The organism is Parasphingopyxis sp. CP4 (genome assembly GCF_013378055.1).
Classification (GTDB): domain Bacteria; phylum Pseudomonadota; class Alphaproteobacteria; order Sphingomonadales; family Sphingomonadaceae; genus Parasphingopyxis.
This window is the reverse complement of the sequence record NZ_CP051130.1, coordinates 793760-850561: the sequence shown is the minus strand read 5'-3', so window position 1 is coordinate 850561 and position 56802 is coordinate 793760. Positions and strand designations below refer to the sequence as shown.

The window sequence follows — 56802 nt, the reverse complement described above, 5'->3', positions numbered from 1 at the left end:
CTGATCAATCAAACCCGTCAGATTGCCATAGGCTTCGGTTCGCTCTTTTTCGACCTTGCCGACCTGTTCTTCATAGGCCTTCAACCGCTCGCCAACCGGGCTGAGCAGCTGTTTGAGCCGTTCTTCGCTTTTCTCGCCCGCCTGGTTGAAGCGCGCATCGGCGCGTTCGAGAAACTGCTTCTGCGCATCGCCGAGCATCTTCGCGCCGACTTCGCTGAATTGCGCAGTCAGTGCATCCTTGGCTTCCCGCAGCTCGGTCAGCCGTACTTCAAAAGCCCGATCGCGCTCGTCAGCCGATGCCTTGAGCCCCGCAAGCTCCTGCAGCGCGGCGTCGCGTTCCTCGCGAACACCATCCAGTGTTGTGCGCAGGTCGGATGTGGTGCGCTCGCCGTCTTCGCGGAGGCGTGCATTTTCGTCTCGAAGGGGCGCATTTGAGCGATTACTCGCGAGCCAGCCCAATATCGCGCCCGCTATCAGCGCGATAATCACACCAACAATGACAATGATCGGGTCCATGGCCGCCTACTCAAAAAGAACGAATGGTGAACCTAGACTCTGTTGCGACTCCGCACAAGCGAGCTTCGCACACCCCTGTTATGCCGCCTGGGCCCGCCGCGCTTTTTCTAGCTTTTTGAGCACCATATTGCGCTTCATGCGCGAGAGATGATCGATGAACACAATGCCTTCGAGATGGTCCATCTCATGCTGGAGGCAGGTCGCGAGCAGGCCTTCGAGGCGTTCCTCGTGCTGCTCGCCATTTTCATCGAGCCAGCGAGCGGTCACACTGTCCGGTCGGTCAATTTCGGCGAATTGATCGGGAATGGAGAGGCAACCCTCTTCATAGGTCCGTAACTCTTCAGACGGATCGACCAGTTCGGGATTGATGAAGACACGCGGATCGCGAACGGGTTCGCCCTCCTCATCCTCTTCTTCCTGCAGGTCGATCACGAGAATGCGCTTGGGCACACCAACCTGGATCGCCGCCAGACCGATACCCGGAGCATCATACATCGTCTCAAACATGTCCGCGATCAGCGCACGTGTCTCATCCGTCACCTCTTCGACAGGCGTGGAAACAGTTTTCAACCGGGGATCCGGAACTTCAACGATCGGTAAAATGGCCATGGGCTCTAGGTAGGAATTGGCACGAATCAGGTCAAGCGATGGGGCTACGTGCGCGCAACGCCTGGGCCAATGTGCCATCGTCGAGATAATCGAGCTCGCCGCCGACCGGCAGGCCATGGGCGAGCTGGGTGATGCGCACTGGATGCGATTCGAGGCGCTCGGCCAGGTAATGCGCGGTTGTCTGGCCTTCGAGGGTCGCGTTCATTGCCAGCACAACCTCGTCAATCTCTCCACTTGATACGCGGGCAATCAGCGTGTCGATATGCAGGTCTTCCGGACGAACACCGTCCAGCGCCGAAAGCCGCCCGCCAAGGACGTGGAACCGCCCTGGGAATAACCGAGAGCGATCCAGCGCCCAGAGATCGGAGACTTCTTCGACGACACAGAGCGATCGCGCATCGCGTTTTGTATCCGTGCAGATACCGCAGGGGTCGCTCGTATCGACATTGCCGCAGATGCTGCAGGTCGCAAGTTTCGCTTCCACCGTCTCCAATGCGCGCAGCAATGGCGTGAGCGATGCTTCTCGCTTTTTGAGGAGATGCAGCACGGCCCGGCGGGCAGAACGCGGCCCCAAACCCGGTAATCGGGCGAGTGCATTGGTCAGTTGGTCAATCTCTGCAGAGGCCATGGAAACAAGTTAGGGGGTTGCGCTCCCCTTTGCCAAGCGGTTGAAGCAAGGACATGCGGATCATTTTCATGGGAACGCCCGATTTCGCGGTGCCGGCGCTGCGCGCTCTTGTCGATGCAGGGCATGATATTGTTGCAGTTTACAGCCAACCGCCACGCCCTGCGGGCCGCGGAAAAAAACTGCGTCCTTCTGCGGTCCATAAGGCAGCGGAAGAACTCGGGATTGAGGTACGGACCCCGGCAAGCCTGAAATCGGACGAAGAAAAAGCAGCCTTTGCTGCGCTTGAGGCCGATGTGGCTGTGGTGGCGGCCTATGGATTGATCCTGAATCAGGCGATTCTCGACGCGCCGAAGCGTGGTTGCCTCAACATCCATGCCTCGCTCCTTCCCCGCTGGCGCGGCGCGGCCCCGGTGCAGCGCGCGATATTGGCGGGCGATCCGGCGACCGGCATCACCATCATGCAGATGGAGCGCGGTCTCGATACCGGCCCGATGCTGACGCTTGCTGCCACGCTCTCCGAGGGAAAAACTGCTGGTGCACTGACGGACGAATTGGCGGATATGGGGGCGTCGCTGATTTGCGATACGCTGGATGCGCTCGATACGCTTGTCCCGAATATTCAGGACGATACCGACGCCACCTATGCCGACAAGATCACCAAAGCAGAGGCGCGCATCGATTTCTCCCAAACGGCGGAAGAGGTCGAACGGGCGATCCGTGCCTTTAACCCAATGCCGGGCGCATTTTTCGAATTTGACGGCGAGCGATTCAAAATCCTTGCTGCCGATTTTGTCGAGGCGAGCGGCGAACCAGGGAGCGTTGTCGACGACACGCTGACAATTGCGTGCGGCGAGGATGCTATCCGACCGACTCTGGTACAGCGGGCCGGGAAAGCGGCGATGGATACCGCCGATTTGTTACGTGGCTTCTCCATCCCGGTCGGTACGCGGCTCTGATGACCCGATTCCGGCTCACCATCGAGTTTGATGGCCAATCTTATATGGGCTGGCAGCGGCAACCGCATGGCCCGAGCGTTCAACAAGCGATCGAAGATGCCTGTGCAGCGATTACCGGTGAGGAGGCGTTGGTCTATGGCGCAGGCCGCACGGACTCCGGCGTACATGCTCTCGCGATGAGCGCGCATGTCGATATTAAACGCGAGATCACCGCCTTTCGCCTCGGTGAGGCACTCAATGCAAAGCTGCGCGGCGAAGCGATCGCTATCCTGGATTGCGAGGCGGTCGACGATGATTGGCATGCGCGGTTTGGCTGTACAGGCCGCCACTATCTGTATCGGATCGTCAATCGCCGTGCGCCGCTGGCGCTGGATGATGGCCGAGCCTGGCGCATTCCACAGCCATTGAATGAGGAAATGATGCAAGCCGCCGCGCAGCTTCTCGTCGGCAAACATGATTTCACGACATTCCGTTCAGCGCATTGCCAGGCGGAAAGCCCGGTGAAGACGCTTTCGGCGCTGGATGTGGAGCGCATTGGGGATCGTTTGGAGGTGACTGCTTCGGCCCGCTCCTTCCTCCATCACCAGGTACGCTCGATGGTCGGCTGTTTGGCCCTGGTCGGAATTGGGCGTTGGTCGGTTGGCGATCTGAAAGATGCGCTCGAAGCGACCGATCGCAATCGGCTTGGTCTGAACGCCCCGCCGGACGGGCTATACTTCGTATGCGCGGATTATCCCGAGGGCTGACCAAGGCCAAATACGCGGCGCAATGAGCGATCGAGCATAAGCAGCTGCCAGATCAGCCGACCATGTTCCTTGCGTCCGCTCTGATGCTCTTCAACCACCTGTTTGATCACCGGCCGGTTGAACCATTCTGTTTCTGCCAGCGCGGTGCTGCTGACGAGCCCAGTCGCCTCGCTGGCGAGCGCTCCGCGGAACCAGGCACTGATGGGCGTGACAAAGCCCATTTTTCGGCGGAACAGGATGTCCTCTGGCAAATAGCGTCGCATGGCCTGTTTCATCAGCCATTTGCCCGTGCCTCCCCTCACCCGCTGTTTCACCGGGAGTGTGGCCGCGAACTCGACAAGGCGATGATCGAGCAACGGCTCGCGCGCTTCCAGGCTGACGGCCATGCTCGTCCGGTCGACCTTGGTCAGGATATCACCGGGAAGCCATATTTTGAGATCGGCATATTGCGCGGCGGCCAGCCCATCTGCAGCCGGCGCATTTTCCATCGTCCGCACATAGCGATCTTCGGCCCGATGACCCTGAAGTGCAGTTTGCATGGTTTCGCTGTAGAGCGCGGCGCGTGTTGCTTGAGCCGTGACGCCGACCGATTGGGCATAGGCTTCGCCGCCGGATAGTCCGAGGCCCTGCAACGTCGATTTCGCGCGCAGGAATTGCGGCGCCCAATCAAGCTTGGGATAGATCGCGCCGAGACCGCCAAAGATCGGCTTACGCAAGGCACCCGGCAGAAAACGCCGCGCGCGTTCTTCGCCCGCGTGAAAGACATGGCGGCGATAGCCGGCGAATATCTCATCCGCGCCATCGCCTGACAGCGATACCGTCACCTTTTCCCGGGCCAGTTCGCACACCCGATAGGTCGGCAAGGCGCTGGCATCCGCAAAGGGTTCGTCAAAGGCTTCGACCAGCGTGTCGATCAACGGGAAGTCGTCGGCGGCCACGATCCTTTTGCGGTGATTGGTCGCAAAGCGCTCCGCGATCATATCGGCATATTCGGTTTCGTCATGATCGGCCTGGTCGAAACCGATCGAACAGGTTTCGACGGCACCACGACTTGCTTCGGCCATTAATGCCACGACGGCTGAACTGTCGACACCGCCGGAGAGGAAGGCACCGAGCGGAACATCAGATACGAGGCGACTGCGGACGGCTTCCGTCATATGGGCCGTCAGCTCTTCCTCCGCCGCCTGCTGTTTTCTGCGTTTCGGGGAGAATTCCACGTCCCAATATTGTTGCGGTTGCGGCAATGGCATGCCGCGTTGGAGCAGCAGGAAATGGCCGGCCGGCAGTTTTTGCACGCCCGCCACAAAACAGGCATCATCAGGCACATAGCCAAAGGCAAGATAATCCTCGATCGCCTGCTCGCTGGGCCGACGGCGCAGCAATGGATGGGCCAGCAGGCCTTTAAGCTCCGATGCAAAGATCAGGCTGCCGTCCGATACTTCCGCATAATAGAGCGGTTTGACGCCTAATCGATCGCGGCCAAGGAACAGGGTCTGCGCATCCGCATCGAACAGTGCGAAGGTGAACATCCCGTGGAAATGTTCGATGCAATTCGGTCCCCATTGCCGCCATCCATGGAGGATCGCTTCGGTATCGCTATTCGTCTGGAAAACATGGCCATGGGATTCGAGTTCGCGGCGCAAGTCTTGAAAATTGTAGATTTCGCCGTTGAAAATCGTCACCAGCTTGCCGTCTGGCGTTGCCATGGGCTGATCGCCGCCTTCCAGATCGATCACCGACAGACGCCGATGGCCAAGGCCCACGCCCTGCGCGGTCCAAACGCCCGAACCGTCCGGCCCGCGATGCGCGAGCACATCCGTCATCGCGCGGACGCGGTCAGGATCGACAGGCTTTGCCGTTTCGAGATGAAATATACCGGTAAGGCCGCACATAAGCGGTTCAGTCGGCCAAGCCGATCACGCGGTCAACCAGGTGATCCACGCCTCCGCTATCCGCGACAAATGCCTCGACAGCGGCGCGAGCGTCATTGTCTTCTGAAGAAATGACTATGCCCTGAGCGCTCCGGTCGGTCCCAAACAGGCGCGCGCGCAAAGTTGCGAGTTTTGCATCGACACTGTTTCCTGTGAGCGCACCGCCAACCATCACATATTGGAAAACCTCACGCGACACGGGTCCAGGTGCCATGATCCGGTATGCTGTGCCGCCTTCCGGAGCCTGACTGTCTTCGACCCAGGACCATTCGGTTTCCAGCGGCATTCCCCCCTGGCCAATACCAACCGGTTCAAAGCCTTCCCGGGGATCGGCATAGTAAGCGATGGCCAGATCAACAATTTGCCCCTGCGCGTTGCGATATCGTCCCGCAACTATCCGGTCGGCTCCAACATAGGTTGCCTGCCATTCGCGACGCATGGGAGCGGTATCGATGGACCAGCCATTTACCGTAGGGAGCGCAAATTGCTCCGGCATGGCGGTTTGTGCTGGCGATGCCATGGACAGCCAAAGCACCGGTGCGGCGGCAACCGCAATAATCCCGATCGCGAATGCCGAACGGCGCGTGGGGCTATCAGCGCTATAGGCCCGTGCGGTCTGCAGGTCGGCGGGGTCAAAAGCTGGATCATCAATCTCGCGATCGAAGAATTTCCACGCCATTGCAAATATCATGGCGATGACAATGGCGAAGAAGAACCAGCCATAGACGATATGATCGAAGCTTTCGGCAAACTCGATTCCCGTTGCATCAGCAATATAGATTGTGCCGAACGCGCGAATGCCGTTCGCAATGATCGGCACGACAAAGCATATGGCCATGAACAGGCTCCGCCGTATCCAGCTCTTGAAGCAGAGATTTGCCGCAAGCGCACCCAGCGCCAGCATCGCGATCAGGAATTTCACGCCGGAACAGGCCTCGGCGACTTCAAAAAAGCCGGACGGGGTAGTGATGAACACGCCTTCCATATGCGCTGGCAACCCGAACAAACCTAACAAAGCCATGCACAAATCTGCCGTGACCATCTGGAGAGCCGGAATGAACTCCTCTCCAAATGGTACAAGGAACAGCGCATAACCGAGTGGAAACAGGATACCGCGCGTGACGGTGATCCCGAGGATAGTCACCACGCTGCCCTGCATCATGACAATGATGCCGAGATGGCGGGCTAGCGTTACGCCGGCAGCTTCGCCAACAAACCAACTCGCCGCGCCCAGGCCCACTGGAACAAGCCCCCAAAGCGATGCCTGCGGCGTCAATTGCGCCAGCTCGGTCCGCCGGTTCCAGATCAGCCAACCGATAATCGGTACGATCAAGAGACAATGGTTGAAGGTCGGGCTGTTTACCCAGACAGTCGCCATGCTGAGAACGTCGCTTCGGAACAAGACCAGTAACGCAAATAATGCGGCGCCGAGCAGGATTAAACTGATCCGCCATTGGGCAGACCATGTCGTATCGCCGGGCCGTTCAAGAGCGCTCGATGCTGTCATACAGAAACCGTTTCCGCGGTCCTGGGTTCGTCTTTGGCAGCATCCCGTCCGATGAGACCGGCAAGCGGTGCAAGCGTTCGATCCCAGCGATAGCGTTCCAGCATGCGATTTCTTGCCGCGCGTCCCATGGCATCTGCATCAGAGACATTGTTGAGGACTTGCACCACCAGTTCCGCCTCTTGCGCAGGAGTATCGGCGACCAGCAGATCGCGCTGCGGGACCGCGTCAATCCCCTCAAAGGCAAGGCGTGAGGCGACCACAGGCCGCGCCATCGCCATCGCTTCCAGCACCTTGTTCTGAATACCTCTGGCTATGCGAAGCGGCGCAACTACTACGTCTGCTGCGGCCACCCAGCTACGGATTTCATCGACGGCGCCGGTGACCGTCACGCCTTCAAAGCGATCCAGCGCCTCAACTTCGGGGGCCGGATTGCGGCCAACAATGGCGAATTGCACATGCGGATGATGTGCGTGAATTGTCGGCATTACCTCAGTGGCAAAACTAACCACTGCATCGATGTTCGGACGATAATCCATCTGGCCTGTGAAGATCACAAGCGGTCCGATAGCCGTGCTCAGTTTTGGAAAATCTGCGACTGGATCGAAAAAGTCGCAGTCGATTCCATTTTCAAGCGATTGGACCTTGTGGTCATCAAGCAGGGTTGCGGATCGAAAAAGGCGAGCCTCCGCGTCCGTCACGAAAAGGCTATGGTCGGCGCGTTTTGCCGTTGCCTCCTCAAATGCTGCCAATCGGCGTGCTTCGCGCGCATGCACGTAGCGCATCACTGGATTGCCGCTTTTGGCATAAGAGGCGAATTTCGCAGAATCGACGTCACCAAAATCCATGATGAAACGCGTTTCAGGCCCGAGGTCAGGAACGAACTGCGCCATCTGACCCGAAAACACGAACACCGTGTCGATGGATTTCGATTGGATCGCCTGGTCAACAAAGGACCGGATGCCCTGGCTATCAAACAGCGTCAGAGAGATTGGCTTGCCTGTTAGCAGCGCACGAGCTGCCCCCACCGGCTTTGACACGCTGCGTTTTTCGATGTGCAAGGAGCCAACCATCCCTCGCAACGCCTCGGCATGGGCAAGGTCCTCATCATCATCGGCAAAGGTCGCGACATGCACCGTCCCAAGCACACACAGCCGTTTCAGGATGTTGAACGAACGGATCTTGTCTCCACGGTTGGGCGGATACGGAATGCGATGCGCAAGAAAGAGGATATCACCCATTATCCGAGGCCTTTGGCGATCCAGGGACCGACCCTGTTAGCGATCGGCAAGGGTAGTTTCTTCCAAAGCGCCACCTGCAGCCGATATTTCGGGCTGTTCGGATTCATTTCCCGTGGTGCCATGCCATCGACTAGTCGACTGGCATAGACCATCGGCTCTGGTTCAAAGCCCCAATTCTTCTTCCATTTGTAGGGCCCCGTATTCCTCTTGGAACGACCGAAATCAAAGACTGTGCAACCTCGCTCTCGCGCATGGTTCATCATAGTGATGTACAGGAAATCATTAGCTCTGAGAGCTCTCGCCTGCATCGTGCCGCCACCCCAATAGACCATGGCGCGCCCTTCGAAATAGAGCGTCAGAACCGCACTGATGGGTTGGCCATCGTGATGGACGACCATGATATCGGCATCATCACCGAAATTGTCGAGTACGGCGTCAAACATGGATCGCGGGAATACCGGTGTACCCAGGTTTCGGACGCTGGTTGCGTAGATCGCGTAATGCTGGTCGCGCTCGGCACGTCCATTGCCTACCGAATAGCTGAGATCATTTTTGAAGCTTTTTCGGATTTCAGCACGGTGTTTGCGATTCACCGAGAGAAGATCGGCTTCCGCATCTTCGGCAAGTTCGCGAGAGAAATTGGCATAAAGGCCTGATCGCGCGTCCCAGCCTTCGGGCACCGGCCCACCGCGAAGTTCAACTTCTGGGCAGCTCAATCGTTCCGCTAATGCCCAGCTGTTGTTCGCCAGATCAGAGATCACCGCCGGATCATCTGCCAGGATTCCACCCCCGACTGCAAATCCGCTCGAGACCAACGCGCGACCCACAAGCGGAGAATGCACCACATTCGCTGGGAGAACTCCAACGATCGCATTGCCGCGTTCCGCGACCAGCATGTGCGCGGTTTGGCCACATCCAGTTTCCATGGCCGTGATCCATTGCGGAAGATGAAACGGGGTTGCGCCGTCGGTGGCCCGAACAAATGACACAATCCGCGCGCATTCGCCCGGATCACTCAGGTCCGCCAGTCGCACACGCGCGCTTAACTGTGACGCAGGCGCATTCATTGGCTCAGCTCCCGCTGCATCTCGACGACCCTGTCGACCCGGCCCCATTGAAAGTCGCCCAGCAGGCGCTCGAGTTTGCCTTCCATCGCCGACAATCGGCTGTAGTGACGAACCTTTGACCGCAGGGGAGCATTCTCAACTCGTGGCTGTTCCGGGTCGATCTCCCACGGGTGGAAATAGAAGATTGCCGGACGTTGGTTTTCACCGTTCACTTGGCCGATAGCCCAGCGAGAAAATCGATAGGGAAGCAGGCGAAAAAACCCACCTCCGCCAGCGGCAATTGTACGACCTCCAAGGCGCGCCGTGGTTACCGGCACTTCAAGAAAATCATCATCTTTGAGCGGATTGAAGGCGAATCGCGGTGCCTCGGGCCAGCCATAATGATCATGGATGACTGGCGCTACGCTCGAAGAATAGTGATAGCCCTCATCGGCAAGAATTTGATGTGCCCAAGGGGTGCGTGCATCGATCGAGAAACTCGGCGCGCGATAGCCGCTCAGTTTTTGGCCTGACGCGTCTTCGAGCACTTTTTGCGCTTTACGGAGATCCGCGCGAAATTCCTCGGGTTGCAGGGTGAATACGCGTTGATGATCCCAACCATGGCTTGCAATCTCATGACCAGCATCAGCAATGCGGCGGATTAAACTGGGGTAGCGCTTTGCGACCCAGCCCAGTGTGAAGAACGTACCTTTGACCCCTGCCCGCTCAAAAAGATCGAGTACCGCAATGCTGTTATCTTCTACGCGATGGGCAAGATCGTCCCAATCATCGCGCGCGATGACGGATTCAAACGCGCCGACCTGGAACCAGTCTTCGATATCGACCGAAAGCGCATTCAGCATGGTCGGGCATTTCCTCCTCGCCTCGTATTAGGCGGCGTCGCCGCGCACGACATCAAAATTCGGCTGCGGCGTATCTTCCTCGACCCATTGGACGAGCAAGTTCAATACACGGCGCAATGCCGCATCCTGTTCATCAATCCGTGCCTCCAGGGCTGCAATACGCTGGTCATGAGCTGGTTCTGGATCTGAAACGATGACGGGCTCGAACGCTGGCTCGTCGGTTGCTTCTGACTCTTCCCATGCATCGGCATGGTTGATTTCACCAGTTTCCTCGACCGCGACCAGATCATCACTTGCTGGATCAGCGACAAGAGGTTCAGGCAGATCGAAAGCGACATCTTCATCATCGTCCAAGCGATCGTCCGCATCGGCATTTTCTAGCGGTGGCAGATCACCCTGTTCGTCGCTGGTGTGACCAGTGTCGATGCTAGCGAGCGACGCAAAGACATCATCATGCTGCTCAACCGGATCTAAATCTGGCGCTGCGACCGGCACCGCCTCAATCGACTCCAGCTCTTCGGACACATCGACTTCAGCGTGCTCCGTCACTGTTTCGAGTGCAGCATCATCGACCATTGGCTTGGCTCGACCCGGCTCTTCTTCGGCAAGATCTGCGAGAACCGCATTTACGGCATCGCCAGTGATCATATCGAGATCTTCGACAGCACCGAACAGGAGTACCCGCGCCATGAGCGTATTCAGTCGACGAGGCACGCCATCAGTAGCAGCATAGAGTGCGTTATAGGCGTCTGCACCAAAATGCGGACGACCATCCCAACCGGCGACCGTTAGGCGATGCGTGATATAGGGCTCGATTTCATTGGCCTGCATCGGATCAAGATGATGGGTGGCAATGACGCGCTGGCGCAGCTGTTCGAGATTGGGTGCCGTGCGCACGCGATCGCGAAACTCAGGCTGGCCGAGCAGGAATATCTGCAGCAATGCGCGGCCTGCAGCCTGGAAATTTGACAGCATGCGCAATTCTTCGAGCGCCGATACCGGCAGATTTTGCGCTTCATCAACGACCAGCAAGGTGCGTTTGCCTTCGCGGGCCTGGCCATGAAGGAAACGCTCAATGCGATCGAGCAGTTCTGCCTTCGCCAAACCATGCGATTCCATGCCCAGTTGTTGGGCGACAAGGCGCAGCATGTCTTCGCCTTCGACCTGGGTTGAGACGATCTGTACCGCTGTCAGGCGTGACGTATCGATTGTCGCCATCAGATGGCCGACCAGCGTCGTCTTGCCAGCGCCGATATCGCCAGTGATGACGATAAAGCCCTCACCCTGGGCAAGCCCGTAACCGAGATAGGCCATGGCTTTCTTGTGGGTCTCACTCTCGAACCAGAAACGCGGATCCGGAGTCAATTGGAACGGATTTCCGGTCAGGCCATAATGTTCACTGTACATAATTTTTCCCCAAAACGCGTTTCCGCGCCCCACTAAAATCCATATCTGAGGCCGAGCAGCATCGATGCCAGCCAATCCGTTTCTTCACCCTCGACATCATTTGCAAAGATGCCGGCAGATGCCTGTGCGCTGAGACCGCGATAGAGGCCGACGCTATAGGTCGCTGAACCGCCCGTGCTGAATACGTCGGATTCGCCCGGAATTCCGGTTTCGAACCAGGTCGCATACAGGTTACCGCTGAGCTGCGAATTGGGCGAAAGTGTGTATCCAAGATTGGCCTGGAGCGCGTATGCCTCGTCCGTGACGCGATCAAGCGAGAATGTCGCATTGTTCGTCGGCGCAAAATAGCGGCGGTTCTGATAGCCGGCACCAACGCCATAGCTCCACGGTCCGCGCCCGCCCGACCAGACAAGACTGCCGCCGCGGCTGCGGAAGTTGGAAGCGTTAAGCGACTGGAAGTTGTTGTCGAAACACCCACCAGCGTCGCCTTCATCGCCGAATGCACAGCCATTGAACTGGCTAAAGCCATTCACGCCGAGCGTGAAATTGGTCGGCAAGCCAGCGAGGGTGTTGGTCGTTCCCCGGCCAAAGCTGCTGATATTGTTGTAAACCGACGCCGTCAGCGCGCTTGATGTGCTCGTTTGATAGGTCAGATAGCCATTGTAGATGGTCGTGTCGTAGCGATGACCAACCCGCGCCGAGAGTTCGAGGCGGCGACTGGGACGCCAAAGGATACCGGCATCGTAGATCACCTCATCCACATCATAGGCGAGGAGCCGTGGCGCGTTCAGATCGCTCTGGAACCGGCCGTTATTGTCGAGAATTGGCTGGCCGTTCGCGTCGACCAAAACGTCGCGCTGGCTGATCTCGATACTTTCGTAACCAACGCCGGCCAGGAGCGCGAGCGTGGGCGTGACCGGAACCGTGATGTCTAACCGGCCATAATAGGCTTCATATTGCTGATCGAGCTGGCTTGCATCTTCCCGTTCCCAACCGCCGGATACGACCCAGCCAAAGGGCAGCATGGCGCCCGGAGCGCTGCCAACGTTCGCATAGGCCTGATGATAGGTGCTGTGGTCGACATAATCGACGGCCGGCTGCGTTGGATCGGTATTCGCAGCGAAATTGTCTTCGACATGGTTATAGGCGATGCGATAACCGGCTGCGATATCCAATGGTCCAGTTCGCGTGCTGTAACTCGGTCCAGCATAAAGCGAGTAAACTTGGGTGCTGTTGTCATTGTCGCCGGTAAGTGACGTCAATGAGTCACCACCAATTTCCGTGCGTGCCCGGGCAGCCAATGCACCGGCTTCCAAGCTCAGTCCGCGCGTAATCGTTGCAGCTGCGCGAACGACACCACTGTGAATGTCATCATCGGCAATATTGTCATCCCAGGAGATGCGGCGCTCGTAACGATAGCTTGCGCCCAAAGCGATCCGATTGGTGACGATCGATGCGTCTACGCCTGCCGCAACGCTGGTATAGGTAACGACATCGTCGCCAAATGCATCATTATCGCTCAAATCAAAGTCGAGCACCTGTTGGACTTCAATATAGGGCGAAATTTCGGTTCGCGCTTCAGCGACACCCGGCACGGCAAGCGCAATGCCGGCGGCAACCGCCGCTAGGCTTGCGAACTGAGCCTTATGAGACAGGAAAGTCATGTCTATTCCCCATATCCGTAGTAATTGCTGAAACGCTTGCCGTTAGGGGTGTAGGTGGCTCCGTTCAGGAGCAGCTGAATATGCTCGCATCCATCGAGCAGACCGAGCGCTTCACGCAGTTCGGCTTCGCTGGTGGCATCAGCTTTGACGACCATCACGGTCTGACCGGCATGCATTGCCAGGACAGATGCCGGTGACGCCGACAGGGCCGGCGGTGAATCGAATACTGCAATCCGGGCGGGGTGCTGCGCCAGCAGCGCCTGCACGACATTGCGGGTTTGCTGCGATGCCAGCAACTCCGTTGCGTCGTCGGTACGGCGGCCGGAACGCAAGATCGACAGATTTGGAATGTCGGTGCGCACAAGGCAGGATTCGATGGATATGGTGGGGTCCGCGATCGCATCGATAAAACCCGGACCATCTTCGAGACCCATGAGTGATGCGATCTCTGGATTGTTCAGGTCCGTATCCGCGAGGACGATATCGAGATCACGTTCACGGGCCATGGAGAGGGCTAGGTTTATCGAACAAAAGGTTTTCCCCTCGTCCGGTTTTGCCGAGCAGACCAGTATCATACGTCCATTATCAATGTGCGGACCGCCTTCCCCTGCGGCGCGCAAAAGGAGCTGGCGCTTAACGATCCGAAACTCTTCGGCAAGCGGGCCCGGACGTTGATCTGGTAAAATAAAGCCAGATTCCGCCAATGCGACACGATCAACCTGAAAGGCCTTGCCATTGTTTTGCGGCGGCGCGGTTCGTGCAATTGGTTCCTGAGCAGTTGTTTGACGCTCTTTGTCAATCACAGGAAATTCGTCTGCTGCACCACGCAATGCGGCGGCAAAGTCGAACTTCTCAGAAGCGCGTTCCAGCAATGAGCCGGAAGAGTGGAAGGAGCTATGCTTGTTCATCGTCTCAATCCCCTCAGACCGTCATGCCGCGTTGAATGAACTCGGCGACCATCAAGATCCCGCACACACCGAAAAGCGCGCCGAATGCTGCGGCAAAGCGCATCAAATTCTGGCGACGAACTTCGGTTTCTGTCGGGTTGAGCACTTCGCTGATCACGCCCAGTACCGGCAGCCCGGTTTCGTTGCCGAGCCGACGCGCCGTCGAATAGGTATTGGTCAGCTGTCCTTTGGCAAATGCAGCACCCAGGCCAACCGCAATTGCGGCGATCAGCACAAAAATGAGAAGCAAAGGCCGGTTAGGAGCTGCCGGTGCCGATGACAGACTTGGCGGATCGACCACACGGAAGGTGTTGCTGTCAGTCTCGGTAACAACGTCACCGCGCAGGCGAACGCTTTCCCGGTCGGCAACCAGTTGGTTATATTGCGTCTGAAGCGCCAGATAGTCGCGATCCAGCTGCTGCTGTTCTGCCAAAGCGCCCGGATTTGTTGTGCGCTGCATTTCAATTTGTTCGAGGCCAGCACGGAGCTGATCTCGCCGCGCCGTCAAAGCGGCCACTTGGGCCTGGCGATCAGCCAACATCGAGCGAAGCGAGGTATAGAGCGGATTGGCGGCCGTACCACCAAAACTGCCACCGCGTTCACCGCGTGCCTGCGCGCGAGCACGGGCGATCTGTCCCTGCATCGCGATCACGTCTGGATGCTGATCCGTCCACCCGCGACCACGGGCATCCGCCAATTGCGCTTGAAGTGCGTTGAGGCGCGCCGTAGCCGGTCCAGCACCGCCGCCACCACCTGCAACGCTCGTGGTAGGAGAAGTGGCACCGAGCTGCGCCTGAACCGTGTTGAGCGAGCTTTGTGCTGCAGCAAGGTCGCCCTCGATACTCCGGATTTCGCCGCGGGCTTGGTTCATACGCGCTGTCAGCGTGCCGGTGCCCGGCAGCATTCCGCTAAACTGGGTTTCGAAGTTTGCGCGCCGTTCTTCCATTTCCTGGAGCACACGCTCACGTTCGGCGATCTGACGATCGAGAAATTCAACGGATTGCGTTGCTTCAGCCCGGGTTCCAGCAAGGTTTTCCTCGATGAAGACATCGATCAACTTCTGGTTGATCTGCTGGGCAAGCGCCGGACTGTCCCAGCTTGCAGATATCTCGAACATATTGCCCGGCTGTCCGAAACTATTGGGATCCTGCTGCGCAGCAACAGTGACATTCTCACGGAGGCGGTTGGCCAGGGCCCGGACCTCGGCATCAGAACTCGTCTGCTGCACGAGATCGGTCTGGCGGACAACAAGCTCGAAATTACCAGTGGACGCCAATGTCTGGCGAATGCGCTCGATATTGGCGCGCTGCTCTCGGTCGGTAACACCCACCTGGTTGGACAGGACGGTTTCCTGATGAACATAGATGCGCGCAGATGATGTATAGCTGTTCGGAATCATTGCGATCACGAGCCAACCGAGCACGGCCACGCCCCAGGCTACCGCCAAGGCTAGCCAGCGCTGTTTCCAGATCGCGTGGAGTGCGATCCTGACTTCTTCGTAGATCTCGTTCATGTGGTGCTCGTCGCCTTTCGCGATGGTGTGGCCGGGGCGCGTTCGATCAAAACATGCTTTCAGGGATAATGATCACATCGCCGGGGCGCAGATCGACATTGGCGCTCGTGTCGCCGCGACGCAGAAGACTGGAAATACGCAGGGCATATTCCTCTTGCTGCCCGCTGACCGGATCATGGCGCACAAGGCGCGCACGGTTGCCGGAAGCAAATTCCGAAAGCCCGCCAACAGCGATCATGGCGTCAAGTAAGGTCATATTGGCGCGATACGGGATCGAGGCAGGCTCTTCGGTGGCACCGATGACCCGAATCCGCTGGGCGTATGTTCCCGAGAATTCGTTGACGATCACCGAAACTCTCGGCTCGGTGATGTACTCGGCAAGCATGACCGAAATATCGTCAGCGAGCATCGCCGGCGTTTTTCCGACAGCGACCATGTCCTGGATCAGTGGCGTGGTGATGCGGCCATCAGGACGCACCTGCACTTCGGCGCCGAGTTCAGGGTTGCGCCAAACGAAGATTGTCAGGGAATCAAGCGGCCCGATAATATATTGTTCGCCAGGTCCTTGTGTCGAACTGACAAATGAAGCGGGCGGCAACTGCTGCCCGGAACCGCCAGCACAACCGCTAAGTGCAACTGCCGAAACACCCAGCCAGAAAGCCATTTTCGAGGAATTGATACGCATCGCTTCGCCCTTTTAGTTCTGGGCCGATGACGTCATTCGCTGCAAACGCACAGGAATTCCGGCCCTTTCTACGATGCGTCATGCACCGGAAAGGGTTAAAATCCTGTTGAGCTAAATGGTTACTTTTCCGCCCTTAACCACTATCTCGGCGGCGTGCGGATGGCTGAGGAAGTTAATGGGGCTTGCGCTTAAACCATAAGCGCCGGATGCAAAGACCGCGACATAGTCACCGATCTCGGCCTGCGGAACGCCAATATCCGCGGCTAAACGGTCTAGTGGTGTGCATAATGGCCCCACAATTGTTGCAGATTCCGTGTGCTCAGCGCCCATTTGTGAGGCAATAGCGACCGGATAATTCCGTTTCATCACCATTCCGAAATTGCCGGATGCGGCCAAGTGATGGTGCATTCCACCGTCTGTAACGAGAAAAAGCTCGTCCTTGCTCAGTTTGCGATCGAGAATTTGTGCAACATAGACTCCTGCTTCACCCACCAGCCAGCGACCAAGTTCAATCATAAACTGGGTATCGGCCAAAATTGGCTTGCGGCCGCTCAGCGCTGTTTCAAGGCGTTTTCCGAGTGATTCGACATCGAGGGGCGTGTCATTGGCGGTGTAAGGAATTCCAAAGCCACCTCCCAAATTCACGGTTTTGGGTGGCTCTCCAATCGCTTGGGCAAGTTCAGCTGCCAGAGCGATACTGGCTTCTTGGCTATTTGCAATCGCATCGACATCCAGAGATTGTGAACCGGAATAGATGTGAAACCCTCGCCAATCTGCGCCTTGAGAGATGATATCTTTCACCAACGCTGGAACCCGATCCTGATCCACACCAAAGGGTTTCGCGCCGCCCCCCATGCTCATCCCAGAGCCTTTTAGCTCAAAATCCGGATTCACCCGCACGGCAAGGCGCGGCGTGATGCCAAGGCGTTGGCCGGCCGCAAGCGCCCGCTTGGCCTCGTTTTCGGACTCCAGATTGAGCGTTGCACCCAGCGAAATGGCCAGTTCCAGCTCCGGATCGCGTTTACCAGGCCCAGCAAAGCTGACATGCGCCATATCAGCACCACAGTCTCTCACCCGCTCAAGTTCGCCGCCCGACGCCATGTCCAACCCGTCAGTGAGCTCCATTAGATGTTGGATTACAGCGGGATGCGGGTTAGCCTTTACCGCATAATGAAGATGAACTTCGCCCGGTATCGCCTTTCGGAAACGTTCAACCTGCGCACTGATGAGATCGAGATCATAGGCATAATAGGGTGTTTGCCCCGCGCTGGACGCCAGCTCTGATACGGATAGCCCGCCGATCGTCAGCTCCCCGTGCTGGTCCGCAAAGGCCATAGGTATCGGTCCAATCGGTTTCATTCGCCCCATTTCCGTTCTATTTCAGTACGATCTAGTTTACCGTTAGGATTACGTGGTAACTTTGATTGCCAGATTATTTCTCTTGGTTGCATGAAATTTGGCAGTTCCGCCTTGAGAAATCGTTTCAAGGCGGCGTCGGCATCGCCGCCCTCCCCCCGCACAACCAGAATTATGGCCTGTCCGAGACGCTCGTCAGCTACGCCAAAGGCGCAAGCTTCTGCCGTTTCTCCGCTTTCGATCGCCGCGTCCTCTAATTCGCTCGGCGATATCCGGTTGCCTGCGCTTTTAATCATCGCATCGTCCCGGCCGACAAATTTGAGATACCCTTCGGCATCCCGGGTAACAGAATCGCCCGACCAGACGGCCATTCCGCCATATTCGGAATATTCTGGTGCTGGCTTGAACCGTAGAGCCGTCCGCTCCGGATCCTGCCAATATCCCAGAGCAACTAGTGGACCAGCATGGACCAATTCCCCAGCCTCACCTGGCGCCGCTTCGTTGCCATCGGTGCCCACAACCATGATTTCGGCAAATGGGATGGCTTTGCCAATGCTTTCCGGCATGCTGTCGATAAGCGCTGGATCCAATGTCGTCGAACGAAATGCTTCGGTTAGGCCGTACATGGAATGAACGGCAGCACCCGTAAATGTCCTGCGCATTGCCTCCACAAGCGGTACCGGCATCTTGCCGCCGCTATTGGTCAATATTCTCAGTTTTTCAGCGGTTTCCGGCGACCACTCGATCTCGGTTAGCTGCACCCATAGTGGCGGAACTCCGGCCAATATTGTGACGTTATGACGTCCAACCGCCTTTGCGACGTCACGGGGCATGAGATAATCGAAGGGTATCACTGATGCGCCGGCATGCCAGCTAGAGAATAGCTGATTTTGGCCATAGTCAAAGCTCAATGGCAGCACGCACAGGTTCCGATCGCTTCGCGTGACGCCCAGATAATGGGCGACACTCACCGCTCCCAGCCACATATTGGCATGGCTCAGCATCACGCCTTTCGGGCGACCAGTCGAACCAGATGTGTAGAGAATGGCGGCAAGACTGTCGGGATCGGCGCTTGATGGTGCCATTGCCCCACCAGACATGCTCACCTCATCCTCCTCGATCGCGACGCATTTTTCCGCCAGATCCCCTTTTTCCAGCGATTTCAGACGTGCTTTGCCCGCAATCAGCAGCTTAGCGCCGCTGTCAGCCAAGATATGCGCCACCTGCGCACGCTTAAGCAGTGGATTGACCGGTACGTGGACAAGACCGGCTCGCGCTGTTGCAAGTGGCATCAGACAGGCCAGGCGGGTTTTGTTGAGCCAAGACGCCACGCGGTCACCGCTTTCAAGGCCCTGTGACGCCAACCAGCTGGCAACGGCCCCTATGGCGCGTTCCAAGCCCGCAAAATCGAGCTCGCCATGCTTGTCGACAAGCGCCAGATCATTCATTTCGCCACATAATGGCAGATGATCGATTGGCCTTGGGTCGGGATTTAAGGCTTTCGTCATGGCTTCCGATTACATGATGGCGTCACGGGCCGCATCGCGGCTGCCACCGGGATAGCGTCATGACCGTTAACGTAAAGCTATTCGATAGCCTGGCCGATGTAGCGGCCGATGCCGGTGATGCGCTCGACCGGGCCAATCAGCCATGTCTATTCCAACGATTTGAATGGTTTGCCGCGACCGCCGAACATTGTTCGGAAGGACACACACCGATCATTGCCCGGGCCCGTGATGGCGATGCGGCTGCATGGCTGTTTCTCTTCAAGACGGGTCGGCGTCACGCCGAAGCCCTGACCAGCTGGTACAGCCTCGCATATGACATCGTCCGTCATGGTGAAAATGACGCTTTGACAGCGGAGTTAGCAGCTTCGCTTGCCGACATGGCGTCATTATCCCTTGGCCCGATTGCAGACCCCGAACGCATTGAGCGGGCCTTTCGGTCAAATGGCTGGAAAGTCTATCGATCAATCGCAACCCAGAAATGGGAGTTGGCCACGCCGCCAAGCTTTGACGACTATTGGGCCGCCCGCCCCGGTAAGTTGCGAAGCACCGTGAAACGCAAAGGCAAGAAGGCCAATCTCGATATCAAGATCCATCGGTCCTTTGATGACCAGGCCTGGCAGGATTATCGCGAGATCTACGCCCATAGCTGGAAGCCGGAAGAAGGCAGCTGGGATTTCATGAAAGCCTTTGCTGAACGCGAGGGCAATGCAGGAACGCTGCGCCTTGGCGTTGCCTATCAGGATGGGCAAGCGGTTGCTGCTCAGCTTTGGACCGTCGAGAATGGCCGGGCGACCATCCACAAGCTGGCCTATCGCGAAGATGCAAAGTCTTTTTCACCCGGCTCGATCCTTGGCGCGGCGATGTTCCGCGAGATAATTGAGCAGGATCACCCCAAAATCATCGACTATGGAACCGGGGATCAACCCTATAAGGCCGATTGGATGGATGGCCGGCAGCCGCTCTACACACTCACATTATACAATCCGCGCCGGCCGGAGGCTTGGTTGCCATTAGCAAAGCAATGGATTTCGGGACTTGTCCGCCGCGCGCCAAGCGATTAGGCGGGCGCATCCGGGTTTGCAGGGGAATTTTCATGGCATCTGATGCTGCCGAGAAAGTTGAAGAAACGGTTCGTGCCGTGCTGGTCGATATATTGGCTCTCGACGAAGCCGATGTTGCCGAATTTAACGGTGAAACCGAGCTGTTTGGCGCGATACCCGAGCTCGACTCGATGGCCGTCGCCGGCTTGCTGACCGAGATCGAAGATCGCCTTGGCATCTGGATCGAAGATGACGAATTCGAAGCAGAGATGCTCGAAACCTTTGGCAACTTGCTGCGCTTTACCCAGGAAAAGGCCCTGCAGTGAGCGCCGCTGCCCCGCGATTTTGGCGCTATGAATCGCGCGGTACATCCCATCCCATAATGAGCTTTGGGGATTCGAGCAGCACGCAATTGCTGATCGTTCCGCCGCTGCTCGAAGAACTGAACCGCACCCGCAAACTGATTTCGGATACGATGCGCGCCCTGGCCGCGGTCGGCATTACAACGCATCTACCAGATCTTCCGGCAACGGGTGAAAGCGAAGTAGAACTCACTAACATTGCGTGGGATGACTGGCGACAGGCTGTGGCGGACGCGGCTGCTGTCACCACTGCCACGACTGTATTGGCAATCCGGGGTGGATGCCTGATTGATGATGGCATTGAAGGCGCATCTCATATGCGCTTTTCGCCGGTGGACGGAAAACGGCTTGTTCGAGATCTCATCCGATCTCGCAGCCTTACTGATGCTGCATTCGATAGCGCCGCACAGGCGGCGGTTTTCACGGACGGCCCGACAATCATCGGCGGATATCCTGTCTCGGCCGATCTGGCCTGTGCGATTCGTGATGCAGAGCCACAGCCGATCGAGCGTGTGAGTACCATTCGCCTCGAGAAGGAACATGGTGATAGCGATGCGGTGATTGTCGGCCCGCCACTCTGGCGTAGGGCGGAGCCGACCGGGTCACCAGAGCTCACCGACACGCTGGTCGCGCACATAGTGGAGTGGCTCGGATGACCCGCTCTCAATTCGCCTTTGAATGCGCCGATGACATATTGGCCGGATCGCTGGATCAGGCGGATTCATCGCTTGGCGTGGTGATTGTCACCGGTGGCGGTCAAACCCGTTTCGGTGCGCATCGCGGATTTGCGCAACTTGCAAGCGGCCTAGCAGCGGCCGGATATCCCGTAATGCGCTACGATCGCCGTGGCGTTGGCGACAGTTCAGGCGAAGATCCAGGTTTCGAAGAGAGTGCGCCCGACCTTGCCGCCGCGATTTCGGCATTTCGCGAGCATGCGCCATCAGTGCAGACAATCGTCGGTTTCGGATTGTGCGATGGCGCCACGACATTGTGCCTTCATCACGAACAATGCGGCGTAGACGCCATGATCTTCGCGAACCCATGGGTTGTCGAAGCTGCAGCCAACGAGCCACCGCCGGCTGCGATCAAGAGCCATTATCGCGATCAATTGCTGAGCCTTGATGGGTGGAAGCGTTTGCTGACCGGCGGCGTAAACTATCGCAAGGCGCTCTCCGGCCTGCTCAAGATCAGCAAGCCGCGTGAGAGCACTGGCAGTCTCGCCGAGCGCGTCGCGCAGGCAATGGCAGCATCGGATGCACCTGCGCATATCGTTCTCGCAAAGGATGACGCGACTGCGATCGGTTTTGCCGATGAATGGCGCAACGGTGCGCTGGCTGAACAGGCCAAGCAATCCCGCTTCTCAAGCGAAACGATTGATACGGACGCCCATAGCTTTGCCTGGGACGGTGATTTCGATCAGTTGCTGCAAAGCTGCTTAACAGCACTGCACGGGTTTGAGGCGCAGGCCTAGGCCGTTTCCAGTTCCGACTCGAATTCCGTCTCAGCCAGGAACTTCTCGGCATCGAGCGCGGCCATGCAGCCGGTGCCAGCAGCCGTGACCGCCTGACGATAAATCTTGTCCATCACATCGCCGCACGCGAATACTCCCGGCACGCTGGTTCGCGTGCTGCCAGGCTCAACCTTGATATAGTTATCCTCATCCAGCTCGAGATGGCCCTTAAACAGAGCCGTCGCCGGATCATGGCCGATGGCAATAAAGCCGCCTTCTGCTGGAATCTGAGTGATTTCGTCGGTCTTGGTGTCCTTGAGGTCAATGGCGACCAGCCCTTCCGGATCGCCGCCACCCACAAATTTATCCACAGTCTTATCCCAAAGCACGGTGATGTTGGGATGCGCAAATAACCGATCTTGCAGGACTTTTTCGGCGCGCAATTCGTCACGACGGTGGATCAGGGTCACATCATCGCTGTGATTGGTGAGATATAGCGCTTCCTCGACGGCCGTGTTGCCACCGCCGACTACGGCAATCTTCTTGCCGCGGAAAAAGAAGCCATCGCATGTCGCGCAGGCCGAAAGGCCCTTGCCGCGTAACAGAGTTTCGCTTTCCAGGCCCAACCACCGGGCCTGAGCACCAGTCGCTATGACCAGCACATCACCGAGATATTCATCCCCGCCATCGCCAGTCATACGGAACGGGCGCTTGGTGAGGTCGACATCGACAATGCTGTCCCAAACCATCTTCGCGCCGCAGTTTTCTGCCTGTTTCTGCATCTGTTCCATGAGCCAAGGGCCCTGGATCACATCGGCAAAGCCGGGATAATTCTCAACTTCCGTCGTCGTCGTCAGCTGTCCGCCAGGCTCGATGCCCTGGACAACAATCGGGTCCATGCCAGCGCGTGCGGCATAGATGGCGGCGGACAAGCCCGCAGGCCCGGATCCGAGGATAAGCATTTTCGTGCGATGGGTTTCGGCCATGTCTTTTCCAATTCTATTTGCAAGCACGAGATAGGTGCCCTGCCTTCCTCTGCGCAAGCGCGCAATATGAAGGCATTGCTTGGCCGGGGAAAAGAGAAATTTGGTAGCGGAGGAGGGATTTGAACCCCCGACACATGGATTATGATTCCACTGCTCTAACCAACTGAGCTACTCCGCCCTGATGCACTAAGGCGAGCGCCACAAACGGGCGTTGGGGGCCTATAGGCAGCGGGCCTTTTCCGGTCAACCGATTTGGCGTCGCGCGGGAAGCGCGATACAGTTTCTCTGTTGGTACAGCGAAGCCGCTGAATAGTGGAGGTCGATAATGGAACTCGAAACCCCGATCGATATGATCTGTCGGATTATCGTGCGCGCCCGGGAATGGGACGCGCAGGTGCCTTCAAACGAGCCTGATGAGGTCGATGAAGATGGGCCCGTTTCTACCGATGACGAATATGACGTGATGATCGACGAGAAGAACGACTCGGTTGAAGCGGAAATCGAGGCGGCGCTCGATGATCTGGCCGAGGACCAACGCGCGGAGATCCTGGCGCTCGCCTGGATCGGCAATGGCACATTCGACATCAGTGACTGGGACGAGGCGATGTCCGAGGCAGCGGATCCCGATAGCGATCCAATCCTGGAGCAGTTGATGGATATGCCGATGCTCGCCGCATATCTGGACGCTGGCCTCGAAGCCTTTGATCTCAGTTGCGATGGAATCGGCCAGATCGATTGAGAGCGGCCTAGCGCGCAAATTTGTGCGTCGAGAGCTTTTCCCATGGGCCGCCACGATAGTACCAGCTGGCGAGCCCTGTGATCTCTAGCGGACGTGGTTGAAAGCCTTCTGACAGCGTCTTGAGCAACGCCTTGGCCTCTAAAGGCTCAACCTTGTTCTGGATCGTGACATGCGGGCGCCAGCCTTGCTGATCTTGAGGGGTAAGGAGCCCGCCAAATGCATCGGCCAATCGCTCGCGGATATCCTCGAGCTCGGGGCAATCGACCCGAAAGGCGACGCCACGGCCAAGCGACATCAACCCACTCAGTTTCGCCTTCGGTTGAGGAATTCCGCGCGTTTCCTCTGCGAGCCGATGCTTGAGCTCTCCCGCAATACTGGGCGGAAGATGATGAAAAAGGGTGAGATGTGCATCAATGATGTTGCGCTCCGGCGGGAAGTGCATTCGCCGCAAGCCGTTGAGATATCCAAAATCGTCGGACCCAAAAAGCGCCGACACAATGATGGGTGCACCGCCTTCGCTCATGACCTACCGTGTTCGGCGAAGCGGTGGCGATCAATTGGACGATCGACGTCCGCTATGGCCAATCGACCAACTTGGACACGGCCGGTTGTTGCCGGGTCCAATGGTGCTTTCCCCTCTTCGATCCTCCGAATGACGGCCGGGATATCGCGAATGAGTACCGGGTGCCCGGGGATATGCTGTTGTACCGCCCGAGCGGCGACTTTTCCTCTTGCTGCGCGGGACAGCGGCCCGGCGACCGATCGTCTCACACCTGGCGCATCTGCTAGAAAAACCAGAACTTCGTTTTCGTGTCGGGACAGGGACTTTAAGCCCGCCAGCAATGTGTACTGATGTCCAAGCGCATGATCAGCGGCTTGCACAGGAAAGACCCGTCCCTGCCCTTGGCTATGCACCACTCCCGCTATTCGCTGCCGGTCATGTCCGATCATCACGAGCACGCGGCCCACAGGCTCGCGCAATGCTGCTTTAATGGTCCGCGCTAGAAGCGCCTTTCCCGCGATCGGGGTGAGTAATTTGTTGGCGGTACCGAACCTGCGGGACCGCCCTGCGGCCAATATGATCGCCGCACGCACCCTGGCTGGCCTATATCTCGACCTGGCTGCCGAGCTCGATGACCCGGTTTGGCGGCAGGCTGAAGAATTGCATCGCCGTTTCCGCATTGCGCAACATCCAGGCGAACAGTTTTTCCCGCCACGGCGCCATTTGCGGGTTTTCCGAGCTCAGCAGCGTCTGCCGCGCCAGGAAGAAGCTTGTTTCGATCATCCGGAAGGCTGAACCACAGGTCGTGACCTTTTCGAGCGCCTTGGGCACGTGCGTGTCTTGCATAAAGCCATAGCGCAAGATGATGCGGTAGAAGCCCTGGCCAAGGTCTTCGGATTTCACCCGCTCGCTCTCGGCTACATAGGGTCGATCGAGAATTGACACGGTGAGCAAAACGATCCGCTCATGGAGGACTTTGTTGTGCTTCAGATTGTGGAGCAGCGCGTGGGGGACACCTTCGGGTGACGTCGTCATGAATACGGCTGTACCCGGTACTCGGGTTGCTTCGCCAGCAGCGGATTTTACGAAAACCTGAACGGGCATAGCGGTTTCGCGCATCTGGGCGATGATCAGCGAACGGCCTCGCGACCAGCTTGTCAAAAGCAGCAGCGCAACACCGCTAATCGCGAGCGGCACCCAACCGCCTTCTGGAATCTTGGTGAGATTGGCTGCGAAGAACATGCCATCGACGATGAAGAACAAGCCCACGAGCAATCCGGCCCAAATCTTGTTCCACTTCCAGAAGCTGAACAACAATACGCTGAGCAGGCATGTATCGAGCAGCATCGCTCCGGTTACCGAGACGCCATAAGCGGCGGTCAGATTGGTCACGCTGCCAAAGGTCAGCACGAGCAGGATCACCATGATCATCAGTGCCCAGTTTACGATCGGGATGTAGATCTGTCCCATCGTCGAGGCATTGGTATGTTTGATCCGAAGACGCGGCATGAAGCCGAGCTGGATTGCCTGTTGGGTTACCGAGAAGGCCCCCGAAATCACCGCCTGGCACGCAATGATCGCGGCGAATGTCGCGATGACGAGCAACGGTATCTGGAACCAGGCGGGCGCGAGCATGAAGAAGGGATTGTTCATGATCGCTTCGCCTTCGCGTAGCGCCAGGGCTCCCTGTCCCATATAGTTGAGGATCAATGCCGGCAGCACGAACGCGAGCCAGGAAACGCCGATCGGCTTGCGCCCGAAATGACCCATATCCGCGTAGAGCGCTTCGGCACCAGTAACCGCGAGCACCACAGCGCCCAGCGCCAAAAAGGCCTTGAGCGGCTCCATCATGAAGAATTGGGCGGCGTAATGCGGGCTGAACGCCCAAAGGATTTCCGGGTTCTGACTGATGCTGATGATGCCCAATACGGAGATCGTCAGAAAGTAGATCATCATGATGGGGCCGAAAAACGCACCCACCTTTGCGGTGCCCGACCTTTGGATCAGGAAGAGCAGGACCAGGATGAAGACCGCAATTGGTATGATCCATCCCGAAAGGCTGGGGCTGACCACGGCAAGCCCCTCGACTGCGCCCAATACGGACACAGCCGGCGTAATCATCGCATCGCCGTAGAAAAGTGCAGTTGCCATGACACCGAGCATCACAATGCCCGCGCTCCATTTCTTGCCGGAGTTGCGACCACCCATCAGCGCCAGCAGAGCGAGGCTACCACCCTCACCCCTATTGTCCGCCCGCATGATGATCGTGACATATTTGATCGTCACGACCAGCATCATCGCCCAGAAGATCAGGCTGAGCACCCCATAGAGATGCAACTGATCCAGCGCGAGCGGATGGTGGCCGGTAAACGCCTCGCGAAAGGCATAAAGCGGGCTGGTGCCTATGTCCCCGAAAACAATACCGATCGCGCCTGCCGCAAGCTTGACGACAGCCTGATCGCGCGACGGCGAACCGGGAACAGGGTGAGCAGTTTTAATTTCGCTCATTATGGTTGGACGCGGCCCCTTGTGAATGCCGGAAATCCGCCATGGATGGGCTTTTTCTCCCCCCGGCGGCAAAGCGCGCGGGTTATCACGGTAATTCCCTCGCCGCAATGGGAGGACAAGCTTAACGCAGATCGCTATAGGCCTGCCATTAGCAATCTCAGGAGGCGTCAATGCGCGTCGGAATCCCCAAGGAAATCAAGAATCACGAATATCGTGTTGGACTCACACCGGATTCGGTCTTTGACGTCGTCAAAGCCGGACATGATGTTGTCGTCGAAACAAAAGCCGGCTGCGGCATTGATTTTGACGATGATGATTATCGGGCTGTTGGAGCGTCTATTGTCGATACGGCGGCAGAGGTATTCGCTGCATCGGACATGATCGTGAAGGTCAAAGAACCACAGTCCCAGGAAGTCGCGATGCTGGAATCGCGGCATATTCTGTTCACTTATCTGCACCTCGCAGCAGACAAACCGCAAACCGAGGGCCTGATGAAATCGGGCGCGACTTGCATAGCCTATGAAACTGTTACCTCACCGAACCGGTCCCTCCCCTTGCTCAAACCGATGAGCGAAGTGGCCGGGCGCATGTCGGTTCAGGCCGGCGCTCATTATCTGGAGAAGGAACAGGGCGGCCGCGGAATATTGCTGGGCGGCGTCCCGGGCGTTGCTCCCGCGAAGGTGATCATCCTTGGCGGTGGTGTCGCAGGCCTCAATGCAGCGCAGATGGCCGTCGGCTTGCGGGCTGACGTCACGATATATGACATCAGCAATGATCGCTTGGCCGAACTGGACACCCATTTCGGCAATACGATCAAGACTGCCTATGCGTCCAAGGCGGCTATCGAAGCGGCAGTTAAGTCAGCCCATCTGGTTGTCGGTGCGGTTCTGGTTCCGGGTGGTGCTGCACCAAAACTGATCACGCGCGACATGCTGAAAACCATGAAACGCGGCTCGGTAATTGTCGACATTGCGATCGACCAGGGCGGGTGTTTCGAGACGTCACGGCCGACTACCCACGAAGATCCTGTCTACACCGAAGAAGGCGTGATCCATTATTGCGTTGCCAATATGCCGGGCGCTGTCGCGCGCACCTCAACCTTTGCGCTCAACAATGCGACGCTGCCCTATGTCATTCAGCTGGCGAACAAAGGCCCGGATCAGGCTATGGCGGACAATGTGCATCTCGCCGCGGGCCTCAACGTGTCGGATGGCAAAATTCGCTACGAAGCGGTGGCCGAAGCACTCGACCTGCCGTTTAACTAGGAATCGGTGTCAGCGGGATCAGCAGGCGCAGTCGGTAACTCAACCGGCCGCCCCTGCGCTCGCGCCACGCTCGCCAAACGGCTTTCGAGATCCGCACGATAGGGCGCATTTTCGGGCGTTCTCTCGAGCAAAGCCAGCCACGTAGCCTCGGCATCGTCAAGGCGACCCGCCTGAGCCAATGCCAAACCGAGAAAGAATGGCGGCCCGGGATGATCGGGCGCCAGTTGCGCGGCTCGTTCAAAGGCAAGCTGGGCAGCCGGATTCATCTGGCCATCTCCGTGGAGCAACAGCGCATTGCCCAGCGCCACCCAGAGATCCGCATTGTCGGGATCACTGTCGATGCCATTTTGGATCGCGTGTGCGGCGTTCATATGGTCACCGCGCCGGTTCGCAGCCTCGGCAAACATGATCCAGCGTTCGGACGTCGAATTACGATTGTTGAGAAAGTCCTCATTGATCTCGGTACTGCCTTCGGGCGGACGTTCGTGGCGCGGCTCGGTGGGTCGTCCTTCAAGAACAGGGCTGCCCTGCCAGGCATATCCAGCCAAACCGAGCAACAGTGCGGCTCCAAGCCATTCAAGCTGCCGGCCACGAAACTCGGCAAGCCGCCAAAGCCAGAAAATGACCAGCGCAATCAAGCCAATAGCTGCAAACCAGCCCATTAACTGCCCCTCTTGGAGCTGCGGAAACGCCCGCGTGCCAGCCAGATCCCGCCGCCCAGCAACAAAATCGGCAGCAGCCAGAGCGGCCAGGTTACGCCATCAATTGGCGGATCATAGGTAATCCAGCGGCCATAACGCTCAACCAGCCAATTACGGATTTCCTCAGGCTCCTCTCCTTCGGCAATCCGTCGACGGACCAACGCCCGCATATCCTGCGCCATTTCAGCGTCGCTATCGGCGATCGATTGACCCTGACAGACGAGGCAGCGCAACGACTCCATCAAATCTTTCGCTTCCGCCTCCTGAGCGGGATCAGGCAGTTGCTCATTGGCCCATTGAGCAGGCGGCATGCGGGATTGGGCATCCGCCGGCCCGTGCAGTGAAACGGCTAATAATATGGCAATTATCCACCGCGTCATTGGGCATCTTCCAGGGCAGCCAGGATCTGGGGCACATTCTCGGGCCGGATGTCGCCAATATGTTGGCTGACAATCACGCCATTACTGTCGATGATGAAGGTTTCGGGGACGCCAGACGAGCCCAGCGCCAATTGGGCCTGACTTTCGGTATCCGCGCCGATCCGTTGATACGGATCTCCATAGCGCTGCAAGAAGGCGAACACGTCCTCTGGGCGATCCCGGACCGCGATGGCATCAATCTGCACACCGGCATTGCGCAGCTGCATCAATTGCGGTGCTTCGGCAATGCATGGAACACACCAGCTGGCGAACACATTCAACAGGCGCGGTTCACCGGTCGCCAGATCGGCGCTGCTGATACCCGCTCGACCCGGCAATGAAGGCTCCAGCGCAAATTCGGGCACAGGTTCGCCGACCAGTCTCGATTCAATCGTTGTGTCAGGCGGAGTGAACAGGCCAGATGCTGCAATCCCAAGAAAGGCCAGAAACACGCCGAGCGGCACCCAGAGAATGAAACGGTTCATGCCCAGGCCTCACGTTCCATGGCGCGTCGCTCTCTCCGGACACGGCCAATCAGCGACAACAAGCCGCCCAATGCGATCAGTATCGCGCCAAACCAGATCCACGTCACAAATGGCTTCCACCAGAGACGCAACTGCCATCGGCCGGTGCCGTCGCCGGTGCCCAGCACCGTGTATAGCTGCCCATTCCAAGATGTTTGGATGGCCGCCTCGCTCGTTTCGGTCACGGGCGAAGAAAACATGCGTGATTGGGGGTTGAGCGTAAATGGTTCGCCATCACCACGCTGCACCGTCAAACCGCCTTCCACTGCCGTCCAGTTCGGCCCGGCAACGGGCACCGTACCGTCAAATGTAACGGAATATGGACCAACTTGATGCGTTTCACCGGGGCGTGAGGCAACCAGTACTTCTTCGGTAAAGGCGCTTTCAAAGGCCATACCGGCCATGCTGACGGCGATCCCAAGATGGGCGAGGACCATGCCGTAGGTGAATAATGGGGTGCGTCGCAGATTGCGTTTCCACAGCGGCGCTACGCTGGCTGCTGCCACTCCGGCAGCGAGGATTAATCCCAGCATCGGCAATATCCCGATGGGCGACGCCGCCAGCACCAGCGCCATCAGCGCTAGCGATGCCAAGAGCACGGGAATAGAAATGCGGCTCATTACATTGCGCCACCTATCGCGGCGCCAGCGCAAAAGCGGTCCAACTGCCATGGCGACGACGAGGATGAGCGCAAGCGGGCCAGCAGTCGAATTGAAATAGGGAGGACCGACCGACAATTGTTCGCCGGTGACAGCTTCGACGCCCAGTGGATAGAGCGTGCCAACCAGTACGATTCCCAGAACTGCGGACAGGAGCAGATTGTTCGCTACCAGAGCACCTTCTCTGCTCATGAATTCGAATTGTGCGCCTTCACGCACCGTACTCACCCGCATCGCATATAATGCCAGCGCTCCGCCGATATAAATGACGAGCAAGGCGAGGATGAACGAACCGCGTTGAGGATCTACGGCAAAGGCGTGCACGCTGGTCAAGACACCGGAGCGTACCAGGAATGTCCCGATCATCGACATGGAGAAGGCCACTACAGCCAACATGATCGTCCAGGCCCGCAATGCGTCGCGGGTCGCAAGAACGGTGACAGAGTGCAGCAAAGCAGTTGCCGCGAGCCAGGGCATGAGCGATGCGTTTTCGACTGGATCCCAGAACCACCAACCACCCCAGCCCAGTTCGTAATAAGCCCAATAACTTCCGGCTGCGATACCGAGCGTGAGAAAGATCCAGGAGGCCAGCACCCATGGCCGCATAGCCCGGGCAAAGGTGGGGCCAACATCGCGAGTCAGGAGCGCGCCGACCGCAAAGGAGAAGGCAATCGATATGCCGACATATCCAACGTACAAGGTCGGCGGATGGAAGGCCAAACCGGGATCCTGAAGCAGTGGGTTCAGCCCCCTACCCTCAACCGGTGCGGGATCAAGTCGCGCAAAGGGATTCGAGGCAAATAAGAGAAAGGCGTAAAAGCCGATGCCAATTGCGGCTTGTGCCGCGAGCGTCGCCATTAAGGTCTTTTCGCGCAGCCTTTTCTCGAATGCGGCCACCAAGGCTCCCGATACCGCAAGGATCGCTACCCATAGGAGCATCGAGCCTTCATGGTTTCCCCATGTTCCGGAGAATTTATAAAGCGCCGGCTTATCCGAATGGCTATTGGCCGCCACGAGCTCAACGGAGAGATCGGTGACCATGAAGAGCCAGACCAGCATGCCAAAGGCAAAGACGGTCAGCAGACCTTGAACGATCGCTATCGGTCGGATCGCTTGAACAATATTGCTGTCTGGGGACCGCAAGACCATGATACCGAATATGAGCTGCAAGCCGCACAATGCAGCGGCAAGCCAGAGTGCGACCAGTCCGGCTTCAGCGATCACTGGCGCGGATCCCCTGCCATCTCCATATCCGCCAGTTCGGGGGGCATGTAGTTTTCATCATGCTTTGCGAGAATATTATCTGCGACGAACACACCATCCGCATTCATCGAACCTTCTGCCACAACGCCGGAATTCTCGCGAAACAGATTGGGCGTGATCCCCGCAAAAATAACCGGTACCTGCGCTTCGCCATCCTGAACAATAAAGCGGATCGAAACACCGTCTGGCTGCTCCGTGATCGAGCCATTGGCTACCATGCCGCCAAGTCGAAATGCTTGGCCGGCGGGAACCGGTTCCGCTGCGATTTCTGATGGCGTCCGGAACAGCGATGCGTTGTCGCGTAGCCCGAACAGCGCAAGGAAACCTGCGGCCACAACAGCGACAAGCGCAATAATCGCCAGGGTAAGCCTTTGATGCTTTGCCTTCACGACTGGTTTTCCTCACGCAAAGCTGCGGCACGCGCTTCATTGGCGCGCATGCGCACAATGCTCCAGATCGTCAGGATCGCCGTCCCGCCAATTGTGCACGCATAGGCTGCGATGATGAAAGGCCATGGTTCCATGCTGTTATCCCTGAGCCAGTCTGCGCAAACGGGCTTCAATGCGAACATCCGCGATGATCGCGCGCATTCTAATTAAGACAATCGCGCCGAAAAGCATCGAAAATCCAATAACTGCAAGCCCCAACGGCCATAGCATGGAGCTATCGATGGCTGAGCCGCTCAGCGTAAGGCTTTGCGGCTGATGAAGCGAGTTCCACCATGTCACCGAATAGTGGATGATCGGAAGGTTGATCGCGCCAATCACACCAAAGATCGCAGCGACCCGGCTAATGCTCGCCCGTTCCTCGCTCGCCGAGGATAGCGCCATGAATCCGAAATAGAGGAACAGCAGAACCAGCATAGACGTCAGCCGCCCATCCCAAATCCACCATGTGCCCCATGCGGGGCGACCCCAGATCGATCCGGTCAGCAAACAGAGCGCCGTAAACATCGCGCCGGGTGCTGCAATTGCCCGTGCGGCGATCCCGGCCAGCGGGTGACGCCAGATCAGTTGCATCAAGCTGGCGATGAGAATGCCCGTCCAACCGCCCATTCCGAGCCAGGCCGTGGGTACATGAACATACATGATCCGCACCAACTCGCCCTGAAGGAAGTCCGGTGGTGAATAATAGAGACCCATGATGATCGCAGCACTGGTCAGTGCGAGGCCGCCCCATAGCAGCCACGGTGTCAGCGGGCGCGCGATCGATAGAAAGCGGGTAGGATTTGCGAAAACGTGCATTGAACGGGCTTCTTAGCGTAGCAACTGTGCCGGGAAAAGCATAAGACGACCTCACATCCGGTGTTTTTCAACGCCTCACCACTTGCAGGATCAGTTTCCTTCCATTGACCGACAGTTCTCCGCCTGAACAACGGCCCATAGCCGGCATCGTTGCGCGCATCCTTGCGGCAACCGCTTTCGCGTTCATGACGGTAATGGTGAAGATTGGTGCCGATCTCGGCCTGCATCCGATTGAGATGATCTTCTGGCGATTTGCTCTCGCCCTTATCCCGCTCACGATTTGGATCGCACTCCGCCCAGGATTTGGCGTGATCAAGACAGATATTCCGCTCGCGCATCTCTGGCGAGCGATAATCGGTCTTTTCGCAATGGGTTTTGGCTATTGGGCGATCAGCCTGCTGCCACTCGCAGAGGCTACCGCCATTAGCTTCGCCGCCCCGGTATTTGCTACCATGCTTTCCGCGATCTTCATGCTTGAAGCGGTTGGCTGGCATCGATGGGTGGCCGTTCTGACAGGATTCATCGGCGTACTAGTGGTCATGCAACCGGGTGGCAGCAGCCTGCCAATGGATGGCCTAATTGTCGCATTGATTTCAGCCTTTGGCGTAGCCTGTGTCATCATCACCATCCGCCAGATCAGCAAGACAGAGCGTGCGATCACGACCGTTTTCTGGTTCACCTTACTCGCGGCAATTGCGACAGGCATCGCCGTTCCCTTCTTCGCCTCGAGCCATGGCCTACAAGAATGGATGGTCTTGGCGGCAATTGCGCTCTTCGGCGGAACTGCGCAGATGCTGCTCACTACCTCATTGCGGGTTGCGCCTGTCGTCGTGGTCGCGCCGTTTGATTACACCCAGCTGTTATGGGCCGTTGGGTTTGGCTGGTTGATATGGTCTGACATCCCGACCGTGGCGACATGGTGCGGTTCAGCGATAATCATCGCGAGCGGGTTCTACATGCTCTATCGGGAACGACAGCAGAATCGACCAGTCCGGCCGGTTATTTCCTAGCTACGCGCGATCAGGCGGCGCGCAATGCGATCCGCCACATCGGCGGCCGGATCGCCGCATTCCGCACTTTCCTGCCAGACCTGCTCAAGTCGGTCAGGGATTTTCGCGATCCGCGCTTTGACTTCCTGTTCATCACCCTGGCCCAGATATTCGAGTCCGACATTGATGATGCCGCCAGCATTGATCACATAGTCTGGCGCAAACAGGATGCCGCGATCGTAAATGCGCTGTCCGTCTTGCGGGGTCGCGAGCTGGTTGTTCGCGCCGCCGGCAACAGCCGAACAGCGAAGTTCGGAAATGCTCTCTTCGTCGAGCACAGCGCCAAGCGCATTTGGGCTCACGATATCCGCTTCAACGGACAAGATGCTGTCCGTGTCGACAGCTTCGCCGTCATATTCAGCGGCCAGTTCCTTAGCCCGATCCGCATTGACGTCTGCCAGCGTGAGCCGCGCGCCTTCTTCGGCCAGCAGCTTTGCAAGTCCGCCGCCAACACTGCCAACACCTTGGATGGCAACATGTACATCCGTCAGGGAATCGACGTTCAACGCACGTTTGGCCGCAGCTTTGACCCCAAGAAACACGCCAAGCGCTGTATAGGGTCCGGGATCGCCGCCAGCTGCGCCGCTTTCCACGGGCAAGCCCGCGACATGATCGGTCTCATTGCGGATGACCACCATATCATCATCGGTCATGCCGACATCTTCGGCTGTCACATATCCGCCGCCCAAGCTCGCAATTGCTCGACCAAAGGCGCGCAACATTTCTGGTGTCTTGGTACGGGCTTCGTCAGCCTGGATCACAGCTTTGCCGCCACCCATCGGGAGACCAGCCATGGCATTTTTATAGCTCATGCCGCGAGAAAGTCTCAGTGCATCGGTAACCGCACGCCCATTGTCGCCGTAATGCCAAAACCGAACGCCACCGGCAGCTGGCCCTAAATGGGTAGAGTGTACCGCAATGATCGCGCGAAGCCCGCTCTCGACATCTCGAAAGAAATGCACGGCTTCATGGTCGTCAAAATCGGGTAAGTCCCATGTCGCGGACATGTTCACATTCCTGCGTAGCCGGCGCTCAGACAAACCGATACCGGTAAAAATGGGGCGATCGACGGGACTTGAACCCGCAACCTCCGGCATCACAAGCCGGCATTCTAACCAATTGAACTACGATCGCCATGTTCGGCGCAAAAGCCAGTCGCGCACATAGGGGTCGCAACGGCCAATCGTCAATGCTTTGTAATAAAATTACGGAGGTTTTCGCCAATATTTTTGGTACAGGCGGCAGACAGTTTGGTGGGCGCGGCTGGGATTGAACCAGCGACCCCTGCCGTGTGAAGGCAGTGCTCTCCCACTGAGCTACGCGCCCGGCCCGGCACCATGCGCCGGAAAGCCGGTCATGACTGAAAAGAAAAATGGCGAGCACCGTGACAGTGCTCGCCTATTTTCTACGGCCTAATAGGATAGGCCGCCCCCCAAGATCCGGCCGTAAAGCCGGAAAACGATCTAGTTGACCGCGTCTTTCAGGCCTTTGCCAGCTTTGAATTTAGGCTGGGTTGAAGCCGGAATTTGCATTGGCTCGCCGGTGCGCGGATTGCGTCCGGTCGATGCTTTACGTTCGGTCGTCGAGAAGGTTCCGAAGCCTACCAGACGAACTTCGCCGCCACCGCTCAGTGCGCCGGTGATTGTGTCAAACACAGCTTCGCAGGCTTTGCCCGCATCAGCCTTGCTCAGGCCCGATGCATCCGCGACGGAAGAAATAAGTTCTTGCTTGTTCATGCTCTCCGCACCCCTTGTATAGGTATGTTTTTGAATAGTGACTCACGGCATTGCCGACCCGCGCATCTAAGTCCAAATGGCATGCGCCTGTAAAGCCCTAACGCGCACAAAAACGGTAAAAAACTAGGCTTTTTTGCATATCAGGCCAATTTTGTTGCGATTCAGTGACGAATTGCGGGGTCGCCATCGCCAGAACCGCCCGGCCCGATTTGGGGACTCGGATCGGTCGCGATCTCGTCTGCTTCGCTCCATTCAATCGGCGCAACAGGACCTGTCAGCGCAAGCGCCAAGACCTGATCGACATGCCCGACCGGAATGATTTCGAGGGCCTCTCGGATGTCTTCGGGGATTTCGACAAGGTCCTTCTCATTCTCTTCGGGAATGGCGACTGTCTTGATTCCACCACGCAGCGCAGCGAGGAGTTTTTCCTTTAAACCACCGATCGGCAACACCCGTCCACGCAAGGTTACCTCGCCCGTCATGGCAATCTCGCGATTGACCGCAATACCCGTGAGAGTTGAAATCATCGCGGTCACCATGCCGACACCAGCTGACGGGCCGTCTTTGGGCACAGCGCCTTCGGGCAAGTGGACATGAATGTCCTTCTTGCTGAAAATGCTCGGCTTGATGCCGTAGCTCGGCGCGCGCGCCTTGACGAAACTCATCGCCGCCTGGATCGATTCCTGCATTACCTCGCCGAGCTTGCCGGTTGTTTTGATCTGGCCCTTGCCGGGAGCAGTGATGGCTTCGATCGTGAGCAATTCACCACCGACATCGGTCCAGGCAAGGCCAGTGACCGCACCAACCTGATCTTCTTCTTCACTGACGCCGTACCGGAATTTGGTGACACCCAGATAGTCTGACAGATTATCGGCCGTAATCGTTACCGATTCCGATTTGCCTTCCAGGATTTCGCGTAAACCCTTGCGTGCCACTTTGGCGATTTCGCGTTCAAGAGTCCGAACACCGGCTTCGCGCGTATAATGGCGGATCATCGAACGTAGTGCTTCGTCTTCCAGCGCGAATTCACCGTCTTTCAGGCCATGCGCCTCGACCTGTTTCGGCATCAGATGCCGCTTCGCAATCTCAACCTTCTCGTCTTCGGTATAGCCAGCAAGCCGGATGATCTCCATCCGATCCAGCAAAGGCTGCGGGAGGTTGAGCGAATTCGCGGTCGTCACAAACATGATGTCGGACAGATCCAGATCGATCTCGAGATAATGATCCTGGAACTTGTCATTCTGTTCGGGATCCAGAACTTCGAGCAAGGCTGAGGCCGGATCGCCGCGGAAATCCTGCCCAAGTTTATCGATCTCATCGAGCAGGAAAAGCGGATTCGACGATCCCGCTTTCTTTAGGTTTGTCGCGATCTTGCCGGGCAGAGACCCAATATAGGTTCGCCTGTGGCCGCGGATTTCCGCTTCATCGCGCACGCCGCCAAGTGACTGGCGCACAAATTCGCGGCCTGTAGCTCGGGCTATCGATTTGCCCAGCGATGTCTTGCCGACGCCTGGAGGGCCGACAAGGCACAAGATAGGGCCCTTAAGTTTATTGGTGCGCGCCTGAACTGCCAGATATTCGATGATCCGGTCTTTGACCTTCTCCAATGCATAGTGATCTTCGTCCAAGATCTGCTGCGCTTCACCGATATCCTTTTTCAGCTTGGCTTTCTTGCCCCATGGCAAGCCCAACAGAGTATCGAGATAGTTGCGGACAACAGTTGCTTCCGCTGACATCGGCGCCATGGCCTTGAGTTTCTTGAACTCGGACTGGGCTTTGGTTCGAGCTTCCTTGGAAAGCTTGGTTTCCTTGATCTTCTTGGAAAGCTCGGCGAGTTCATCGCCCTCTTCCTCATCATCATTGCCGAGCTCGCGCTGGATCGCCTTCATCTGCTCATTCAGATAATATTCGCGCTGTGTTTTTTCCATTTGGCGTTTCACGCGACTGCGGATTTTTTTCTCCACCTGCAGTACACCGAGTTCGCCTTCCATAAAGGCAAAGGCCATTTCGAGCCGTTTGGACGGGTCACGCTCAACGAGCATCGTCTGCTTATCGGCGACTTTTGCTCCAATATTGGCGGCGACGGCGTCGGAAAGCTGCGAGGCACCTTCGATCTGGCCGAGCTGAACAGCCGTTTCTTCCGGAATTTTTTTGTTGAGCTTTGCGTAATTGTCGAACTGTTCAACCGTCGATCGCATCAGGGCGGTGACTTCGGGGCCCTCGGTGGGAAGGTCTTCGATCAGCTCAATCTCGGCAACCAGATGTTCGTCGCGATAATGGATATCATCAAGCGAAGCCCGTTGCTGGCCTTCAACCAGAACTCGCACGGTACCATCTGGAAGCTTCAATAGCTGAAGAACGGTGGCGGTAACGCCGATATCATACAAAGCTTCGCGATCGGGGTCGTCCTCGGCCGGATCAAGCTGGGCGACAAGAAAGATCGTCTTGTCGGCAGCCATGGCGCGCTCAAGGGAGACCACGGATTTGTCACGTCCAACGAACAGCGGAACGATCATATGTGGAAACACCACAATATCGCGCAACGGCAGTACGGGTAAGGATAAGCTCATTCTGTACTCCAAACGGGTTCAGAGGCCGATTTCGCGATCGAAACTCCGATTTCCGGCTATATGGAGACGCAACTGTCCCGCTTCAACATGAGGAGGTGATTGCGATGTGGATCAGAATTGCCTCGATTTGCGATCAATGTCGCGAAGGACAAGCCCGAATAATCGGATATCTGCTCTAGGCCGCGTCGTCCGCAGTCTTTTCCTCGGCTTTAGCAAAGACCCGAACCGGTTCTTTTCGTCCCTCGGCCACATCTTTGTCGATCACGACTTCGCTGACATCTTCAAGCGTCGGCAAATCATACATGGAATCGAGCAGGATACCTTCAAGGATGGATCGCAAGCCACGCGCGCCAGTTTTTCGTTCGATAGCTTTCTTGGCAATCGCAACCAGCGCATCGTCGGTGAAATCAAGCTTCACTTCTTCCATGTCGAAGAGCTTGGCATATTGCTTCACCAACGCATTTTTCGGTTCGCGCAGGATCTGAACCAGCGCACCTTCATCAAGATCGTCCAAGGTCGCGATGACCGGGAGACGTCCGACAAATTCGGGGATCAGGCCGTATTTGAGCAGATCTTCCGGCTCAACATGACGCAGCACCTCGCCAACCTTGCGTTCGTCAGGTGCTTCGACATGCGCGCCAAAGCCCATCGACTTGCCTTGCATACGATCGGAGATGACCTTTTCGAGTCCAGCAAATGCGCCGCCGCAGACAAACAGAATGTTTGTCGTGTCGACCTGCAGGAATTCCTGCTGTGGATGCTTGCGGCCGCCTTGTGGCGGAACGCTTGCGGTGGTGCCCTCCATCAGCTTAAGCAGCGCCTGCTGAACGCCTTCACCCGATACGTCGCGGGTAATTGATGGATTGTCTGACTTGCGGCTGATCTTGTCGATCTCGTCGATATAAACGATGCCCCGCTGCGCACGCTCGACATTATAGTCGGACGCCTGGAGCAGTTTCAAAATGATATTTTCAACGTCCTCGCCAACATAACCGGCTTCGGTCAGGGTTGTGGCGTCGGCCATTGTAAACGGCACATCAAGAATTCGCGCCAATGTCTGGGCCAGCAAGGTCTTGCCGCAACCGGTCGGTCCAACCAGCATGATATTCGATTTCGCCAGCTCAACCTCACCGTTGCCCGAACCGTGGTTCAGACGCTTATAGTGATTGTGGACGGCAACCGAGAGAACGCGTTTTGCGCCGCCCTGCCCGATCACATAATCATCAAGCACTTCGCAGATTTCAGCCGGGGTCGGAACACCGCCTTCGCGCTTGGAAGAGATAGAACCCTTCGTCTCTTCGCGGATGATATCGTTACACAGCTCAACGCATTCATCGCAGATGAAAACGGTCGGGCCGGCGATAAGCTTGCGGACCTCGTGTTGCGATTTTCCGCAAAACGAACAGTAAAGCGTGCTTTTCGAGTCGCTCCCGCTCAACTTTGTCATATTCAGTTCCTTCCGACCGCAACCTCGCGGACGCAACTAGTCTAGCCCGTCGTTATTGGACTACACAATCACTTATTGCACAAGAAAATGCCTAATGGCTTAACCGGCCCTAACTGTCAGCTTTTGCCTCAACTTCTGGCCGTTTTTCATAGACTTCGTCAACCAGACCAAAGGCTTTTGCTTCGTCTGCGTCGAAAAATTTGTCACGGTCAACATTCTTTTCGATCTCTTCGATCGGCTGACCTGTATATTTGGCCATCAGCTCGTTCATCTTATGACGCGTCTTGATCAGCTCTTTTGCGTGGATCTCCACATCTGCAGCGGTTCCCTGCATACCGCTCGACGGCTGGTGGATCATCACTTTGGCGTTGGCCAAGGCAACCCGCATACCCGGTTCACCCGAAGTCAGTAGGAACGCGCCCATGGATGCAGCAAAACCGACACAGACCGTGCCGACGCGTGGGCGGATATATTGCATGGTATCATGGATCGCCATTCCGGCCGTAACCGAGCCACCTGGCGAGTTGATGTACATGTAGATGTCTTTTTTCGGATTCTCCGATTCCAGGAACAACAGCTGAGCTGTAATCAGCGAGGCCATATTGTCTTCAACCGGGCCGGTCAGGAAGATGATCCGATCGCGCAGCAGGCGCGAGAAGATGTCAAAGCTGCGCTCACCGCGATTCGATTGCTCGATAACAACGGGAACGAGCGCATTGTCGATAGGATTGATCATTGAAGGCCTTTCCGGAAAATCTGTCAGGCCCACATTGCCACGAATGCGCTCAGCTTCAAGAGGGCTTAGCGTGTGCTTGTGCGTCCTGGTGCAGAAAAGCCCAGATATGCAAGCCTGCGAAGTTCGCGGCGACCACGAACCACAGTATCGAGAATCATACCTGCAAACAGGTTCAGTGAGGCAAGCAACATCAGGCCGGTTGCAAGCACAGCGGTTGGCAAGCGAGGTACCAAGCCAGTTTGGGCATAGGTAATCGCCAAAGGCACTGCGAGAATTATCGCCGCCAATGCGAGGAATCCGGCAATCGCCCCGAAGAATAGGACTGGCCGTTCCATGCGAAACAGGGTTGCCATTGTCCGCAATATCCGAAAGCCGTCACGATAGGTGGATAGCTTTGACTCAGATCCTTCAGGCCGTGCGCTATATTCGGTCACCTCCTCGGCCACCGGCATTTTCAATTCCAGTGCGTGCACGCTGATTTCAGTCTCAATCTCAAAACCCTGAGAGAGAACCGGGAAGCTCTTCACGAAACGGCGCGAGAATACGCGGTATCCGGAAAGAATATCGTTGAAGCTGCGTCCGAACAGACGGGCGAGAATTCCAGTGAGCAAGGCATTTCCAAGTCGATGACCGCTACGATACGCGGCTTCGACCTCTGTTTTGCGGGCGCCAACCACCATATCCAGCTGTTCTTCTACGAGCCGACGCACGAGGCGCGGCGCGGCAGCAGCCTCATAGGTCGCATCGCCATCGGCCATGATGTAGATATCCGCTTCGATATCTGCGAACATCCGGCGGACCACATTGCCTTTACCCTGCATTTTTTCAGAGCGGACTATTGCGCCAGCCTCAGCGGCGACCTCGACCGTGCGATCGCTGCTATTATTGTCGTAAACATAGACATCAGCCGTCGGCAGAGCCGCCTGAAAATCCGCAACTGTCTGAGCAATTGCGGCTTCTTCATTATAACAAGGAAGGATAACAGCCACTTTTGGGCCGTCCGGGATCGGGACCGTGATTTCGCGATCCGCAACAAATTCCCTGATATGTTCCATTGCCCGTCCTTGGCTGCTGCTGTGTTGCAGCTGCTTCTAGGCGGGCAATGGTTAATACTCTCTTGGCAAAATACGGTTGAACCGCAGAAAATCGGCGTTCAGCGGCCTAACTTTCGTCAGCAGTAGACTTTTTGGCAGCCGTTTTCTTGGCCGGAGCCTTTTTTGCGGCTGGCTTTTTCTTCGCAGGTGCCTTTTTGGCTGCAGGCTTCTTTGCCGCGGCCTTCTTGGCAGGCGGTTTCTTGGCAGTGCTAGATTTTGCAGCGGATTTTTTGGCAGCAGGCTTCTTCGCGGCTGCCTTTTTCGGTGCCGCTTTCTTCTTTGCTGCGGGCTTCTGCGTTTCTTCCTCTTCCGCTTCAATTGCTGCTTCCAATTCGTCACGGGTTACCGTGCGATCGGTAATCGTGGCATTTTCGAAGAGGAAATCGACTACCTTGTCTTCGTAGAGCGGTGCGCGCAGCTGAGCGGCAGCCATCGGATCCTGCTGGACATATTGGATAAAGCGCTCACGATCTTCTGGACCATATTGCTGAGCAGCTTGCGCAATAAGCTGACTCATCTCTGTCTGGTTGATCTCAACGCCGTTCTTCTGACCAATCTCGGACAGCAGCAGACCAAGACGCACACGACGTTCGGCAATCGAGTGATACTCGTCCTTCTCGTCTTCCATTTCCTTCTTGGCAGCTTCTGGATCGGCTTCATTCGCCGCTTCCTGCTCCAACTGGCTCCAAATCTGGTTAAACTCGGATTCGACCATTGTCGGAGGAACCGGGAAATCGTGATTGGCAGCCAGGAAATCGAGGAGTTTGCGCTTCATATGCGTGCGCGTCAGCCCGTTGAGTTCCTGCTCAACCTGGCCCTTCATCAATTCACGCAGCTTATCGATACCTTCGAGACCGAGTGACTGAGCGAACTCATCATCGACCTTTGCTTCTTTCGGCTTGCGGACTTCACCGACGGTTACATCGAATACGGCCTCTTTACCGGCGAGATATTCGACATTGTAATCGTCCGGGAAGGTAACCTTGATTTCCTTGGCATCATTGGCTTTCACGCCGACCAGCTGATCTTCAAAGCCAGGGATTAGCTGACCCGAGCCGATGGTGACGGACATGCCTTCACCCTTGCCGCCGTCAAACGCTTCGCCATCAACCTTGCCTTCAAAGTCCATGACAACAAGATCGCCATCCTTCGCCTTGTAAGTTTTTGCAGCGGTGTCGTAGCTTTTCTGGTTCTCGGCCAGGCTTTCGATAGCAGCATCAACGGCCTTGTCGTCGGCCTCAACAGTCAGTCGCTCCAGCGAGATATCGTCGATATTCGTTTCTGGAATTTCCGGCAGAACTTCGACCTTCATTGAAATCTCAATGTCCTTGCCGCGCTCCCAATCCGGATCGAGCTCCACTTCAGGCTGCATAGCCGGACGGATTTCCTGATCGGCCATCGCCTCCTGGATACCGGTTTGGATCGCTTTGTTGACGACATCCTGTTCAATCGCCTCACCGTGCATCTTGCGCACGAGATTTGTCGGCACTTTGCCTGGACGGAAACCAGGCATGTTAACCTGAGGAGAAATCTCCTCGAGCTGTTGGTCAACCTGTTTTTCGATATCCGCGAACGGAATGGTCAGGGTATAGGCGCGTTTCAGGCCTTCATTGAGCGTTTCAACGGTCTGCATGGTTCTAACAATCAAGCCTTCGTCAAAAGGGAATCTGGGAGACGGTTTATCGCGGGTTAGTGGCAAGCCTGGTGCGGGCGAAGGGACTCGAACCCCCACATCTTTCGATACTTGGACCTAAACCAAGCGCGTCTACCAGTTCCGCCACGCCCGCTAGAGGACCGTCGGTCGGCGGCGTCTATAGCAATAAAGCGCGGAAGGGCAAGCAATGATACCAACGAAAGTGGGTGTCTATCGATTTGCACAGGCTACTTCTGGCCATCGGCACATTCGCACCCTAATATAAAGACGCCTGCGTAATCAGGCCAACAAACGGGATCGCAATGAGTTTTTTGAAAACCCTTTTCTGGATTGTCCTATCGGCTGTGGTCGTTCTCTTTTCGATCAACAACTGGCTGCCGGTAACGGTCAATTTGTGGGGCGGATTGCAAGCGGACGTGAAACTGCCGCTGCTGCTATTCGTCTTCTTCCTGATCGGCTTTGTCCCGACCATCATCTATTATCGCACCAAGACATGGCGGATGAGCAAGCGCCTCGACACCGTGTCGCGGCAACTCCATGACGAGCGGGGCATGAAGGCCTTCCGGGCACCCCAGCGATCGACGGAGCCCGAGGCTAATCCGATTGCGCCGGAAGCAGAGGTGAACGAAAACGACGAACTTCACCTGACAACACCAGCGCCAAAGGCAGACAAAGCATGATGAGCCCAATCTTCATCGCGCTTGATACGCCCGATATCGAGAAGGCGAAGGCGATTGCGTCTGCGGTCCATAACCATGTTGGCGGGATTAAACTGGGCCTTGAGTTTTTCGCGGCGAACGGGCCGGATGGCGTCAAGGAAATGGCCTCGCTCGATCTGCCAATTTTCCTTGATCTCAAGCTGCATGACATTCCGAATACTGTCGCCAAAGCGGTGCAGTCGCTTCGGCCAATCGAACCCGCGATCCTGACTGTGCATGCCGGTGGTGGCCGTGCGATGATGGAAGACGCGAAGGCAGCGGCGCCTATGAACACCAAGGTCGTAGGTGTCACCGTGCTCACCAGCCTGGATGGCGAGGATTTGCACGATATGGGCGTAGACGGCGATCCCCATGATCAAGTGCAGCGATTGACAGAGCTGGCCAAGCTTTCCGGTCTTGACGGTGTCGTATGCTCCGGCCGGGAAGTGAAAGCCGCCAAGGAAATCTGGCCCGACGGGTTCTTCGTCGTACCGGGTGTACGTCCGGCCAGTGGATCGACCGCGGACCAGAAACGGACTGTAACGCCCGCTGATGCGATGCACGCCGGCGCATCAATTATCGTCATTGGGCGCCCGATCACACAAGCCGACGAACCAGATCTGGCTGCAAGGGCCATAGAAGCGACGCTCTGAGCCATGGCCGACATCGATGTAAAGATATGCGGCCTGACTACGGTCGAAGGCATAGAGGCTGCCGCGGGCGCCGGAGCCAGTCATGCCGGATTCGTCTTTTTTGATCCGAGTCCTCGCAACGTCCGGCCGCGCGAAGCGCCAGCTCTCGTCAAATATGTTCCGAAATCGGTGAAACGTGTGGGCGTGTTTGTGGAACCAGAGGATTCCCTGCTTGAACGCGCTATTGCGGCAGCGCGGCTCGATATTGTCCAACTGCACGGCGATGAACGGCCCGAAAGACTGAAGTCGATCAAGGCACGGCTCAATGTCGAGATTTGGAAGGCTATCCCAGTCAGCACGGCCAGCGATCTCGAGCGGGCCCGGCGCTACCGGGATCACGCGGATATGATATTGTTCGATGCACGCACGCCAAAGGCATCGCGCCTGCCGGGCGGCATGGGCATCGCTTTTGACTGGAAGCTGCTCAATCGGCTGACGCACAAAATGCCCTGGGCCTTGTCAGGCGGATTGTCGGCAGAAAATGTTGCAGAAGCCATTGCAATTACCGGCGCGACCATGCTGGATGTCTCTTCCGGCGTCGAAAGCGAACCGGGCAAGAAGGACCCCGCCAAAATCTCTGCATTCATGGAAGCTGTGAAAGCCGCATGACCTCTCAAACCCCTCCCCCCAACAGCTATCGCGCGCAGCCCGATGACCGTGGTCATTTCGGCGAGTTTGGTGGCCGCTATGTCGCCGAAACGCTGATGCCCCTGATCCTTGATCTCGAAAAGGAATATCGGGCAGCGCAAAAGGATCCGGAGTTCAAAGCCCAGTTCGACGATCTGCTCGAACATTATGTCGGCCGTCCATCGCCGCTCTATTACGCCGAACGGCTCACCGAGTTGCTGCGACAGAATGCGCCGGAAGGAATGGGCGCAGAAATCTGGTTCAAACGCGATGAACTCAACCATACCGGTGCACACAAGATCAACAATTGCATCGGCCAGATCTTGCTCGCCGTCCGGATGGGCAAAACGCGGATAATTGCTGAGACAGGCGCCGGGCAGCATGGAGTGGCGACTGCGACGGTGGCGGCGCGCTTCGGCCTGCCCTGCGTCGTATATATGGGCGCTCGCGACATGGAGCGTCAGCAGCCCAATGTCTTCCGCATGAAACTACTTGGCGCGGAGGTCATTCCGGTCGAAAGCGGCGCGCGCACCCTGAAAGACGCGATGAACGAAGCGCTGCGCGATTGGGTCGCGAATGTGGATGATACATTCTACATTATCGGCACCGCAGCCGGCCCCCATCCCTATCCGGAGATGGTACGCGATTTCCAAAGCGTGATCGGCACGGAAGCGCGGCAGCAACTCATGGATCGCACCGGACAGTTACCCGATCTGTTGGTGGCAGCGATTGGCGGTGGTTCCAATGCGCTCGGCCTGTTCCATCCTTTCCTGGATGACAAGATTGTTGAGATGATGGGCGTTGAAGCCGCCGGCGAAGGACTAAACAAGAAACATGCGGCGAGCCTGTCAGGCGGGTCTCCCGGTATTCTCCACGGCAACAAGACCTATTTGTTGCAGGATGAGGACGGCCAGATTGCCGAGGCGCACTCGATCAGCGCGGGCCTCGACTATCCGGGCATCGGACCTGAGCATAGCTGGCTCAAGGAAACCGAGCGGGTGATGTATACCAGTGTGACCGATGATGAAGCGCTGGATGCATTTCAGCTCCTGTGCCGTGCCGAGGGCATTATCCCGGCGCTCGAACCCAGCCATGCTCTCGCCGTAACAATTGCGGAAGCCCCCAAACGGAAAAAGGATGAGATCATCCTGATGAATCTGTGTGGCCGGGGTGACAAGGACATCTTCACCGTTGCAGAAGCGCTCGGAGTAGAAATGTGACCGGGCGGATCGCGGAGACATTCCAGGCGTGCAAAGACAAGGATCGCGCGGCGCTGGTTGCCTTTGTTACCGCAGGCGATCCGACACCGGGCGATACCGCAATGGTGCTGGATGCACTTGTCGAAGGTGGCGCCGACGTCATTGAACTCGGCATGCCCTTCACTGACCCGATGGCCGATGGACCGTCGATCCAGGAGGCCAATCTGCGGTCGCTTGGCGCCGGTACGCGGACGGAGGATATCTTTGCGATCGCCAAAGCATTTCGAGACCGGCACCCCACCGTCCCACTGGTCTTGATGGGATATGCGAACCCGATGGTCATTCGCGGCCCCACCTGGTTTGCCAAACAATGTGCGGATGCTGGCGTCGATGGGATTATCTGCGTCGATATCCCGACCGAGGAAGATGAAGCGCTTGGGCCGGCATTGCGCGTGGCCAGTATTGACACGATCCGGCTCGCGACGCCGACAACTGATGCGAAGCGCCTGCCCGCCGTGTTGGATGGAGCATCCGGATTTCTCTACTATGTCTCGGTCGCCGGAATAACCGGCAAGCAACAGGCAGCGCAGAACAGTATTGCCGATGCCGTCGCCAAGCTGAAAGCGGAGACGGATCTGCCGATTTCGGTGGGCTTTGGCGTACGGACACCAGAGCAAGCAGCCGATATTGCCCGGGTTGCAGATGGTGTTGTCGTGGGATCCGCGATCGTCGAACTCGTCGGCGAACATGGCGCCAAGGCCGCGGGCCCTGTGAAAGACTATGTTGCATCGCTTTCAGCGGCTATACACGCAGCGCGTAACTGACAGGGAAGTATCCATGAACTGGTTCAACAATGTCCGAAACCGGATACCGTTCATTTCCAAGCGGACGACCGATGACACGCTGTGGCATAAATGCCGGGACTGTCAGCAGATGGTCTACACCAAGGAATATGAGGAAAATCTGTCGGTCTGCCCCGAATGCGGCTTTCACGGCCGGATCGGACCGATGCAGCGCTTCCTACAGCTATTCGATGATCATAGCTGGGAAGTTTTGCCGGCACCCAAGGTCAAGGAAGATCCCCTCAAGTTTCGCGACCAGAAACGCTATGTTGATCGACTAAAAGCCGCCCGCGCTGCGACCGGCGAAACGGATGCATTTTTGAATGCAAAGGGTACGATCAAGAACCAGACCGCTGTTATCGGTGTTCAGGATTTCGCCTTTATGGGCGGTTCCATGGGCCTTGCCGTCGGCGAAGCCTTTGTGCGCGGAGCCCGCGCTGCGATTGAAGCCCAATGCCCCTATATCGTTTTCACCGCATCGGGCGGTGCGCGGATGCAGGAAGGCGCGCTCTCCCTCATGCAGATGCCGAAGATGACGGTTGCTGTTGAGGAGCTGCGTGAGGCCGGCCTGCCCTATATTGTCGTACTGACCGACCCGACGTCTGGCGGCGTCATGGCCAGCTATGCCATGTTGGGCGATGTCCAGATTTCAGAACCCAAGGCACTGCTGGCGTTCACCGGTCGCCGGGTGATCGAAAATACGATCCGCGAGAAACTGCCCGATAACTTCCAGAGCGCAGAATATCTTCTCGACCATGGTGCATTGGATATGATCGTGGCGCGAAAGGAGCTCCGGGACACCCTGGCCCAGCTGATCGATTTTCTCGCTCCGGGCAAACGAGCAGCCTGACCGTAGCGCCATGCCCGATCATGCCCGTTCGGATGATCCGGCGGTTCAGCGACAGTTAGACCGCCTCGCCCTGCTCTCTCCGGGCCGGGATACGCTGGGCCTTGAGCGGATAACGGCCTTGCTCGATCGGCTCGGCAATCCGGAAGCTAGTCTCCCGCCCGTCTTTCATGTTGCCGGTACCAATGGCAAAGGGTCGACCTGCGCGTTTCTGCGTGCCGCCATCGAGGCAGCGGGTCTCAAAGCGCATGTTTACACCAGCCCACACCTGGTGCGGTTCAACGAGCGCATACGGATTGCCGGCACGCTTATTGACGATGGCGAACTTGCTGCCTTGCTCGCAGAAGTGCTGGATCAGGCCGAGGGAATTGACCCGAGTTTTTTTGAAGCCACCACAGCTGCCGCCTTGCTCGCTTTCTCCCGGACAGACGCTGATGCGTGCGTCATCGAGGTCGGCCTTGGCGGGCGGCTGGATGCAACCAATGTGATCGATCGCCCGCTTGTTACCGGTATCGCCCATCTCGGTGTTGACCATGAGGCGTTTCTAGGCGCGGATATTGTTGGGATCGCAGCAGAGAAAGCCGGGATCGCGAAGCGTGGTCGCCCACTCATTACGCAGGAGTATGACAAGCCCCTTGCAGATTCTATCGCTCGGATAGCGGCCGCCAATGGCGCGGAATGGATCGCGCGTGGGCGCGATTGGCGCGGAGCCGCCTATCGCGGCGAACTCCATTATCGCGATCACAGCAAACGGCTTCGACTGCCGCTCCCCAAACTGCCCGGCGATCATCAGACGGACAATGCGCTGCTTGCCTTGGCCATGCTCTCTCATCAACAAACGCTCGATGTTCCCGAAGGCGCGTTACGGGCGGCAATGGGTTGGGCAGAATGGCCGGCACGCTTGCAGAAACTCGAACCCGGGCCGCTAATTGAAGCCGTGGCCGGAACCCGTGATGTCTGGCTGGATGGCGGACATAATTTGTTGGCAGCGAATGCGATAGCCGCACATTTTGAGGATGAAGATGGCCTGCATCTGATCCTTGGCATGCTCTCCAACAAAGATGCGGAGGGCTTTCTGCGCGCGCTGCCCAATCTCCGCTCGGCGATATTCGTACCGGTAGACGGCCATGCCAGCCATGATCCAGACGCGTTGGTTGTGATTGCGTCCAATAGCGGCGTAAGCGCTCGATCCGCAGCGGATATTCCGACTGCAATCGCGGCCTTTGCCGAACGGGATTTTGCCGACAATCACCCGCTGTTGATTTCGGGTTCGCTCTATCTGGCTGGCGAAATCCTACGGCTGAACGATAATATTCCTGATTAGCTCTGACAGGAGTTCAGCCGAGTTTGCGGGTCGCTAAGCCGTCGCGGGCGCCTGCTCCCTATTCTCGTTTTCCTGGCGGTATCGCATCCATTCAAATGAACATAGAATAACCGCGATCATGCCCAAAGCGGCCGTGAAGCGGAAAATGTCTGCATAGCCATAAATCTCAATAGCTTCGCCCAGTGCTCCTCGTCCAAGGGCGCCAACCAAGAAGGTCAAAGAAGACAAGAGAGCATATTGGACAGCGCTGTATGTCTTACTCGTAATCGATGAAAGATAGGCAACGAACGCCGCGCCGGCCAATCCGCCAGCCAGATTTTCACCGGCAATCGCAAGCATGAGCCTGAACATCCGCTCATCCGCACCAAATTGTGCAAAAACCCAGGATAGCCCAGTCAGCTGGCCAAACGCATCGAGCATTGCTCCACCCAGAGCCAATTCAGCGTAGAGCAAGTTCGTTGCTGCCGCTGTTGCAGCGCCGATAATGAGCGTTGGCATACGACCAATTAGTGCAAAAAGAACTGCGCCAAGGGAGATTCCCAGCATAGTCATAGCGACACCAAAGAATTTCGACGCAATGGCGACTTCGCTGTTCGTATAACCGAGCTCATCCAGATAAAAGGGATAGGCGAAAGGCCCCCAGATTGAATCGGTAAGCCGATACGTCAGAATTAGACCCAAGACGAGGATTGCAGCCCACCTAAGTCTGCCCATTAATTCCGACAAAGGAAGCAGCAGCGCAACATATCCGTGATCGACCATACGATCGATGCCATTCTGTGCTGGGACGTTACTATCCGTGAGAAATTTTCCGGATCGCCGCCAATACTCCAGGACTGCCGCAATGATCGCAGGCACAATGACGGTAGCGATCACAATCAGCGGTCCGTAAACTTGGATAAAATCCGTTGGGTTGGGACGTGAAGCAGGGTCTGATCCCAATGATCGAACCATGAATACAATCACGGTAATCAACGCCCAAAGCCAAAATACTGATACTATTCCAAGCGCATAGCTTCGAACCTTAGGTGTCAAGGAGCCTGGCTGGCGGAGCTCTGTGACAAACACATTTTCGGCTGGTCTTGGTGTGTCTGGTGCCACCCAGCTCGCTGCGCTGATTAGCAACATCGCCACACCCATACCGGCATAGACCCAAGGCCAACCCACAACATCTGCCATAAACAGTGCCAATGCACCGCCCGCCAGTGCCGCAATCCGATAACCCAGCTGGTACACAGTTGAGAGAATATCCAATGTTGCGATCTCGTCCGCGACATCAACGCGCCATGCATCAATCACAATGTCCTGAGTGGCAGAGGCAAATGCGCCAATTCCTGCAAGCAGAGAAAACCAACCTAGTGACGTTGAAGGGTTTAGAAGCGATAGCGTAATCAGAATGGCGCCAAGCAGGGTCTGCGTGACAATCAACCAGCCTTTTCTTCGCCCCAACTTGCCAAGGATCGGCAGTTCAACTCTATCGACAACAGGCGACCACAAGAATTTGAACGCATAAGCAAGCCCGATGAGCGAAAAGACGCCCATGGTTTCCAGATCAACCTCGGCCGTCGACAGCCAGGCGTATAGGGTGCCAAGCAACAGCGCGTAGGGCAGCCCAGCAGCAAAACCGAATACGAGCATCAAGCCCATCTTTCGGTTCTTCATTGCTGCGCCCAGCAATCGAAAACCCGTGAGTTTTTCTTCTGCCATCAGACTTTGCACTCCCGCCCTCAATGTGGCGCGAACTTAACGACAAATGTCGCGATGGATAGTCCTGTTATCCACGCTTGGACGCGATTTTTCGACTAACTGCCCAGATATCGGGCGGCGAGGATCGGCCCGCCTGTTTCGCTGCGTACAATGATCGCATACCGATCACTGCCGTCAACGCTCACTAAGCCCCGGCCGATCTCGATATCCAGCGAACCGCCGGAATACCGCGCAAGATCCTGCTCGGCGCGGAGGATATTGGTATAAGTAACTGAGCGTCCGCCGTTTTCTCCGCGTCCTATGCTGACCGTTTCGCTGCTATCCAAGGCCAATAGCCGGACGATGGCTTCCCGATTGGCCGGACCGCTCAGCGATACGCGAAAGCCGTTATCGGCGTCTCCCGTTACATCGACTGATATATCCGATGCGTCTTCTCCGACCTCGGTAATCGCGGCTTCAAGCTCGCCACGACGAGACCCGACCAAGCCAATCCGCCCGCCGACTACCGCCTGCGGAGTATATGATCGCCCACCACCCCGGGACAGGGTGTCGGCATAATGGCGCTGGAGTTGCGTATTCTCTTCACGTGCCAAAGTATCTCGCCAACCGAGCCGATCCCAATAGGTGACAGGCCGGGAAATGATGACGAGGTTCGGATCATCGACAAGCTCGCCGACCAATCTGTCCGCCGGTGGACAGGAAGAACAGCTCTGGCTGGTGAAAAGCTCAATGGAGATGGGAGCGGCCGGAGCCGAAGCAAGTACGATATCTGTTGGTTCAATCGCGACAGGCTGTTCCGGAGCGCCGCTGCACCCAGACAAACCAACAGCCAAGGCTCCTCCAATTCCGATGTGACGCAATAGCCGCATAACACGCTCCAATATCTGTAAGCTCACACTGATATTCGCAATCTTGCGAAAAACGGTTACAGCAGCATCATGCCGGGGCCCCGAAAACAGAGAGACGAACAGCGTATCGCAAAGCTGCTTGCGCGCGCGGGCGTCGCGTCTCGCCGGGAAGTTGAGCGCATGATTGCCGCCGGGCGCATTGCGATTGATGGTAAGGTGCTCGACACGCCAGCAACTCTGGTGAAATCGCTCCATGGCGTCACTGTCGACGGTAATCCAGTCAGCCAACCGATCCCTGCCAAGCTCTATTGTTTCCATAAACCGGCAGGGCTGCTGACGACTGAGCGAGATCCCAAAGGTCGCCCAACGATTTACGACAAACTCCCAAAAGGCCTTCCGCGGCTGATGCCCATTGGCCGCCTGGATCTGAATACCGAAGGTTTGCTGCTGCTCACCAATGACGGTGGGCTGAAACGCGAGATGGAGCTGCCTTCAACCGGGGTGGACCGGATTTATCGCGCGCGCGCTTTTGGTGATATCCGCCAGGAACAGCTGGAACGGCTCATCGACGGAATTACGATCGATGGCGTTCGCTATGGCTCGATCGACGCCAATCTTGAACGGCGCACCGGCCGCAACCAATGGATTGAGCTGAAGCTTGCCGAGGGCAAGAATCGCGAGGTCCGCAAAGTACTTGAACATTTCGGTCTGAAGGTCAGTCGACTGATCCGCACCGCCTATGGCCCCTTCTATCTCGGCGACATCCCCAAAGGGGGTGTTGAGCAAATCCGCCAGCACGATCTGGTGAAGTTCCGCAAGTCCCTCAAATGAGGATCATCGGCGGCGAATGGCGCGGCCGGACGATCCAAGCGCCGCCCGGCGATGGCACACGCCCGACCACGGATCGCGTCCGTGAGGCGCTTTTCTCGATGCTTGCAAGCCGTTTGGGCAGCTTTGAAGATCTACGCGTTGCCGATCTGTTTGCGGGAAGCGGTGCGCTCGGGCTGGAGGCCCTGTCGCGGGGCGCCGCCCATTGTACACTTGTCGAGCGCGATCGCGGAGCGGTCAGTGCACTTCGGACAAACATCAAATCGCTCGGTGCAAATGCCGATATTATTACCCGCCCAGTTGAGGCGATTCACGCCGCCAACAATCCCTGCGATTTGATCTTCCTCGACCCACCCTACGGTCAGGGATTGGTCGAAGCCACAATCCCGATACTCACCGAGCGAGGCTGGATAGCACCATCGGCATGGCTAAGCATTGAGACTGAACCTGGATTTGAAACGACCCTGCCCGGCCTCACCCGTGATGCCATGAAGACGTTCGGTAAATCCCAACTTCAGCTGTTTCGCGCAACTTAGAGTTTCTTTCCAGAGCGTGTCGTCCGTCACAGACGGGCAATCACCGTTTTGCGACTACCCCAGTACGGGCAAAAGTCCGCAGAGAGGAGCAACGTGATGAGACAGGAGAAACACCACGGAGCAGATAATGAGAGCCTGGCGCGCGCCCTGGCGGCAGCGGCACGCATCGACTGGGCAGACCTGCCCGATTACCCCGGTTATGGAAAAAACTATTGGCGCGAAAAAGCGCGGGCGATATTCCAGTTGAGAACTGTAGGGTAGCCGCTTGCGGCGATGGAATTCGTTCCCTAACTGTTCACGGGTGACCGATCCTGCCGAGCAGCCCTCTGAACCGCCCTATCTGCGGGTTTTAAACGAACCGCAACGCGAAGCGGTATTGACAACCGACGGCCCCCTGCTTGTTCTCGCTGGTGCTGGCACCGGCAAGACAGCATGCCTGACAGCGCGGCTCGCCCATCTGATCTGGACCCGCAAGGCGTGGCCATCCGAAATCCTCGCGGTCACCTTCACCAACAAAGCAGCGCGGGAAATGAAGGAACGCGTCGCGCGGGCGCTTGAACAGGATGTTGAGGGCATGCCCTGGCTGGGGACATTTCATGCGATCGGCGCCAAGATGCTGCGTCGCCATGCCGAACTTGTAGGCCTTGAGAGCAATTACACGATCCTCGATACAGATGATCAGCTCCGCCTGCTCAAGCAACTGATCCAGGTCGCGGAGATTGACGAAAAGCGCTGGCCGCCAAGGCTTCTCGCAGGCCTAATCGATCGCTGGAAAAACCGGGGATGGCTCCCGACGGACGTTACCGCTGACGAGAGCGAAGCCTATGGAAACGGCAAGGGGCAACAGCTCTATCAAGCCTATCAGGATCGTCTGAAAGCGCTGAACGCCTGCGATTTTGGTGATCTTCTTCTCCATATGCTGGTGATCCTCAAACAGCATCGCGATGTGCTTGAGCTCTACCAAGAACGTTTCAAATATATCCTGGTCGACGAGTATCAGGACACGAACAGCGCCCAATATCTCTGGCTGAGGCTATTGGCGCAGGAACGGAAGAATATCTGCGTAGTCGGCGATGACGACCAGTCCATTTATTCATGGCGCGGCGCGGAAGTCGCCAATATCCTCAAATTTGAGAAGGATTTCCCGGGCGCAAAGGTCGTGCGGCTCGAGCAAAATTACCGATCGACCCAGCATATCCTGTCGGCTGCTGCGGGCGTCATCGATCATAATGGCGGTCGGCTTGGCAAGTCACTCTGGACCGAAGGTGGCGATGGCGAGAAGGTCAAGGTCATCGGCGTGTGGGATGGTCCGGAAGAAGCCCGGCGGATTGGCGAGGAAATCGAAGCCCATCAAGTAAAGGGCGGCACCCTCGACGATGTCGCGATCCTTGTCCGGGCCCAGTTCCAGACACGCGAATTCGAGGATCGCTTCATCCAGATTGGAATGCCCTATCGCATTGTCGGTGGCTTCCGCTTCTATGAGCGTCAGGAAATCCGCGACGCGCTGGCCTATCTTCGCGTGATTGTGCAACCGGCGGACGACCTGGCGTTTGAGCGCATCGTCAACACACCGAAACGAGGCCTTGGCGACAAGGCCGTTGGGATGATCCACGGTCATGCACGGCGCGAGAATATTCCGCTTAGCCTCGCCGCCGCGCGGATACTCGATACCGATGAACTAACCGCCCGAGCGCGCAATCCGCTCGGCGAGCTGATGACAAACTTTGGCCGCTGGCGTGATCTGGCGAATGACCTGCCGCATCCTGAACTGTGCCGTCAGGTGCTCGATGAATCCGGCTACACGGCTATGTGGCAAAATGATCGATCGGCCGAGGCTGCCGGTCGTTTGGAAAACCTCTCCGAGCTAACGCGCGCGATGGAGGAATTCGATACACTCGGCTCCTTCCTCGAACATGTCAGCCTGGTGATGGACAATGATGCGGATCGTGACTCGGAGAAAGTTACGATCATGACCATCCATGCCGCCAAAGGATTGGAGTTCGACACGGTATTCCTCGCTGGCTGGGAAGAAGGTGTATTCCCTTCGCAGAGATCGCTCGACGAAGGTGGCGCCAAAAGCCTCGAAGAAGAGCGCCGTCTCGCCTATGTCGCGATTACGCGTGCGCGTCGGCTCTGCCGGATCGTCCATGCCGCCAATCGCCGGATCTACGGTCAATGGACAAGCTCAATTCCATCCCGATTCATTGGCGAGCTTCCGGAAGATCATATCGACGCCGAAACAAGCATGACGGGCGGAGAATCCTTGTGGCGCGCCAATTGGTCCGAACAATCCGATCCTTTCACCAATGTCACGCGCGCGGATAAGCGGGGTCCTGGATGGAAGCGCGCGGCCGCGGCTGGCACCCTGCCCCGTACCGCAAAGGTCATGGAAGCCAAGGCCAGCGCGGCAAGCTTCGCTGCAAAGCCCCGATCAGACATCGCCATTGGCCAACGCGTCTTCCATCAGAAATTCGGCTATGGCGCCGTCGAAGAAATCGAAGGCAACAAGCTCGAAATTGAATTCGAGAAAGCTGGCCGTAAAAGAGTGCTCGACAGCTTTGTCGAACTGGCTTGAGCCAATAATCCGTCCCAGCATGGCACAGTAACCTAGTTCGCTAACGCGAAGCCCCAGAAAACTGCCGAAAACATGGTAAACAAGGCGCAAACCGGCTTGCTTACCAAAGCGTTAAAATGCTCCATCATCCGCAGGTTTTCGCGGGAGTGTCATGATGGCATCACAATCTGGTTTAGGTCTTGGTTTCAAATTGCTGGCGGCTGCTGGGCTCGTCGCAGCCGGTTCTCAACTGCTGTCTGCTGCGACGGATATCGATGCCGCTACTCCTGAAGCTGTCGTGGCCGAAGTCGAACTGACGCCCGCGACAGCAACCAACAGCGCATCGCCGGTTGAAGCGATGCTGCAGCCAGCCTCTTATACCGTTTCTGAGCCAGAAGATGGCAATGGCTTCCGGATTACCAGCCCGCTGAGGGTCGAAGGCGATATGCAGTTCGGGGAATATGCCTGGAGCAATGAAGGCGTGCCGCAGGGCGAACTTCGGATCATCGTCGATCTGCAGGCCGAGCGGCTCTATGCCTATCAGGGTGGATATGAGATTGGCCGCGCCGTGATCCTTTATGGTCATGACGACACGCCGACGCCGACCGGCAGCTTCACGATTACCGAGAAGAATCGGGATCACATCTCGAACCTCTATTTCGTTCCGATGCCCTTCATGATGCGCCTGACCAATGATGGCATCGCCATCCATGGCAGCATGGTCGAAGAAGGATTCGCCTCACGCGGCTGCGTTGGTATTCCGGACGAGTTCGCTGAATTGTTGTTCAATGAAGCGGAAATTGGAACGCGTGTTTTGATCACCCGCGGATCGCCGATTGTAGACGGTAATCGCGTCGTCGGTATCTAGTCTGAATTATTGCAGGACGCCCTACAGGCAGCCTTCCACATACTGGATTGCCGGTCCGCCGGCATGGATGGTCTGAACCATGCCATCTTCGCCAATCTCATAGCGAATGCCGCGCGCATTATCGTCAGACGTTCCGTTCTCGCCGACTTCGCCCGTTGCCCAGA

56 protein-coding genes and 4 tRNA genes (2 of these 60 only partly in view) are annotated in these 56802 nt (G+C 57.1%); 20 read left to right on the top strand and 40 right to left on the bottom strand.

The window, feature by feature from the left end:
• The 3 genes from rmuC to recR form a co-directional block, all read right to left on the bottom strand.
• Window positions 1–516, bottom strand: partial view of a DNA recombination protein RmuC gene (gene rmuC, locus HFP51_RS04030; RefSeq protein ID WP_176874483.1) — the beginning only. It extends 864 nt beyond the left edge of the window; 516 of the gene's 1380 nt are visible here — the first part of the coding sequence; the start codon lies at window positions 514–516; the stop codon falls past the left edge of the window.
• Between the two features lie 78 nt (window positions 517–594).
• Window positions 595–1125 (bottom strand): peptide deformylase, encoded by a 531-nt coding sequence (gene def / locus HFP51_RS04025; RefSeq protein WP_176874482.1) that lies wholly within the window; start codon window positions 1123–1125, stop codon window positions 595–597.
• A gap of 31 nt (window positions 1126–1156) precedes the next feature.
• The gene (gene recR / locus HFP51_RS04020; RefSeq protein ID WP_176874481.1) at window positions 1157–1753 is read right to left on the bottom strand and encodes a recombination mediator RecR; all 597 of its coding nucleotides are present in this window, start codon (window positions 1751–1753) and stop codon (window positions 1157–1159) included.
• A 53-nt stretch (window positions 1754–1806) separates the two neighbouring features.
• On the opposite strand from recR, the gene fmt reads away from it, so the two are divergent.
• Together fmt and truA are read left to right on the top strand one after the other, a co-directional pair.
• Entirely contained in the window at window positions 1807–2709 is a 903-nt protein-coding gene (gene fmt, locus HFP51_RS04015) for a methionyl-tRNA formyltransferase (protein WP_176874480.1), read from the top strand.
• Window positions 2709–3455 carry a tRNA pseudouridine(38-40) synthase TruA gene (truA, locus tag HFP51_RS04010; RefSeq protein ID WP_176874479.1) on the top strand — a complete coding sequence of 249 codons (747 nt, stop codon included), beginning with the start codon at window positions 2709–2711 and terminating at the stop codon, window positions 3453–3455. The genes fmt and truA overlap by 1 nt, the downstream gene beginning before the upstream one ends.
• Here the strand turns inward: truA and HFP51_RS04005 are convergent.
• From HFP51_RS04005 to HFP51_RS03950, 12 genes are all read right to left on the bottom strand, one after another.
• Window positions 3440–5347: an XrtA/PEP-CTERM system amidotransferase gene (locus HFP51_RS04005; protein WP_176874478.1), complete on the bottom strand. Its 1908-nt coding sequence runs from the start codon at window positions 5345–5347 to the stop codon at window positions 3440–3442. The genes truA and HFP51_RS04005 overlap by 16 nt on opposite strands.
• 7 nt (window positions 5348–5354) lie before the next feature.
• Window positions 5355–6893, bottom strand: a complete 1539-nt coding sequence (gene xrtA / locus HFP51_RS04000; RefSeq protein WP_176874477.1) for an exosortase A — start codon at window positions 6891–6893, stop codon at window positions 5355–5357.
• Complete coding sequence (locus HFP51_RS03995) at window positions 6890–8131, bottom strand: TIGR03087 family PEP-CTERM/XrtA system glycosyltransferase (RefSeq protein ID WP_370462935.1); 1242 nt, start codon at window positions 8129–8131, stop codon at window positions 6890–6892. The genes xrtA and HFP51_RS03995 overlap by 4 nt, the downstream gene beginning before the upstream one ends.
• A complete protein-coding gene (locus HFP51_RS03990; RefSeq protein ID WP_176874476.1) occupies window positions 8131–9198 on the bottom strand; it encodes a FemAB family XrtA/PEP-CTERM system-associated protein in 1068 nt (355 codons plus the stop codon). The genes HFP51_RS03995 and HFP51_RS03990 overlap by 1 nt, the downstream gene beginning before the upstream one ends.
• Window positions 9195–10040 (bottom strand): XrtA system polysaccharide deacetylase, encoded by an 846-nt coding sequence (locus HFP51_RS03985; RefSeq protein ID WP_176874475.1) that lies wholly within the window; start codon window positions 10038–10040, stop codon window positions 9195–9197. Before HFP51_RS03985 ends, HFP51_RS03990 begins: the two co-directional genes overlap by 4 nt.
• A gap of 27 nt (window positions 10041–10067) precedes the next feature.
• Window positions 10068–11447 carry an XrtA/PEP-CTERM system-associated ATPase gene (locus tag HFP51_RS03980; RefSeq protein WP_176874474.1) on the bottom strand — a complete coding sequence of 460 codons (1380 nt, stop codon included), beginning with the start codon at window positions 11445–11447 and terminating at the stop codon, window positions 10068–10070.
• A gap of 32 nt (window positions 11448–11479) precedes the next feature.
• Window positions 11480–13111 carry a hypothetical protein gene (locus HFP51_RS03975; protein ID WP_176874473.1) on the bottom strand — a complete coding sequence of 544 codons (1632 nt, stop codon included), beginning with the start codon at window positions 13109–13111 and terminating at the stop codon, window positions 11480–11482.
• 2 nt (window positions 13112–13113) lie between these two features.
• On the bottom strand, window positions 13114–14019 hold the full coding sequence (locus tag HFP51_RS03970; protein ID WP_176874472.1) for a P-loop NTPase: 906 nt from the start codon (window positions 14017–14019) through the stop codon (window positions 13114–13116).
• Between the two features lie 13 nt (window positions 14020–14032).
• Window positions 14033–15571 (bottom strand): XrtA system polysaccharide chain length determinant, encoded by a 1539-nt coding sequence (locus tag HFP51_RS03965; RefSeq protein WP_176874471.1) that lies wholly within the window; start codon window positions 15569–15571, stop codon window positions 14033–14035.
• Between the two features lie 46 nt (window positions 15572–15617).
• Window positions 15618–16256 carry an XrtA/PEP-CTERM system exopolysaccharide export protein gene (locus HFP51_RS03960; protein ID WP_176874470.1) on the bottom strand — a complete coding sequence of 213 codons (639 nt, stop codon included), beginning with the start codon at window positions 16254–16256 and terminating at the stop codon, window positions 15618–15620.
• A gap of 111 nt (window positions 16257–16367) precedes the next feature.
• Entirely contained in the window at window positions 16368–17615 is a 1248-nt protein-coding gene (locus HFP51_RS03955) for a pyridoxal-dependent decarboxylase, exosortase A system-associated (RefSeq protein WP_176874469.1), read from the bottom strand.
• Window positions 17612–19120, bottom strand: coding sequence for an acyl-CoA ligase (AMP-forming), exosortase A system-associated (locus HFP51_RS03950; protein WP_176874468.1), 1509 nt, complete (start codon window positions 19118–19120; stop codon window positions 17612–17614). Before HFP51_RS03950 ends, HFP51_RS03955 begins: the two co-directional genes overlap by 4 nt.
• A 59-nt stretch (window positions 19121–19179) precedes the next feature.
• Between HFP51_RS03950 and HFP51_RS03945 the strand changes: the two genes are divergently transcribed.
• From HFP51_RS03945 to HFP51_RS03930, 4 genes are read left to right on the top strand one after another with little or no spacing between them, the layout of a single operon-like run.
• On the top strand, window positions 19180–20181 hold the full coding sequence (locus HFP51_RS03945) for a GNAT family N-acetyltransferase (RefSeq protein ID WP_176874467.1): 1002 nt from the start codon (window positions 19180–19182) through the stop codon (window positions 20179–20181).
• Window positions 20182–20213: 32 nt separating this feature from the next.
• Complete coding sequence (locus tag HFP51_RS03940; RefSeq protein ID WP_176874466.1) at window positions 20214–20486, top strand: phosphopantetheine-binding protein; 273 nt, start codon at window positions 20214–20216, stop codon at window positions 20484–20486.
• Between the two features lie 56 nt (window positions 20487–20542).
• Entirely contained in the window at window positions 20543–21178 is a 636-nt protein-coding gene (locus tag HFP51_RS03935; RefSeq protein WP_176874465.1) for a hypothetical protein, read from the top strand.
• Window positions 21175–21993 (top strand): hydrolase 1, exosortase A system-associated, encoded by an 819-nt coding sequence (locus HFP51_RS03930; RefSeq protein ID WP_176874464.1) that lies wholly within the window; start codon window positions 21175–21177, stop codon window positions 21991–21993. The genes HFP51_RS03935 and HFP51_RS03930 overlap by 4 nt, the downstream gene beginning before the upstream one ends.
• On the opposite strand, the gene trxB is transcribed toward HFP51_RS03930, so the two are convergent.
• A complete protein-coding gene (trxB, locus tag HFP51_RS03925; RefSeq protein WP_176876526.1) occupies window positions 21990–22934 on the bottom strand; it encodes a thioredoxin-disulfide reductase in 945 nt (314 codons plus the stop codon). The two genes, HFP51_RS03930 and trxB, sit on opposite strands and share 4 nt — an antisense overlap.
• 125 nt (window positions 22935–23059) lie before the next feature.
• Window positions 23060–23136: transfer RNA gene (locus HFP51_RS03920), tRNA-Met, on the bottom strand.
• 147 nt (window positions 23137–23283) lie between these two features.
• Between HFP51_RS03920 and HFP51_RS03915 the strand changes: the two genes are divergently transcribed.
• On the top strand, window positions 23284–23697 hold the full coding sequence (locus tag HFP51_RS03915) for a DUF3775 domain-containing protein (RefSeq protein WP_176874463.1): 414 nt from the start codon (window positions 23284–23286) through the stop codon (window positions 23695–23697).
• Window positions 23698–23704: 7 nt separating this feature from the next.
• Here the strand turns inward: HFP51_RS03915 and HFP51_RS03910 are convergent, their stop codons facing one another.
• Genes HFP51_RS03910 through HFP51_RS03900 form a run of 3 tightly spaced genes read right to left on the bottom strand, consistent with a single transcriptional unit; the run spans window position 23705 to window position 26707 of the window.
• Window positions 23705–24220 carry a 2'-5' RNA ligase family protein gene (locus HFP51_RS03910; RefSeq protein ID WP_176874462.1) on the bottom strand — a complete coding sequence of 172 codons (516 nt, stop codon included), beginning with the start codon at window positions 24218–24220 and terminating at the stop codon, window positions 23705–23707.
• Window positions 24217–24879: an NTP transferase domain-containing protein gene (locus HFP51_RS14805; RefSeq protein ID WP_370462934.1), complete on the bottom strand. Its 663-nt coding sequence runs from the start codon at window positions 24877–24879 to the stop codon at window positions 24217–24219. The genes HFP51_RS03910 and HFP51_RS14805 overlap by 4 nt, the downstream gene beginning before the upstream one ends.
• On the bottom strand, window positions 24803–26707 hold the full coding sequence (locus tag HFP51_RS03900; protein WP_176874460.1) for a potassium transporter Kup: 1905 nt from the start codon (window positions 26705–26707) through the stop codon (window positions 24803–24805). Before HFP51_RS03900 ends, HFP51_RS14805 begins: the two co-directional genes overlap by 77 nt.
• 170 nt (window positions 26708–26877) lie before the next feature.
• On the opposite strand from HFP51_RS03900, the gene ald reads away from it, so the two are divergent.
• A complete protein-coding gene (gene ald / locus HFP51_RS03895; protein ID WP_176874459.1) occupies window positions 26878–27972 on the top strand; it encodes an alanine dehydrogenase in 1095 nt (364 codons plus the stop codon).
• Here ald and HFP51_RS03890 read toward each other — a convergent pair.
• The 7 genes from HFP51_RS03890 to ccmC are packed head-to-tail and all read right to left on the bottom strand — an operon-like array spanning window position 27969 to window position 32782.
• Window positions 27969–28634 carry a tetratricopeptide repeat protein gene (locus HFP51_RS03890; protein WP_176874458.1) on the bottom strand — a complete coding sequence of 222 codons (666 nt, stop codon included), beginning with the start codon at window positions 28632–28634 and terminating at the stop codon, window positions 27969–27971. The genes ald and HFP51_RS03890 overlap by 4 nt on opposite strands.
• Complete coding sequence (locus HFP51_RS03885; protein WP_176874457.1) at window positions 28634–29053, bottom strand: cytochrome c-type biogenesis protein; 420 nt, start codon at window positions 29051–29053, stop codon at window positions 28634–28636. Before HFP51_RS03885 ends, HFP51_RS03890 begins: the two co-directional genes overlap by 1 nt.
• A complete protein-coding gene (locus HFP51_RS03880) occupies window positions 29050–29577 on the bottom strand; it encodes a redoxin family protein (RefSeq protein WP_176874456.1) in 528 nt (175 codons plus the stop codon). Before HFP51_RS03880 ends, HFP51_RS03885 begins: the two co-directional genes overlap by 4 nt.
• Window positions 29574–31499 carry a heme lyase CcmF/NrfE family subunit gene (locus HFP51_RS03875; protein ID WP_176874455.1) on the bottom strand — a complete coding sequence of 642 codons (1926 nt, stop codon included), beginning with the start codon at window positions 31497–31499 and terminating at the stop codon, window positions 29574–29576. The genes HFP51_RS03880 and HFP51_RS03875 overlap by 4 nt, the downstream gene beginning before the upstream one ends.
• On the bottom strand, window positions 31496–31927 hold the full coding sequence (gene ccmE / locus HFP51_RS03870) for a cytochrome c maturation protein CcmE (RefSeq protein ID WP_176874454.1): 432 nt from the start codon (window positions 31925–31927) through the stop codon (window positions 31496–31498). The genes HFP51_RS03875 and ccmE overlap by 4 nt, the downstream gene beginning before the upstream one ends.
• Window positions 31924–32061: a hypothetical protein gene (locus HFP51_RS03865; protein ID WP_176874453.1), complete on the bottom strand. Its 138-nt coding sequence runs from the start codon at window positions 32059–32061 to the stop codon at window positions 31924–31926. The genes ccmE and HFP51_RS03865 overlap by 4 nt, the downstream gene beginning before the upstream one ends.
• 4 nt (window positions 32062–32065) lie before the next feature.
• Window positions 32066–32782, bottom strand: a complete 717-nt coding sequence (ccmC, locus tag HFP51_RS03860; RefSeq protein ID WP_176874452.1) for a heme ABC transporter permease CcmC — start codon at window positions 32780–32782, stop codon at window positions 32066–32068.
• A 104-nt stretch (window positions 32783–32886) separates the two neighbouring features.
• Here ccmC and HFP51_RS03855 point away from each other — a divergent pair, with 104 nt between their 5' ends.
• Entirely contained in the window at window positions 32887–33792 is a 906-nt protein-coding gene (locus HFP51_RS03855) for a DMT family transporter (protein ID WP_176874451.1), read from the top strand.
• Here HFP51_RS03855 and HFP51_RS03850 read toward each other — a convergent pair.
• From HFP51_RS03850 to HFP51_RS03805, 10 genes are all read right to left on the bottom strand, one after another.
• Window positions 33789–34838 carry a Glu/Leu/Phe/Val dehydrogenase gene (locus HFP51_RS03850; protein ID WP_176874450.1) on the bottom strand — a complete coding sequence of 350 codons (1050 nt, stop codon included), beginning with the start codon at window positions 34836–34838 and terminating at the stop codon, window positions 33789–33791. The genes HFP51_RS03855 and HFP51_RS03850 overlap by 4 nt on opposite strands.
• 50 nt (window positions 34839–34888) lie before the next feature.
• Window positions 34889–34965 (bottom strand) — tRNA-His (locus HFP51_RS03845).
• Window positions 34966–35082: 117 nt separating this feature from the next.
• A tRNA-Val gene (locus HFP51_RS03840) sits at window positions 35083–35157 on the bottom strand.
• Between the two features lie 137 nt (window positions 35158–35294).
• Entirely contained in the window at window positions 35295–35567 is a 273-nt protein-coding gene (locus tag HFP51_RS03835) for an HU family DNA-binding protein (protein WP_176874449.1), read from the bottom strand.
• Between the two features lie 161 nt (window positions 35568–35728).
• Entirely contained in the window at window positions 35729–38137 is a 2409-nt protein-coding gene (lon, locus tag HFP51_RS03830) for an endopeptidase La (protein ID WP_176874448.1), read from the bottom strand.
• A gap of 175 nt (window positions 38138–38312) precedes the next feature.
• On the bottom strand, window positions 38313–39584 hold the full coding sequence (clpX, locus tag HFP51_RS03825; protein WP_176874447.1) for an ATP-dependent Clp protease ATP-binding subunit ClpX: 1272 nt from the start codon (window positions 39582–39584) through the stop codon (window positions 38313–38315).
• Window positions 39585–39693: 109 nt separating this feature from the next.
• On the bottom strand, window positions 39694–40320 hold the full coding sequence (locus HFP51_RS03820; protein WP_176874446.1) for an ATP-dependent Clp protease proteolytic subunit: 627 nt from the start codon (window positions 40318–40320) through the stop codon (window positions 39694–39696).
• A gap of 65 nt (window positions 40321–40385) precedes the next feature.
• Complete coding sequence (locus HFP51_RS03815; protein ID WP_176874445.1) at window positions 40386–41375, bottom strand: glycosyltransferase family 2 protein; 990 nt, start codon at window positions 41373–41375, stop codon at window positions 40386–40388.
• Between the two features lie 106 nt (window positions 41376–41481).
• Window positions 41482–43047 carry a trigger factor gene (gene tig, locus HFP51_RS03810; protein WP_176874444.1) on the bottom strand — a complete coding sequence of 522 codons (1566 nt, stop codon included), beginning with the start codon at window positions 43045–43047 and terminating at the stop codon, window positions 41482–41484.
• A gap of 69 nt (window positions 43048–43116) precedes the next feature.
• A tRNA-Leu gene (locus HFP51_RS03805) sits at window positions 43117–43201 on the bottom strand.
• Window positions 43202–43370: 169 nt separating this feature from the next.
• Between HFP51_RS03805 and HFP51_RS03800 the strand changes: the two genes are divergently transcribed.
• From HFP51_RS03800 to HFP51_RS03770, 7 genes are read left to right on the top strand one after another with little or no spacing between them, the layout of a single operon-like run.
• Window positions 43371–43748 carry a hypothetical protein gene (locus tag HFP51_RS03800; protein WP_176874443.1) on the top strand — a complete coding sequence of 126 codons (378 nt, stop codon included), beginning with the start codon at window positions 43371–43373 and terminating at the stop codon, window positions 43746–43748.
• Window positions 43745–44419 (top strand): orotidine-5'-phosphate decarboxylase, encoded by a 675-nt coding sequence (pyrF, locus tag HFP51_RS03795; protein ID WP_176874442.1) that lies wholly within the window; start codon window positions 43745–43747, stop codon window positions 44417–44419. Before HFP51_RS03800 ends, pyrF begins: the two co-directional genes overlap by 4 nt.
• 3 nt (window positions 44420–44422) lie before the next feature.
• On the top strand, window positions 44423–45067 hold the full coding sequence (locus HFP51_RS03790) for a phosphoribosylanthranilate isomerase (protein ID WP_176874441.1): 645 nt from the start codon (window positions 44423–44425) through the stop codon (window positions 45065–45067).
• Window positions 45064–46305 carry a tryptophan synthase subunit beta gene (gene trpB, locus HFP51_RS03785; protein ID WP_176874440.1) on the top strand — a complete coding sequence of 414 codons (1242 nt, stop codon included), beginning with the start codon at window positions 45064–45066 and terminating at the stop codon, window positions 46303–46305. Before HFP51_RS03790 ends, trpB begins: the two co-directional genes overlap by 4 nt.
• A complete protein-coding gene (gene trpA / locus HFP51_RS03780) occupies window positions 46302–47108 on the top strand; it encodes a tryptophan synthase subunit alpha (protein WP_176874439.1) in 807 nt (268 codons plus the stop codon). The genes trpB and trpA overlap by 4 nt, the downstream gene beginning before the upstream one ends.
• 13 nt (window positions 47109–47121) lie before the next feature.
• Window positions 47122–47976 carry an acetyl-CoA carboxylase, carboxyltransferase subunit beta gene (gene accD / locus HFP51_RS03775; protein ID WP_176874438.1) on the top strand — a complete coding sequence of 285 codons (855 nt, stop codon included), beginning with the start codon at window positions 47122–47124 and terminating at the stop codon, window positions 47974–47976.
• 10 nt (window positions 47977–47986) lie between these two features.
• Window positions 47987–49297: a folylpolyglutamate synthase/dihydrofolate synthase family protein gene (locus HFP51_RS03770; RefSeq protein WP_176874437.1), complete on the top strand. Its 1311-nt coding sequence runs from the start codon at window positions 47987–47989 to the stop codon at window positions 49295–49297.
• Between the two features lie 33 nt (window positions 49298–49330).
• Here HFP51_RS03770 and HFP51_RS03765 read toward each other — a convergent pair whose 3' ends face one another.
• Complete coding sequence (locus HFP51_RS03765) at window positions 49331–51004, bottom strand: MFS transporter (protein WP_176874436.1); 1674 nt, start codon at window positions 51002–51004, stop codon at window positions 49331–49333.
• Window positions 51005–51099: 95 nt separating this feature from the next.
• On the bottom strand, window positions 51100–51837 hold the full coding sequence (locus HFP51_RS03760) for a thioredoxin family protein (protein WP_176874435.1): 738 nt from the start codon (window positions 51835–51837) through the stop codon (window positions 51100–51102).
• 105 nt (window positions 51838–51942) lie between these two features.
• On the opposite strand from HFP51_RS03760, the gene HFP51_RS03755 reads away from it, so the two are divergent.
• The 4 genes from HFP51_RS03755 to HFP51_RS03740 all read left to right on the top strand — a co-directional run bounded on the left by HFP51_RS03755 (window position 51943) and on the right by HFP51_RS03740 (window position 56638).
• Window positions 51943–52683: a pseudouridine synthase gene (locus tag HFP51_RS03755; RefSeq protein ID WP_176874434.1), complete on the top strand. Its 741-nt coding sequence runs from the start codon at window positions 51943–51945 to the stop codon at window positions 52681–52683.
• The gene (gene rsmD / locus HFP51_RS03750; RefSeq protein ID WP_176874433.1) at window positions 52680–53216 is read left to right on the top strand and encodes a 16S rRNA (guanine(966)-N(2))-methyltransferase RsmD; all 537 of its coding nucleotides are present in this window, start codon (window positions 52680–52682) and stop codon (window positions 53214–53216) included. The genes HFP51_RS03755 and rsmD overlap by 4 nt, the downstream gene beginning before the upstream one ends.
• A 301-nt stretch (window positions 53217–53517) precedes the next feature.
• Window positions 53518–55791, top strand: coding sequence for an ATP-dependent helicase (locus HFP51_RS03745; RefSeq protein WP_176874432.1), 2274 nt, complete (start codon window positions 53518–53520; stop codon window positions 55789–55791).
• 151 nt (window positions 55792–55942) lie between these two features.
• Window positions 55943–56638 carry a L,D-transpeptidase family protein gene (locus HFP51_RS03740; protein WP_255454832.1) on the top strand — a complete coding sequence of 232 codons (696 nt, stop codon included), beginning with the start codon at window positions 55943–55945 and terminating at the stop codon, window positions 56636–56638.
• Window positions 56639–56659: 21 nt separating this feature from the next.
• On the opposite strand, the gene HFP51_RS03735 is transcribed toward HFP51_RS03740, so the two are convergent.
• Window positions 56660–56802, bottom strand: the end of a protein-coding gene (locus tag HFP51_RS03735; protein ID WP_176874431.1) for a hypothetical protein. 460 nt of this gene lie beyond the right edge of the window; the window shows 143 of its 603 coding nt (coding positions 461–603); its start codon lies off the right edge, out of view; the stop codon is at window positions 56660–56662.

Coding starts and splice junctions, on each gene's coding strand:
- trxB (WP_176876526.1), bottom strand. CDS start 22,934: ATGCTTATCCTCGGATCCGGGCCTGCGGGCTTGTCCGCCGCCATCTAT.
- HFP51_RS03815 (WP_176874445.1), bottom strand. CDS start 41,375: ATGGAACATATCAGGGAATTTGTTGCGGATCGCGAAATCACGGTCCCG.
- HFP51_RS03935 (WP_176874465.1), top strand. CDS start 20,543: ATGAGCTTTGGGGATTCGAGCAGCACGCAATTGCTGATCGTTCCGCCG.
- ald (WP_176874459.1), top strand. CDS start 26,878: ATGCGCGTCGGAATCCCCAAGGAAATCAAGAATCACGAATATCGTGTT.
- HFP51_RS03995 (WP_370462935.1), bottom strand. CDS start 8,131: ATGGGTGATATCCTCTTTCTTGCGCATCGCATTCCGTATCCGCCCAAC.
- HFP51_RS03835 (WP_176874449.1), bottom strand. CDS start 35,567: ATGAACAAGCAAGAACTTATTTCTTCCGTCGCGGATGCATCGGGCCTG.
- HFP51_RS03985 (WP_176874475.1), bottom strand. CDS start 10,040: ATGCTGAATGCGCTTTCGGTCGATATCGAAGACTGGTTCCAGGTCGGC.
- rsmD (WP_176874433.1), top strand. CDS start 52,680: ATGAGGATCATCGGCGGCGAATGGCGCGGCCGGACGATCCAAGCGCCG.
- HFP51_RS03960 (WP_176874470.1), bottom strand. CDS start 16,256: ATGCGTATCAATTCCTCGAAAATGGCTTTCTGGCTGGGTGTTTCGGCA.
- lon (WP_176874448.1), bottom strand. CDS start 38,137: ATGAGCTTATCCTTACCCGTACTGCCGTTGCGCGATATTGTGGTGTTT.
- HFP51_RS03880 (WP_176874456.1), bottom strand. CDS start 29,577: ATGAACCGTTTCATTCTCTGGGTGCCGCTCGGCGTGTTTCTGGCCTTT.
- HFP51_RS03910 (WP_176874462.1), bottom strand. CDS start 24,220: ATGAGCGAAGGCGGTGCACCCATCATTGTGTCGGCGCTTTTTGGGTCC.
- HFP51_RS03885 (WP_176874457.1), bottom strand. CDS start 29,053: ATGACGCGGTGGATAATTGCCATATTATTAGCCGTTTCACTGCACGGG.
- tig (WP_176874444.1), bottom strand. CDS start 43,047: ATGCAGACCGTTGAAACGCTCAATGAAGGCCTGAAACGCGCCTATACC.
- HFP51_RS03970 (WP_176874472.1), bottom strand. CDS start 14,019: ATGAACAAGCATAGCTCCTTCCACTCTTCCGGCTCATTGCTGGAACGC.
- HFP51_RS03965 (WP_176874471.1), bottom strand. CDS start 15,571: ATGAACGAGATCTACGAAGAAGTCAGGATCGCACTCCACGCGATCTGG.
- HFP51_RS03740 (WP_255454832.1), top strand. CDS start 55,943: ATGATGGCATCACAATCTGGTTTAGGTCTTGGTTTCAAATTGCTGGCG.
- HFP51_RS03915 (WP_176874463.1), top strand. CDS start 23,284: ATGGAACTCGAAACCCCGATCGATATGATCTGTCGGATTATCGTGCGC.
- HFP51_RS03955 (WP_176874469.1), bottom strand. CDS start 17,615: ATGAAACCGATTGGACCGATACCTATGGCCTTTGCGGACCAGCACGGG.
- HFP51_RS03800 (WP_176874443.1), top strand. CDS start 43,371: ATGAGTTTTTTGAAAACCCTTTTCTGGATTGTCCTATCGGCTGTGGTC.
- HFP51_RS03945 (WP_176874467.1), top strand. CDS start 19,180: ATGACCGTTAACGTAAAGCTATTCGATAGCCTGGCCGATGTAGCGGCC.
- HFP51_RS03865 (WP_176874453.1), bottom strand. CDS start 32,061: ATGGAACCATGGCCTTTCATCATCGCAGCCTATGCGTGCACAATTGGC.
- HFP51_RS03770 (WP_176874437.1), top strand. CDS start 47,987: ATGCCCGATCATGCCCGTTCGGATGATCCGGCGGTTCAGCGACAGTTA.
- pyrF (WP_176874442.1), top strand. CDS start 43,745: ATGATGAGCCCAATCTTCATCGCGCTTGATACGCCCGATATCGAGAAG.
- HFP51_RS03890 (WP_176874458.1), bottom strand. CDS start 28,634: ATGGGCTGGTTTGCAGCTATTGGCTTGATTGCGCTGGTCATTTTCTGG.
- trpB (WP_176874440.1), top strand. CDS start 45,064: ATGACCTCTCAAACCCCTCCCCCCAACAGCTATCGCGCGCAGCCCGAT.
- HFP51_RS03980 (WP_176874474.1), bottom strand. CDS start 11,447: ATGTACAGTGAACATTATGGCCTGACCGGAAATCCGTTCCAATTGACT.
- fmt (WP_176874480.1), top strand. CDS start 1,807: ATGCGGATCATTTTCATGGGAACGCCCGATTTCGCGGTGCCGGCGCTG.
- HFP51_RS04005 (WP_176874478.1), bottom strand. CDS start 5,347: ATGTGCGGCCTTACCGGTATATTTCATCTCGAAACGGCAAAGCCTGTC.
- HFP51_RS03900 (WP_176874460.1), bottom strand. CDS start 26,707: ATGAGCGAAATTAAAACTGCTCACCCTGTTCCCGGTTCGCCGTCGCGC.
- HFP51_RS03850 (WP_176874450.1), bottom strand. CDS start 34,838: ATGTCCGCGACATGGGACTTACCCGATTTTGACGACCATGAAGCCGTG.
- def (WP_176874482.1), bottom strand. CDS start 1,125: ATGGCCATTTTACCGATCGTTGAAGTTCCGGATCCCCGGTTGAAAACT.
- HFP51_RS14805 (WP_370462934.1), bottom strand. CDS start 24,879: ATGCGGAAACGGCGATGCAATTCTTCAGCCTGCCGCCAAACCGGGTCA.
- accD (WP_176874438.1), top strand. CDS start 47,122: ATGAACTGGTTCAACAATGTCCGAAACCGGATACCGTTCATTTCCAAG.
- truA (WP_176874479.1), top strand. CDS start 2,709: ATGACCCGATTCCGGCTCACCATCGAGTTTGATGGCCAATCTTATATG.
- xrtA (WP_176874477.1), bottom strand. CDS start 6,893: ATGACAGCATCGAGCGCTCTTGAACGGCCCGGCGATACGACATGGTCT.
- HFP51_RS03950 (WP_176874468.1), bottom strand. CDS start 19,120: ATGACGAAAGCCTTAAATCCCGACCCAAGGCCAATCGATCATCTGCCA.
- HFP51_RS03940 (WP_176874466.1), top strand. CDS start 20,214: ATGGCATCTGATGCTGCCGAGAAAGTTGAAGAAACGGTTCGTGCCGTG.
- HFP51_RS03820 (WP_176874446.1), bottom strand. CDS start 40,320: ATGATCAATCCTATCGACAATGCGCTCGTTCCCGTTGTTATCGAGCAA.
- HFP51_RS03975 (WP_176874473.1), bottom strand. CDS start 13,111: ATGACTTTCCTGTCTCATAAGGCTCAGTTCGCAAGCCTAGCGGCGGTT.
- recR (WP_176874481.1), bottom strand. CDS start 1,753: ATGGCCTCTGCAGAGATTGACCAACTGACCAATGCACTCGCCCGATTA.
- HFP51_RS03755 (WP_176874434.1), top strand. CDS start 51,943: ATGCCGGGGCCCCGAAAACAGAGAGACGAACAGCGTATCGCAAAGCTG.
- HFP51_RS03765 (WP_176874436.1), bottom strand. CDS start 51,004: ATGGCAGAAGAAAAACTCACGGGTTTTCGATTGCTGGGCGCAGCAATG.
- ccmC (WP_176874452.1), bottom strand. CDS start 32,782: ATGCACGTTTTCGCAAATCCTACCCGCTTTCTATCGATCGCGCGCCCG.
- clpX (WP_176874447.1), bottom strand. CDS start 39,584: ATGACAAAGTTGAGCGGGAGCGACTCGAAAAGCACGCTTTACTGTTCG.
- HFP51_RS03790 (WP_176874441.1), top strand. CDS start 44,423: ATGGCCGACATCGATGTAAAGATATGCGGCCTGACTACGGTCGAAGGC.
- HFP51_RS03930 (WP_176874464.1), top strand. CDS start 21,175: ATGACCCGCTCTCAATTCGCCTTTGAATGCGCCGATGACATATTGGCC.
- HFP51_RS03990 (WP_176874476.1), bottom strand. CDS start 9,198: ATGAATGCGCCTGCGTCACAGTTAAGCGCGCGTGTGCGACTGGCGGAC.